General features: G+C 63.1%; 44 protein-coding genes, 2 tRNA genes and 1 pseudogene (2 of these 47 cut by a window edge). 19 read left to right on the plus strand and 28 right to left on the minus strand.

What is annotated here, in order from left to right; translation table 11 throughout:
- The 4 genes from ACY34H_RS22455 to ACY34H_RS22470 all read right to left on the minus strand — a co-directional run.
- Nucleotides 1-616, minus strand: the 5' portion of a protein-coding gene (locus tag ACY34H_RS22455) for a RecB family exonuclease (RefSeq protein WP_464979690.1). It extends 536 nt beyond the left edge of the window; only the first 616 of its 1,152 coding nucleotides appear in the window; its start codon is at nucleotides 614-616; the stop codon falls past the left edge of the window.
- Nucleotides 613-6,618, minus strand: coding sequence for a DEAD/DEAH box helicase (locus ACY34H_RS22460; protein WP_464979691.1), 6,006 nt, complete (start codon nucleotides 6,616-6,618; stop codon nucleotides 613-615). Before ACY34H_RS22460 ends, ACY34H_RS22455 begins: the two co-directional genes overlap by 4 nt.
- On the minus strand, nucleotides 6,615-9,377 hold the full coding sequence (locus ACY34H_RS22465) for a hypothetical protein (protein ID WP_464979692.1): 2,763 nt from the start codon (nucleotides 9,375-9,377) through the stop codon (nucleotides 6,615-6,617). The genes ACY34H_RS22460 and ACY34H_RS22465 overlap by 4 nt, the downstream gene beginning before the upstream one ends.
- Nucleotides 9,378-9,485: 108 nt before the next feature.
- Nucleotides 9,486-12,344 (minus strand): hypothetical protein, encoded by a 2,859-nt coding sequence (locus ACY34H_RS22470; RefSeq protein WP_464979693.1) that lies wholly within the window; start codon nucleotides 12,342-12,344, stop codon nucleotides 9,486-9,488.
- Between the two features lie 575 nt (nucleotides 12,345-12,919).
- Here ACY34H_RS22470 and ACY34H_RS22475 point away from each other — a divergent pair.
- Nucleotides 12,920-13,381, plus strand: coding sequence for a very short patch repair endonuclease (locus ACY34H_RS22475; RefSeq protein WP_464979694.1), 462 nt, complete (start codon nucleotides 12,920-12,922; stop codon nucleotides 13,379-13,381).
- A 361-nt stretch (nucleotides 13,382-13,742) separates the two neighbouring features.
- Nucleotides 13,743-14,005: pseudogene (locus ACY34H_RS22480) on the plus strand (transposase); the annotation flags it as partial.
- Nucleotides 14,006-14,065: 60 nt separating this feature from the next.
- On the opposite strand, the gene ACY34H_RS22485 reads toward ACY34H_RS22480, so the two are convergent.
- From ACY34H_RS22485 to ACY34H_RS22525, 9 genes are all read right to left on the minus strand, one after another.
- Nucleotides 14,066-15,772 (minus strand): sensor histidine kinase, encoded by a 1,707-nt coding sequence (locus ACY34H_RS22485; RefSeq protein ID WP_464979695.1) that lies wholly within the window; start codon nucleotides 15,770-15,772, stop codon nucleotides 14,066-14,068.
- Complete coding sequence (locus tag ACY34H_RS22490) at nucleotides 15,762-15,929, minus strand: response regulator (RefSeq protein WP_464979696.1); 168 nt, start codon at nucleotides 15,927-15,929, stop codon at nucleotides 15,762-15,764. Before ACY34H_RS22490 ends, ACY34H_RS22485 begins: the two co-directional genes overlap by 11 nt.
- A gap of 293 nt (nucleotides 15,930-16,222) precedes the next feature.
- Nucleotides 16,223-16,639, minus strand: a complete 417-nt coding sequence (locus ACY34H_RS22495) for an anti-sigma regulatory factor (RefSeq protein ID WP_464979697.1) — start codon at nucleotides 16,637-16,639, stop codon at nucleotides 16,223-16,225.
- 21 nt (nucleotides 16,640-16,660) lie between these two features.
- Complete coding sequence (locus ACY34H_RS22500; protein ID WP_464979698.1) at nucleotides 16,661-17,017, minus strand: STAS domain-containing protein; 357 nt, start codon at nucleotides 17,015-17,017, stop codon at nucleotides 16,661-16,663.
- Nucleotides 17,018-17,024: 7 nt separating this feature from the next.
- Nucleotides 17,025-17,891, minus strand: coding sequence for an STAS domain-containing protein (locus ACY34H_RS22505; protein ID WP_464979699.1), 867 nt, complete (start codon nucleotides 17,889-17,891; stop codon nucleotides 17,025-17,027).
- Nucleotides 17,892-18,077: 186 nt separating this feature from the next.
- Nucleotides 18,078-19,358 carry a sensor histidine kinase gene (locus ACY34H_RS22510; protein ID WP_464979700.1) on the minus strand — a complete coding sequence of 427 codons (1,281 nt, stop codon included), beginning with the start codon at nucleotides 19,356-19,358 and terminating at the stop codon, nucleotides 18,078-18,080.
- Between the two features lie 265 nt (nucleotides 19,359-19,623).
- A tRNA-Ser gene (locus ACY34H_RS22515) sits at nucleotides 19,624-19,714 on the minus strand.
- Between the two features lie 352 nt (nucleotides 19,715-20,066).
- The gene (gene acs / locus ACY34H_RS22520) at nucleotides 20,067-22,055 is read right to left on the minus strand and encodes an acetate--CoA ligase (protein ID WP_464979701.1); all 1,989 of its coding nucleotides are present in this window, start codon (nucleotides 22,053-22,055) and stop codon (nucleotides 20,067-20,069) included.
- A gap of 170 nt (nucleotides 22,056-22,225) precedes the next feature.
- Entirely contained in the window at nucleotides 22,226-23,800 is a 1,575-nt protein-coding gene (locus tag ACY34H_RS22525; protein ID WP_464979702.1) for a methyl-accepting chemotaxis protein, read from the minus strand.
- Nucleotides 23,801-24,077: 277 nt separating this feature from the next.
- Here ACY34H_RS22525 and ACY34H_RS22530 point away from each other — a divergent pair, with 277 nt between their 5' ends.
- The 4 genes from ACY34H_RS22530 to ACY34H_RS22545 all read left to right on the plus strand — a co-directional run bounded on the left by ACY34H_RS22530 (nucleotide 24,078) and on the right by ACY34H_RS22545 (nucleotide 27,438).
- Nucleotides 24,078-24,686 carry a YqhA family protein gene (locus ACY34H_RS22530; RefSeq protein WP_464979703.1) on the plus strand — a complete coding sequence of 203 codons (609 nt, stop codon included), beginning with the start codon at nucleotides 24,078-24,080 and terminating at the stop codon, nucleotides 24,684-24,686.
- Nucleotides 24,687-24,711: 25 nt separating this feature from the next.
- Nucleotides 24,712-26,241: a fumarate hydratase gene (locus tag ACY34H_RS22535; protein WP_464979704.1), complete on the plus strand. Its 1,530-nt coding sequence runs from the start codon at nucleotides 24,712-24,714 to the stop codon at nucleotides 26,239-26,241.
- Between the two features lie 18 nt (nucleotides 26,242-26,259).
- On the plus strand, nucleotides 26,260-27,108 hold the full coding sequence (gene murI / locus ACY34H_RS22540; RefSeq protein ID WP_464979705.1) for a glutamate racemase: 849 nt from the start codon (nucleotides 26,260-26,262) through the stop codon (nucleotides 27,106-27,108).
- A 254-nt stretch (nucleotides 27,109-27,362) separates the two neighbouring features.
- Nucleotides 27,363-27,438: transfer RNA gene (locus ACY34H_RS22545), tRNA-His, on the plus strand.
- A gap of 57 nt (nucleotides 27,439-27,495) precedes the next feature.
- Here ACY34H_RS22545 and ACY34H_RS22550 read toward each other — a convergent pair.
- Together ACY34H_RS22550 and ACY34H_RS22555 are read right to left on the minus strand one after the other, a co-directional pair.
- On the minus strand, nucleotides 27,496-27,876 hold the full coding sequence (locus tag ACY34H_RS22550; protein ID WP_464979706.1) for a T6SS effector amidase Tae4 family protein: 381 nt from the start codon (nucleotides 27,874-27,876) through the stop codon (nucleotides 27,496-27,498).
- A gap of 83 nt (nucleotides 27,877-27,959) precedes the next feature.
- Nucleotides 27,960-28,433: a Rap1a/Tai family immunity protein gene (locus ACY34H_RS22555; protein WP_464979707.1), complete on the minus strand. Its 474-nt coding sequence runs from the start codon at nucleotides 28,431-28,433 to the stop codon at nucleotides 27,960-27,962.
- A 161-nt stretch (nucleotides 28,434-28,594) separates the two neighbouring features.
- Between ACY34H_RS22555 and ACY34H_RS22560 the strand changes: the two genes are divergently transcribed.
- From ACY34H_RS22560 to ACY34H_RS22570, 3 genes are all read left to right on the plus strand, one after another.
- Entirely contained in the window at nucleotides 28,595-29,308 is a 714-nt protein-coding gene (locus tag ACY34H_RS22560) for a pentapeptide repeat-containing protein (RefSeq protein ID WP_464979708.1), read from the plus strand.
- Nucleotides 29,309-29,497: 189 nt separating this feature from the next.
- Nucleotides 29,498-29,833, plus strand: a complete 336-nt coding sequence (locus tag ACY34H_RS22565) for a hypothetical protein (RefSeq protein ID WP_464979709.1) — start codon at nucleotides 29,498-29,500, stop codon at nucleotides 29,831-29,833.
- 146 nt (nucleotides 29,834-29,979) lie between these two features.
- The gene (locus ACY34H_RS22570) at nucleotides 29,980-30,429 is read left to right on the plus strand and encodes a hypothetical protein (RefSeq protein ID WP_464979710.1); all 450 of its coding nucleotides are present in this window, start codon (nucleotides 29,980-29,982) and stop codon (nucleotides 30,427-30,429) included.
- 360 nt (nucleotides 30,430-30,789) lie between these two features.
- Here the strand turns inward: ACY34H_RS22570 and ACY34H_RS22575 are convergent, their stop codons facing one another.
- From ACY34H_RS22575 to dusA, 7 genes are all read right to left on the minus strand, one after another.
- Nucleotides 30,790-31,158, minus strand: coding sequence for a hypothetical protein (locus tag ACY34H_RS22575; RefSeq protein ID WP_464979711.1), 369 nt, complete (start codon nucleotides 31,156-31,158; stop codon nucleotides 30,790-30,792).
- Nucleotides 31,159-31,334: 176 nt separating this feature from the next.
- The gene (locus tag ACY34H_RS22580) at nucleotides 31,335-31,508 is read right to left on the minus strand and encodes a hypothetical protein (protein ID WP_464979712.1); all 174 of its coding nucleotides are present in this window, start codon (nucleotides 31,506-31,508) and stop codon (nucleotides 31,335-31,337) included.
- 28 nt (nucleotides 31,509-31,536) lie between these two features.
- Nucleotides 31,537-32,118, minus strand: a complete 582-nt coding sequence (locus tag ACY34H_RS22585) for a hypothetical protein (protein ID WP_464979713.1) — start codon at nucleotides 32,116-32,118, stop codon at nucleotides 31,537-31,539.
- A 159-nt stretch (nucleotides 32,119-32,277) separates the two neighbouring features.
- A complete protein-coding gene (locus ACY34H_RS22590; RefSeq protein WP_464979714.1) occupies nucleotides 32,278-32,613 on the minus strand; it encodes an energy transducer TonB in 336 nt (111 codons plus the stop codon).
- 36 nt (nucleotides 32,614-32,649) lie between these two features.
- On the minus strand, nucleotides 32,650-32,982 hold the full coding sequence (locus tag ACY34H_RS22595; RefSeq protein ID WP_464979715.1) for an energy transducer TonB: 333 nt from the start codon (nucleotides 32,980-32,982) through the stop codon (nucleotides 32,650-32,652).
- 56 nt (nucleotides 32,983-33,038) lie between these two features.
- The gene (locus ACY34H_RS22600; RefSeq protein ID WP_464979716.1) at nucleotides 33,039-34,790 is read right to left on the minus strand and encodes a methyl-accepting chemotaxis protein; all 1,752 of its coding nucleotides are present in this window, start codon (nucleotides 34,788-34,790) and stop codon (nucleotides 33,039-33,041) included.
- A gap of 464 nt (nucleotides 34,791-35,254) precedes the next feature.
- On the minus strand, nucleotides 35,255-36,277 hold the full coding sequence (gene dusA / locus ACY34H_RS22605; RefSeq protein WP_464979717.1) for a tRNA dihydrouridine(20/20a) synthase DusA: 1,023 nt from the start codon (nucleotides 36,275-36,277) through the stop codon (nucleotides 35,255-35,257).
- A 186-nt stretch (nucleotides 36,278-36,463) separates the two neighbouring features.
- On the opposite strand from dusA, the gene ACY34H_RS22610 reads away from it, so the two are divergent.
- The 7 genes from ACY34H_RS22610 (at nucleotide 36,464) to ACY34H_RS22640 (ending at nucleotide 47,504) form a co-directional block, all read left to right on the plus strand.
- Nucleotides 36,464-37,102, plus strand: a complete 639-nt coding sequence (locus ACY34H_RS22610; RefSeq protein ID WP_464979718.1) for a hypothetical protein — start codon at nucleotides 36,464-36,466, stop codon at nucleotides 37,100-37,102.
- A 295-nt stretch (nucleotides 37,103-37,397) separates the two neighbouring features.
- Nucleotides 37,398-38,624 (plus strand): DUF4861 family protein, encoded by a 1,227-nt coding sequence (locus ACY34H_RS22615; RefSeq protein ID WP_464979719.1) that lies wholly within the window; start codon nucleotides 37,398-37,400, stop codon nucleotides 38,622-38,624.
- A gap of 314 nt (nucleotides 38,625-38,938) precedes the next feature.
- Nucleotides 38,939-40,219, plus strand: coding sequence for a rhamnogalacturonan acetylesterase (locus ACY34H_RS22620; RefSeq protein WP_464979720.1), 1,281 nt, complete (start codon nucleotides 38,939-38,941; stop codon nucleotides 40,217-40,219).
- The gene (locus ACY34H_RS22625; RefSeq protein WP_464979721.1) at nucleotides 40,216-41,160 is read left to right on the plus strand and encodes a glycoside hydrolase family 43 protein; all 945 of its coding nucleotides are present in this window, start codon (nucleotides 40,216-40,218) and stop codon (nucleotides 41,158-41,160) included. The genes ACY34H_RS22620 and ACY34H_RS22625 overlap by 4 nt, the downstream gene beginning before the upstream one ends.
- Before the next feature lie 116 nt (nucleotides 41,161-41,276).
- Nucleotides 41,277-43,709, plus strand: a complete 2,433-nt coding sequence (locus ACY34H_RS22630) for a TonB-dependent receptor (protein ID WP_464979722.1) — start codon at nucleotides 41,277-41,279, stop codon at nucleotides 43,707-43,709.
- A gap of 290 nt (nucleotides 43,710-43,999) precedes the next feature.
- Nucleotides 44,000-45,424: a glycoside hydrolase family 88/105 protein gene (locus ACY34H_RS22635; RefSeq protein ID WP_464979723.1), complete on the plus strand. Its 1,425-nt coding sequence runs from the start codon at nucleotides 44,000-44,002 to the stop codon at nucleotides 45,422-45,424.
- A gap of 91 nt (nucleotides 45,425-45,515) precedes the next feature.
- On the plus strand, nucleotides 45,516-47,504 hold the full coding sequence (locus ACY34H_RS22640; RefSeq protein ID WP_464979724.1) for a rhamnogalacturonan lyase: 1,989 nt from the start codon (nucleotides 45,516-45,518) through the stop codon (nucleotides 47,502-47,504).
- Between the two features lie 93 nt (nucleotides 47,505-47,597).
- Here the strand turns inward: ACY34H_RS22640 and ACY34H_RS22645 are convergent, their stop codons facing one another.
- On the minus strand, nucleotides 47,598-49,286 hold the full coding sequence (locus tag ACY34H_RS22645; RefSeq protein ID WP_464979725.1) for a GDSL-type esterase/lipase family protein: 1,689 nt from the start codon (nucleotides 49,284-49,286) through the stop codon (nucleotides 47,598-47,600).
- A gap of 124 nt (nucleotides 49,287-49,410) precedes the next feature.
- Here ACY34H_RS22645 and ACY34H_RS22650 point away from each other — a divergent pair, with 124 nt between their 5' ends.
- Nucleotides 49,411-50,757, plus strand: coding sequence for a hypothetical protein (locus ACY34H_RS22650; RefSeq protein ID WP_464979726.1), 1,347 nt, complete (start codon nucleotides 49,411-49,413; stop codon nucleotides 50,755-50,757).
- 167 nt (nucleotides 50,758-50,924) lie between these two features.
- Here ACY34H_RS22650 and ACY34H_RS22655 read toward each other — a convergent pair whose 3' ends face one another.
- Nucleotides 50,925-51,560 (minus strand): 3-keto-disaccharide hydrolase, encoded by a 636-nt coding sequence (locus ACY34H_RS22655; RefSeq protein WP_464979727.1) that lies wholly within the window; start codon nucleotides 51,558-51,560, stop codon nucleotides 50,925-50,927.
- A gap of 48 nt (nucleotides 51,561-51,608) precedes the next feature.
- Between ACY34H_RS22655 and ACY34H_RS22660 the strand changes: the two genes are divergently transcribed.
- The gene (locus ACY34H_RS22660) at nucleotides 51,609-52,493 is read left to right on the plus strand and encodes an alpha/beta hydrolase (protein WP_464979728.1); all 885 of its coding nucleotides are present in this window, start codon (nucleotides 51,609-51,611) and stop codon (nucleotides 52,491-52,493) included.
- An 89-nt stretch (nucleotides 52,494-52,582) separates the two neighbouring features.
- Nucleotides 52,583-53,215, plus strand: a complete 633-nt coding sequence (locus ACY34H_RS22665; RefSeq protein ID WP_464979729.1) for a helix-turn-helix transcriptional regulator — start codon at nucleotides 52,583-52,585, stop codon at nucleotides 53,213-53,215.
- Nucleotides 53,216-53,221: 6 nt separating this feature from the next.
- On the opposite strand, the gene ACY34H_RS22670 is transcribed toward ACY34H_RS22665, so the two are convergent.
- The 4 genes from ACY34H_RS22670 to rhaI all read right to left on the minus strand — a co-directional run.
- Nucleotides 53,222-53,566 (minus strand): L-rhamnose mutarotase, encoded by a 345-nt coding sequence (locus tag ACY34H_RS22670; RefSeq protein WP_464979730.1) that lies wholly within the window; start codon nucleotides 53,564-53,566, stop codon nucleotides 53,222-53,224.
- Entirely contained in the window at nucleotides 53,563-54,786 is a 1,224-nt protein-coding gene (locus tag ACY34H_RS22675) for a glycoside hydrolase family 88/105 protein (RefSeq protein ID WP_464979731.1), read from the minus strand. The genes ACY34H_RS22670 and ACY34H_RS22675 overlap by 4 nt, the downstream gene beginning before the upstream one ends.
- Entirely contained in the window at nucleotides 54,783-56,225 is a 1,443-nt protein-coding gene (locus tag ACY34H_RS22680; protein WP_464979732.1) for a glycoside hydrolase family 28 protein, read from the minus strand. Before ACY34H_RS22680 ends, ACY34H_RS22675 begins: the two co-directional genes overlap by 4 nt.
- Nucleotides 56,226-56,461: 236 nt before the next feature.
- Nucleotides 56,462-57,671, minus strand: partial view of an L-rhamnose catabolism isomerase gene (gene rhaI, locus ACY34H_RS22685; RefSeq protein WP_464979733.1) — the 3' portion only. Its footprint extends 107 nt past the window's final position; the window shows 1,210 of its 1,317 coding nt (coding positions 108-1,317); its start codon lies beyond the right edge, outside the window; it ends in the stop codon at nucleotides 56,462-56,464.

The raw sequence follows: 57,671 nt of genomic DNA on the forward strand, positions 1-57,671 counted from the left end.
CGAGCAACGCATATGCAGCAAGTTGCAGGATATACCGGTCGAGCACGCTAGCATCGGCACCAACCCGCGACGACTTAAAGTCGATCACGTGGAAGCTACCGTCCGCTGCCCTGTACACTAGGTCGGCCCGTCCAGCGAGGTCGAGGCCCACGTCCTCGATCCACACCTCACTACCCAGAGGTGGAAGCCCGTCAGGGCGCGGGACATCGAGACGCTTGCGCGGCGGCCGCACACCTTGCGTGCCATACCGTGTAAGGAGCCGCGCGATGAACTGGCACGCACCTATGATCTCGCTACGCTTGAATATGGCGTGCAAACCGTGCAGTTCGAAGGCATGCCTGGCGAGTTCCCCACCCTTGCCGCTCGCCAGGCCAGCCTCTAGAAGGGTGCAGAGGCCCCGCTTGAGCACCAATCCTCCTGCCGTCTCCCTCCCCTGCCATGCCTCCACCAAATCGTGTACTGCCACCCCCTTCACCGCCGCCGGCCCGCTTGGCAACACATGCACGGGCGGACGCTCGGTCTCGTAGAGATAGCGCAATGGACATAGTGCATGCGTGCCAAGCTTCGACGGGGAGATCGGCCTGGTCCTGGCTAGCAGCGCCTCATACTGTGTCACTCTTGGCCCGATCTCTTCTTCAAGGAGGACAGGACGTGGCCCATGCGACGCGACAAGTCGAAGGTATTTATAAGTTCCAGCGAATCTACCTCGAGGCCAAACTCCTCCAGTCCAGGATATCGATCGTAGACCGCCTCCTCGTCCCAAAGGGGATGGACCACCGCAGCCCACTTGCCCTTTCCGATTTCCACTAGCGGGATATGGCCGCGCATCTCAAGCCTGCCCGAGACAAGGCGGCTAGCCTCCTCTGCAAGGCCCCTCGCGAGCGTTGGCCACGTCTCGACACCCGGAGCGGAGAACTGCCCGTCTAGCCCAGCGACGTAGTCAGGGTCGAGCAGCAACTGGATGACGTCGAGGCCGAGCCGCCAGTCAAGCAAGCCATGGTAGGCTTGGTTACCATACCGGTGCAGGCACTTGTAGCACCCGGCCGTGCAGGTCCTTGCATGATCACGCTCGAGCATGTCCAGCAACGGCGAAGCGCTGCGGTCTGATACCAACCTACGCATCACGTCGACCACCAATGGCATGCCTCCCGCGTCCTGGCCCAGCCTGTTGCAGAGGCCCGATCCGTTGATAAGTTCGTCCGCCACCTGCAGTACTGGCAGGAATGAGCCGTCCGCAGCAAGCCTGGGCCACGGTTCAAGGATCTCGAACTCCTCAGGGTCGACGTCCAGTAACTCGCGCGATGCATGATTCACCACGAGGAAGCATGCGGATAGTGCACCTGCGCGGAATGCAGGCGTCAGCCGGCGCTCGCCGTCTCCTCCCGGTAGGATGGCCATGATACCCTTGGGCAGCGACTGGGGTACCAGCACTATCGACTCGGTAACCTTCGGCGAACAAAGGTAGAAGCCGTGGACCGGGGCTTGCTCACCATCCTTGAAGCGATGAACCAGTTTGGGCTTGGCAATATCGAGCTCGAATGCCTTCTCTTCCAGCCAGATGTCATTTACCCATGTGCTCCTCTCCTTGCCTCCATGCCAGAATGGTGCTTTGAGATGGCCATTCCGCGCGCTAAAGCCTGTCCACTCCCCTTCGCTATTGCCCCCCTTCGGCTGCCTGAATTCCCCCCTGTTCAGTCGGAACATACGCGACTGGCCACTTAGTCCGATGGCGACATTGCTGCCGGCCAGTGGTACCGCCTCGACATCGGCTGCCTCCGCGATCGACGTCCGGCTCGCCTTCGTCGAAAACTCCTCCCCCGAATCCTCGGCCTTGCCGGCGACCAGCGAAGTCACGAACCCGCGGGGTACGAAGGACCGATAAACAGTGCCACCAGTCAACAGCGACTTGCAAGCCTTGCACGATCCGCCCGGCTCTTGTTCAGCTGTCACGGGCGCCCATGCTCCGCACACCCGGCAGCGGACGAAATTACGCTCTTCGCCAAGGTCCGCGGGAAGCGACTTGAACGAGTATGGTGGCCTGAAGCTCTTCTGCAACATGCTTCCCACGAAACCCGCCGTGAAAAAGCGACGCTTATCCTGGACAAGCATCCGCCCCGGGGCAAACTCCTGAATCGCAACGTCGAGGTCACGGTCCATCGTGCCGAAGGTTATGTCCTGCCCGGTGGCCACTGGCCGGGTGTACAACAAGCGCGTACGTGTCGGCATTCCATACATCGGGAACTTTCCGTGTTCAGCCAATGCCGAGGCGAGTCCCCGGTCGAGCATTGCATCGTCCCGGAGCACGGCCTCGATATCTTCCATAGCTTCTGCAACGCCCATCCGTGCTGCGATCGCTGCTGCGCGCACGACGTCACCACGCGTGCACGACAACAGGAAAGCATCCCGCACCGGAACCTGTCGCGCGAGCTCGTCCCTAACCACAGGAAGCCACTTCGACCTCTCTGTCCTTAGGTCGGAAACCAGGATAAATTCACCGTGGTTATCCGGACGGGACAGAAGTTGGTCCCCCGGCCACGGGCGATGATGAGGCCGAAGTGCACGGAAGACACTGACGAGCCACTGCTTCAAGACCACCCGCCGTACGATTTCCTCGAGGCTTGTGGTCAGGAAGGGCGGCGGAGGTGGGTCGCCGGTGATTTGCGCAGGATGCCGGAAATAGTGCAGGTCATGGCTCTTGCTACGGCAGACTGTAAGAACCGTGGAGAATGCCTGCCCCCTCCGCCCGGCGCGACCAACGCGCTGCTGGTAGTTGAAGCGTTGTGGCGGCATGTTGGCCTGGAAAACGGCACGTAAGTCCCCGATATCCACACCTACCTCCATGGTTGTCGTCACGGAAAGGACATCTACTATCCGGGCCGCACGATCCAGCTCTTCGTCTACCCCCATCTCGGAAAAGCCCGGCGGCAGGATGTCATCCTCGTCGTTCACGAGTATTCCCTTGAACCGGCGCAGCCGCGCCGCAGGATTCAGCGTCATGCCAGTGAGCTCTTCCGCGCGTAGGCGTCGGATACGCACGGAATCCATGACTCGCTTTCCGAGGAAGTTACGGGTTCGCAGTTCGGACGCGCTCGTGTTCGCTGCCATGGGCAGGGGCTCGTAGCAGCGCGTGCAGATGGCGCCCCCGCGATGGAGATGTACCCTGCCACAGTTGGTGCAACGCCAGGCAGCGGCGTCTAAGGCAACCGGTCTATAGGACAACCGCTCGACCAAGATGATGCCGTCGAGGTGGCCAAATTCCCTTAGCCTCTCGATGAATTGCTGGAGCAATTCATCGGGTGTTCCTCCTGCGCGGTCACACCTCGCCGAGGCATACCTGCGCAGGATGTTCTTCTTGGGTACATCTGCCGCACCTGCCCAAGGAGAAAGACGATAGTCATATTTCGAAGGACTGACCCGGTTGGCGTCGGATAGCACGCGCAACAAGCCATCGAACACTGCCATGCCATCCCGTGTCTCACCTACTTTCAACGGGAAGCACGGATAGCCCCATCCCGATTCCTCAACGGCGAAGTAGGTCTTGCTGAATAGGGTCCCGCCAACTAGCATGTGCAGCCCGTCTGCAACTTTCCTCGCAGCACTGGCAAGTTCCGCCTTATAAACCGAACTGCTAGCCCAGGCCCAGCTGCCGCCTTGCCCTAGACTGAACAATTGTTGCCAGGAGAATTCGATCTTCTTTTCTCCGGCCGCTGGCACATCGATGGCCGAGACACCGGCACGGTCGATAGGATGTATGCCGTTGGAGACCAACTCGTACAGGACGGGGCGCAATGTCGCCCCTTGCATCGGCTCGAGTGGCTCCAGTATGCTCGCGACAGGTACGCAATCGGCTGCTACACTGCCCTTCGCCTTCGCGAGTTCGCGCTCCTTCCCGAGTATGTCTTGGAGCTCTGCGTACTGCTCTTCGGTGTGCTCGTCCAAGTCTAGCAAGGCCTTGCGACGCGCCCGCAGTCCAGCAAGCTGCACCGCAGGATCCTCGACCTGACCATTGGCCTCGATTAGCCGGGCAAGCGAACGCACTACTACCTCGCGTCTGGTATCGTCGTGGTGGCCGCCTTCCAGGTCGAGCGCCGCCTTCGCGGCATCCTGGCGGCTATCCGAGAACGACACCAGCCGCTCGTCGGGATTTGTCTTCTGTAGTTCGCCCATCAGTGCACTTGCCAGCAGTTGCGTCGTCTTGGCAAAACCGACCCGGAATCCGCGCACCGGCGACGACTTGCCTCGTCTCTTGCGATACGAGGTGCCGCATGCCGGGCACTGGAATGGCAGCGCAGTTCCGGCATCGCCTATGTCTTGCTGCTTGTGGTTTTCCTCGCCCCTGAACTTGCCAGGGTTGGCAGGTACGACGTAGTGCCACCCTGGGATCGCATCCTCCTGGCATTCGTGCTTGGTATTCGTGTCGATTGAGGCGGTATAGGGGTCATAGTACGCAGGTATCCAGCTGCCTTGCGCGTCGTCGTGCGATATCTCTTCCTGGCCCAACGGCCAGAAGCGGCCAATGGTGGGCATGAAGATCGCGTAGTCGAGCCCCGTGCGACGTTCGACCATATGGACCTTGGCCCGTTCCGGCAGGGCTTCGGTATCGGGGTCGTTCGGAAGGAGTTCTATGCGAGCTGCGCCGGCTTCGGGTGCGGTACGCTTCCCGCCATAGAAAAGCACGCCGCAGCACTCGCAGTAGAGCATGTCCACGCTACGTGTCGCCAGCCCGCCGCCGCCCGGCTCGCTCCCATACCGCGAGCCCGAGTCTACCGAAAGGTCGCCGAACAGCAGCCTAGCCCTGTTCCCTGATGGCATCGAGGTAGGAGCGGGTCGCGGGGCAACGAACAGGCCCTCCAGGGCCCGCAGGAAACCGTGGACCCTGAAACGGGGCGCCTCGGAGCCACCCCCGAAAGCCTGCTCGAACCAATCCTTCCATGAATCGGAACATGACCTTAGCCAGACTAGCAGCTCGACTGCTTCTTCGCCACGCCTGGAAGCCCCGAACAAGCAGCGTGCGATACTGCCCATAGTAGTTGCGCGGGTACCGTTCCCGTCAGCCGTCCGGCAGCCAGTCGCAAGCAAGTATCCAGCCTTCGACACGACCTGTCTCGCTAGCTCTTCCACCGTCCCGCCGCCGGTGGCGACGCCCATGGCGCCTGCAATCGACTCCCAGTGCGCCCGCGAGGGGGCGCCTCCACAATACGTTGCCTGCCCTTCCGCCAGCGCCCGTATGGCGTCCGCGATGTCATCGGCCTCCGGGACGACATGCTCCACCGGAATGGCGGCCTGGCGGCCGGTGACGATAGCACTACTCCAGTCCTCGCGCATGGCTCCGACTGGCAATCCGGCGTCCCCGAAAAGGCCCCATAGATAGTCGAGGCTTTCCTCTCGCCCGGCACCCTCGACCGGCAGCGATGCACTGGAGCACAGGACACGTAGCTTGTGTCTGCTTGCCGGCTTGTCCAGGCCTAGTTCCGAGAGGAGCATGCGCAGCTGGTATGCGACTTCGGTACCGGAAGATCCGCGTTGCAAGTGGAGCTCGTCCAGCACGAGGTAGAAATAGGCATCCGGGTCTGATGCAAGCCATTCACGCGTTTGCCTGAAGATTGGTTCGTCGATCTCGCGTACCAGCATCGTCGCAAGCATGCTAGTGTTCGTGATGAGGATGTCTGGTGGATGGCGCTGCATGTCCCATCGGCTGACGACCTCGTTGGCGCCAGCGCGCGGGAAATTGAACTGCAGGCCATCGTCCTTGTCGCGCTTCCCCTGCTCGACCGCCTCGTCGTATGTCTTGTCGAGCCCTTGCAAGTACGCTCGCAGGCCCTCGATCCGTTCGTCGATCTTCTTACCTTCGTCTATGCGGGGGTGATCCAGCCATCCCGTCACCTTAGTCGCGCTCGTGTAACGGCCAAAGTAGACGCGGTTCCCATGAAAATGCTTGTCCATTGCCTTGTGCGCGACCTCCGAATCGAGCGCCTTGCGCAAGCGTACCATTTGATCTTCGACCAGGGCATTCATTGGATACAAGACGAGTGCCCGCACTGCCTTAGGTCGGGCCTGAGCTTCATGAGGTTCGTCCCGTGCGAAGTTGGGCACGGGAGCGTCCGAGCGCCACCATGGCGCCCATGGCGTCGGCGCACGGCTGGACGGCCAGCCAGTTGCCTCTCTCGCGATCGCTGCAACGATGGGGAGGAGGAAGGACTCCGTCTTGCCTGAGCCGGTACCCGAGGTAACGATGCCTGGAGTGCCGGTCTCGGTCCCCTTGCGGAGCATTTCCAGTTGGTGCTGGTAGAGCGCAAAGCGTCCCTTAGTTGGATCGGCCCCATCAGCAGGCACCAGCCCGGCCAATGCGAGGTCAACGAAAGCCTCGCGCTCGTGAGGCAGGAACCGTGGCAGCCATTCCGCCGCTGGCTTGCCGCCCCTAAGCTGGTCGATCCGGAGATCATGCGTCAAGTAAGATGGCAGCGGCTCGAGCAAGGGTTCGGTGCAGAGCGTGCCCGGCTCCTCCAGCAGCTTGCGCCGTTCCCCTTGAATCTCGTCATCGCCGATCCGGAATGCAGTTTCTAGGTAGGTAATGTAGTAGTCGCGGATCTTATAGAACATCGATACTGGGTCGTTCACGCTCTCATCCCTTCATCCAAGTCGAAAAAACGGCCGAGCGCGCGTGCGCCTGCCCCTGAGATGTAGCGTCCGAGGTCTTCAGCGAGTGGGCTGCCCGGTGTTGATAGCGCCGGCAGCGCGGCATTGCCGTCGACGCGCCCAATCGCAAATGCGGCAAAGCCAAGCATACCGGCGTCGGCGGGTGCGACGTCGAGCAAGCGACACGCATTTGCCATGCAGCTTGCTGCACCTGCGGCGACAGGGCCGACCATGGCAGCAAGTACTTCGGGCAAGGCGTCCCCCCCTCCTGCCAAGGAGTTCCAGAAGTCGGCGTCGACGAAGGTGTGCGGTGGTACTCGGCTGTTGTCCGGCGAGTCGCAGTCAAACCAAGTCGAGTCGGTATCAAACATCGGAATCTCGCATGTCAGCGGAGCCGCCAGGGGGTAGGTAGACTTCCCGCCAACGAAGTCCAGCAAGAATACGAGCGGCGCACGGGGCTGGACGAGCCTTAGTTCGCCATCTTGTCCAAGCCACGACAGCGCGCTATCCTTCGCCCGGCCGGCAGTCGCCGAGAGTAGCTCAGGAAGGTACGACTCCAGGGGAGCCCGGTTTGCCCCGTTCAACTGGACGACGACGGGGTAGCCTGCCGACTGCTGCGCGGATATGAAGTCCCCCAGCCGCATCCCTTGCACTTCGCTACCGACCACGACCGCTGGCGCGTTCATGAGGTCGTGAACGCCGAAGAGGTCTGCGGTTACAGCGACCCGGCACCATACCCCACCACTGATGATCGACGAGAGCATCGCGGCGGCTACCCTATGCCGTGAGCCGGCAAGCAAAACTATCGACTGGCTTGCCGCGGCGGCCATCATCGATTGGACCAAGCGTTGCCCGAGCCCGGAAGCTACGCAGTGCCGCGTAATCGCTACGTTGATATCCTTGGCGCTCATGAGCTGCTTGCCGGACGGTTGGACCGGGCTTGGCGTCGCCTTGGGGACTGCGCGGCCGGATGGCAGTACATCGCCTTCGGCCGCCTTGGTTGCGCTAGCCTGCCCGAGGAAGGCTTTGAAGAGCGCCACGTCCGCAAGCGTCTTCGAGGCATCGGCGGTGGCACGCTCAAATGCCTTCCTCACTTCGCCGGCCAGTTCGCCAGCCTGCTGCCTCTGGTCCTTCCTCATTTGCTGGATGTCCTGTTCCAGAATTTTTTTCTGGGCGCGTAGCTTGTCGATTGCGCCCTGCTCGATATCCCGCTGCTCCTGCATTGCAGCGATGGCACGGGCCTTTTCCTCGGCAATAGCTTGTTGGATCAAGGGAAGTTGCAACACGCCCTCGATGGCGTGATCCAATGCAGCCTTCGAACCAAGCAGCGCATTGAGGTCCGATAAGTCACGTTGCCGTGTGCTACTTAGGTCGGTGCCGCCCTCGATAGAAAGCAACCCGACAAGTTGGTCAACCTGCGCGCGCGTGATGCTCTGCAGGCCATCTACCTTTGCGCGATTCCTGAACAACCTTTTCACGAGCGTTGCTGGCGGACTGCAGTCATATTTGATTCCTGGTGCTGGCAATGGCCCAACCACCAGCTTGCGGCCGCGCCACTCGACCGCCTCGATCGCGTGGTACCCCTGCAGGGGGACGTCGAAATCCACCTGCCGGGGATCCTTGAGTCCCGTCGCGAGCTTCACTAGCAACCCGTCGGCCATTTGGAAAAGGGGATATAAGGCCGGATCGTGGCGATACACATCGAGCAGCCATTCACGCACTTGGTTCGGCTGCGTCGATGGATGGGGCACTTGGACGATTTCGTACACCGGGCGAAGCCACTTGGATACCACGAATTGGGTAGACATGTCGGCTCTACCTTGCTCGACCCGCCATACCGAAAAACCGTCGTAGTCATGGGGATACCCCGGGAGGCTCTTCGGATGCGCAATGGCATCGCCACTGCCAGGGAACAGGTGGGCAGCATCACCCGGCCCAAGGTCGACAAGGGTCCCCTCGTGCAACAACGCCGATATCCGGATAAACGAAGAACCCGCATGGGTGACGTGGGAGCGGAAACCGAGAACCGCGTGGTCGGCAGGATCCCCGACGACAATGCTCGACAGCTTGCTTGCTTGCCTCGTGCTCAGGCCTCCGCGTCCAGGCGAGCCTGCAGCTTTCGCAGCCGCTAGTTCGTCGAGCACTGGAAGCAAGGCCTGATCGGCGGACGATCCATGAGTTACCAGGCAGTCACGCCCTTTTTCTAGCAGGCTGGTATCGGCCCGGACGATCCCAGCCACGCCGAGGAGGAATCCGAGGAAGGGCTGGCCTAGGCCGATTGCATCGTATTCGCCACGTGCAGCGGCCAGCGCGCCATCAACATCCATGCTAGCAGGCAAAGCAGGAACTTCGCTAGTTAGTTGACCACGTGTTGTATCTGGCAATATGCTACCGTCCAGGAATCGCTCCAGCAACGGATGGGGTTCAGGCTGGACGTATTCGCAAAGGATAGCCCTCCAGAAGCGGCTTGCCTGATCCTTAGGCAAAACTGCTACCTCCTCAAGCGACGTGTAATCCTGGAGCATATTGTCGAGGGCTGGTAGCTCGTCGAACCTGCAATTCTCCCGGAACCAGGTACAAATAACATCGCGCTGCTTGCCCTTGAGCCGACTCATGAACCTTATCTGGTCATCGAAATGCCCAGGTACCTTGCTAGGCTTAGCGCCTGCCATGATCAACCTGGCCTTGGTCTTTTCGAATCCAAGCCCGATTTCCTTGCCATGCGCTCCGAAAAGGAACATGCAGTACCGCCTATTGCCAAGGTCCTCATTTAACCTACCGTTCATCTTCTACATCCTGTCCCAAGTGGCAGAGCCGATGGCTCTTCCGTGCCTTGTATATCCTATGAATCATCTTGCCCACGGCCGCCGCCGAGCCAGGCGGTCCTTGAGCTTCTTCTTCAACGCGAACGCCCTGCGGGCAACTGCAATGTCTACCGCCCCGGACTCCCTCGCCGTCGCCTGCGGCTCGCGCAACCACTCGGCAAGGCACGACCAGTCCACCTCATTCCTTGCGCCACAAAGCACTATTTGTCCGGCTGTGTCTATCGCGACGCATCCACCTCCCCTGTGCAACCACCAGTCGACGAGGGTCTTGGGCAGGAGCCATATCCGACGGTCGAAGGTGCAGTCACCATCGGACGAGAGTTCACCGATGGGACCTCCCTGCGCAGCAACGTGGAATATCCTGGCCCATGCCTCGCTATCGGTCTTCCAACAACCATCCTGAGCCATCACCCAATACGTAGACGCCTGGCTGCTCTGGTACCTGAACATCGACCCGGTAGCTGCCTCAGTCATGCCGGCATCCTTGTCAACCCACTTCCATTCCTGAGCATCCCATGCCTCTAGCCCGGCCTGTTCCTGAAGTCGAGCTATCGCGGCGCCTGCCACGAACCGTGCCTGCACGCTTCTTGCGAGCGGCGCCGCATGCGCATGCTGGTCCAGTATCTGCAAGCCAAGTGCCTTGGCGAGCACGCCTAAGCGCCCTGCCTCGCGGAGCTGGACCTCGATCACCCCGAGTGATAACCAAGGTTCCTCACAGCAAAGCCGGAACACCTGTTCTCCTTCCTGCAATAGGCTAAGCAAGCGCGCTATCTGGACATCACCTATTAGCCCAGAGATGCGCGCGACAGGCGTTGCCCCGCCCCTTGCAAGCCCGATCGTAGCCGGGCAGGCCGCCGACAGCATGAACGGGGCAGTCCTCCTTGCAATCCTCGACAGCCACCCACCTGCATGCAGCAAGCTCCAGAGATGCCAGGAGCGACACCCGGACGCTAGCGCGATGCCTTCGATGTGTACCATAAGGTCTCGGGTGGGCAGCGTCGAGCGCGACTGGAAACGCAGGAGCAGGGCGTCCGCGAGCCAGGCAAGGTTGCGCGGCAAGTTGGCTGAGCCCTTGCGTGTTACCGCGCCCCTGCGGGTGGCCAGACTGGTTCTTATGAACGGGTGACCGGGGCTCGCCCGAGCACTTTTACCGCCATTTATGGGAGCCCCCCCCTCACCATCCAGCGGAAATGCAGGCTCCATTACACCAGACCGGCCATCCGCCAGCCATACCCCGGGATCCCTCAGTCTTGCAAGTGGTAGTGACGGAACACCCGCGAGCACGATTGCCTGCAGTTCGCCAGGCGACTCGCCGCATTCCCCCGTGCCGAGGACATAGCGGACAGCCACGATGTCGTCCTCCCTGTCCAAGGCACAAGATGGCACTTGCAACCCGTCGTCGGCGGTGGACACGAGCGCTCCGCTCGCTAACACGTCGCCACCTTCCGCCAGCAATTCGTATAACCCTCGAGTCGCCCCTGTCATGCGGGCAACGGGGTTACTGGCGGGGTTCAATAAGAGTCCTTGCCCGCACCAAGCACCTCCGGACAACCTAGGGCGCGGCCGCGACCAGCCCAGCCCGGCGATGCCATTTAGCATTCCAGGAAGGAGAGCCGCGAGGGCGCGCATCGAGCCACGACTGGCAGACTCGATAAGTAGCACCTTCCATGTTCCCTGCTCAACGTCATGGATGGAATGCTTTAGGTTGTATTGCGCAGCCCGCTTGGCAACAGGCGTCGCGTACTCAGCACGTAGGAGGAAACAAGATGGCGCGTCTTCGTAGTAGGATCCGTCCGAACAAAGCACTCCGACTTCATCAGGAAAGAACGGTACGCAACCCGCCTGGAGGTAGCGCCAGGCTCCCGTCTTGTCGAGACCGAGGCCGCGCCCGAGCCGGGCGAGCATGGCAGGCCCTGGTAGCGAGCCGCCTAGGAGTTCCAGTACATATTCGTGCTTCCCTGGAGCCGGCAGTCGCCGTGCCCGCAAGTGGCTCGCCAGCAGGGCCACGCCACGTTCGTCCGAAAGCAAGTAGAGAAGTGGTTCGTGCGGATCGCTGGCTTCCAGCACCAGGCGGTAGCTTCCGTTTGTCCTTGCCTCCTTCCTTACGTACTGCCATGTGATATCGGTGACAGCCCCCCAGAACGGCGTCAGTAGCGCATCCTTATAGCTGGCCTTCGCGACGAGATGGGAGAATGTGCGAAATTCCTCGTTGAATGCTTCCGTGAAGTTACCGATCTCGCACAGCACTGCCGACTGTACGGCGTCGGTGGAAGGCTCGATGTCGCCAGCCAGTCCGTGGTCCGACAAGAGGCGTGCAAGCGTCCCTTCGTCCCGGTGCGTGGGAAAGGCTAGCTTCTTGGAAAAGCCAATGAGGCTGTCGTACTGGGAAGGGGGGGGGGGTGGGAGCACCAGTGCCCGGCAGTCTCGCGAGGCATGCTGTCGCCGCTTGCTCCACAGCGCGACTGCCGTCCACATCTCAGGTAGGGTACCGAAATTGACGTTACCAACCTCCACGGGCCGGATGATCGTCGCGAAACGTCGCCTGAAGTTGCCCATGTCGTAGGTGGCCTCGTCCGCGCTTGCTGCCAGCAATGTCAGGTAAAGGGGGGCAACAAAGGCAGGATAGTCGTCGCGGCCTGCGATGTCCTTTCTAGGGGGCCTAAAATGTGCCTTCAATCCAGCTGCACTGCTTCCGAAGGCACGAACAAAGGAGGCTCGGGCTTCGTCGGGACGACATGTTACATCGCCAGTACAGCTAGAGAGGAAGACATTTGACGCGTTAATTCGGGTAATTGGAACATCAATGCGGTCTTGGTCGAGGAAGATTGCTTCGATCAGGGCCCGATTCCAGTCGCCGAGAGACCATACTTGCCAACTCATCATTACCCTAGATACCTTCCGTAGGAAGGCTTGGACCATTCTGTAGTGCGTAGGCTATGCCTCGCCCGCCTTTATCGAATTACGTATTTGCACGACAAGCTATCTTCGGACGCCACCTCAGCGAGATAGTCTTCAGGCTGATGGATAATTATATAGATCAATTGCCCTGGAAAACTATCAAATTACCACCGCCATCGCTTTCTTTCGTTCCGTGGAATTGGTAACCCATCGACACTGCCACTCCAGCCTCTGCAAGGCAACGACAACCCGTTCTGCTCGATGACAGCGAAACCCATCTTCTCTGACGTGATAGATAAGGCGAACAAAGTAAAAAAAGTTGTCGTTACAATGCTAAACATGTTCTACCAGAATATGCTCTGGACACCCACATGCCCTCTCCTTCTGGGCCGTCGACAAGGGGCAATTAAGAGCTAGTCCTGCTGTCTTGTGGAACTGTCGGACTAGCAATGCCTTTGCAAGCCATTTGGCGTGGAGGTAGAGTGATTCGTGGCAAGCCATCCCATGAGTTCATCGAGGAGCTAACAAAAGAGTGCATGACCTAGCGAGTCGGTTTCTAGATGGTTGACTTCCTGACACCTGCCCAACGTTCGGAAAGGATGTCGCGCATCCGCGGCAAGGACAGCCGACCGGAGCTTGCCTTGCGACAGGTCATTCACCGGCTCGGCCTGCGCTACCGGCTGCATGCTGCCAATCTGCCAGGCAAACCCGATCTTGTATTTCCACGCCACAAGGCGGTCGTTTTTGTCCATGGGTGCTTCTGGCATCGTCACCACGGCTGTAAGATCGCCACGACGCCAAAGAGCAACACGCCATTCTGGGTGGAAAAATTCGACAAGAACGTAGCGCGGGATTCCCGCGTGACGACAACGCTCAAGGAGCGAGGCTGGCGGGTCTTCGTCGTTTGGGAATGCGAACTCGCGCCTAGTAAGGTGCAAGCGACGGGTGAAGAACTTGCGCGTTTGCTCCAAGGGCAAAAGATCAGCCAACTGGCTTCGTCTGAGCTGCACACCGTTCGCTAATGCGCGTTCGTGTCGACCATGTGGATGGTGTCCCGGAAGTTGGGGCGAACGTAAACGGACAGCAATGCACCTATATATTGGACCACAGCAAGGCGAAACTCGGGTGTCACAACTTCGAGGATAGTCATGGTCGGTCAACAAATACCAGCATCAAATGGCGCAAACGTATCGCTCAGTGACGCAGCAGCGGAGTATCTGCCCGGGCAGTATCCAGAACAGCAGGGATTTTCGTTAGAGCAGCTCAGGTGCTGGGCGCGCCACACTAAGACCGAAGCGCAGGGCCAGTGACTTGTGCAATTGCAGATGACGGCAGCGGTATCGGTGCCAGGCCTGCTTGAGCGCGCAGCCCGTCTATTGGCACGAGGTTCTGACGTTTGCAACCTTCTCGAAAGCGCATCAGCCGCAAATCCACAGCACCATTCCACTTGAACGACTGAACGCCGAGGTGAAGCGTAGAACCAACGTCATCGTACATTTCCTAACGATGCCGCTATTGTCCGCTTGGTCAGGGCCATGATGCTGGAACAGAATGACGAGTGTTCCTTGCATCGCCGCTACATGCAGCTTGAAGGATTATTGTCCTTGAGCGACAATCAGCCCGCACGGCTCTCTGCCTGTGATTAACTGATCGGGGATCCAGCCTCTTGAGAATCACTTCTCATACACCACTCCTGGGACACAATCCTAGGAAAACCTTGCCGACCCAACCCTCGGCAACGTCACCTCCAACTGACATCCCATCCCCGCCCCATCACTCTTCGCACTAACCACCCCGCCATGCAGCTGCACCAGACTCCTGGCCAGCGCCAGCCCAACCCCCAGCCCACCCTGGCTCCGATCCAGCCCCTGCACTCCCTGTGAAAACAGGTCAAACGCGCTATCAATCAGCTCAGCCGACATCCCTACCCCGTTATCCCGTATCGACACCGTCAACGTCCTGGCCCTCGCCTCGAGAAGCAGTTCGATACGTCCCCCATCCGGCGTATATTTCGCCGCATTCCCGAGCAGGTTCGCGAACACCTGCACCAGGCGCTTGCGGTCGCCTTTCACCATTACCTGCACCGGTGCGAGCAGTACATCCAGGTGATGCAGGTGGCGTGTAAGGAGTGGCCGGACCTGTTCGATGGCGTCGGCGATCACGTCCCTGATGTTCAGTTCCGCGGTGTCCAGTTGCACCTTGCCGCGCGTGACTCTTGAAACGTCGAGCAGGTCGTTGATCAGCGAGGTCATATGCCCGGCCTGCCTGGCGATGATCGCGCCGGTACGCCGCACGACGCCCTCATCGAAGTGGAAGTTGGCCAGGATGGCCGATGCCGACATGATCGGTGCGAGCGGGTTGCGCAGCTCGTGCGCGAGCATGGCAAGAAACTCATCCTTCTTCTGGTCCGCCGTGCGCAGTGCGCTCTCGGCGTCGACGCGGTCCGTGATATCCATCTGCGCGATGACGGCGCCGATGATCGCCCCGGTCTCGTCGCGCACCGGGCGGCCGGAATTGAGCACCGTGCGGCGCGGCCCGGCTACATCGATTGAAGCGATCTCGATGACCTGGCGGGGCGATTCCTCGCCAAGCAGGGCCCGCGCCAGAGGCCATTCATGCGGCGCAAGCGCTTGTCCGTGCCGTGCCGTGCCATCGGCCCACCATCCCTGCCATGGTTGGCCCGGCCCAAGGTCGGCGGCCTCGGGATGCAGCGCCAGCATCCTGCGATGCTCGGCGTTCATCTTGACGATCGCACCGCTGGCATCGGCGATGACAATGCCGACAGGCGCGGCCTCCAGCAGTGCATCGGTGCGCCGGCGCTCGGCTTCGGCCTGGCGGGACGCTTCCAAGGCACGGCGCTGGCTCTCGCGCAGGTCGCTCTGCACCTCTGCCTGCCGGGCGATCAGCACTGCCTGGTCCTTCAGCACCTTGCGCAACTCGATCTGGCTCATGATCTGCTGCGCGAGCGTGGCCAGCACGAACTGCTGCTGCTGCGTCAAGCCCTGCGGCCGCGGTTTCAAGTCGAGCACACACAAGGTTCCCAACGGGATACCCGCCTTTGATTTCAACAGCTGGCCGGCGTAGAACCGCAAGCCCGGCTCTCCGGACACCAGTGGATTGCGGGCGAACCGCGCATCTTCCCGCGTATCGGGCACGATCATCAGCTGGTCTTCCAGCAAGGCGAACTTGCAGATCGAATCGTCGAGCGGCATTTCGCGGATGCCGAGGCCCACTTCCGACTTGAACCATTGCCGGCTCCCGGCAATCAGGTTGACGGCGGCAATCGGCGCATCGAGAAGCTGGCTGACGAGCTTGACAACGTCATCGAAGGCCTGCTCCACAGGCGTGTCGAGGATGCCGTAAGAATCGAGTATGGCAAGACGCTCGGTTTCGTCGTACCGGTCAGCGTCCACGATGAACCAATACCGGGCGGCGCTGCAGGCGCCCAGGCACCTGCAAACCATCTTGGGCCGTCTCCACCTTGCAGCCCAGGCATCGCATAAGCCCGGAAAGCATGGCGGCGCCGTCATGGTTATCGTCAACGGCCATCAGCTGGCGTAGTTTGTTCATATGTCCCCCGTGTTATCTATCGATCACCGGCGCGGTACATCGCACTACCCGGACTGATTCACTTTCAATCAGTATAGACAACGGACGAGCTGCCGGATGCCGCCCGGCGTGGGACGGAGCCACCAGCCTTCGTAGGACGAGTGCCCTGTGTAACTTCAGGTATTAAAAATGTGGGAAGTGCTGGACGATGGGCGATGACCTGGCGAGGTAGTGGTCGGCGCGCATGGGCCGCGCTGCCGGTTCATGCGATGCACGCGAACCGGCCGACGGCGCTGGCGCCGCCGGCCAATCCGCTAGTACGGCTTCCACTTTCTGATTTGCACCGTCGTGCCCTGGCCGGGTGCCGATTCGATATCGAATTCGTCCGCCAAACGCCTGGCGCCGGACAGTCCCACGCCCATCCCGCCACCGGTGGTGTAGCCATCGGTCAAGGCGAGGTCGATATCGGCGATGCCTGGCCCCTGATCGATGAAGGCGAGACCGATTCCCTTGCGCGCACCAGTCTGGAGACTTTGTACCTGCGCCTCGCCGCCGCCGCCGTAGCGCAGCGTATTGCGCGCCAGCTCGCTGGCGGCGGTGATCATCTTGGTCTGCTCGAGGAGCGAAAAACCCGCGGCGGCCATCAGTTCGCGAACGCACTGGCGCAAACGCACGACGTCCTCGTCGGAACGGATCGACAGGTGCTGTGTATCGACGTCTGTATTGCTCAAAGATCGCCTGTCTCGAAGGGATTAAATTGCGTTTCGCTTCAGCAGCGCGATGCCTTTTTCAACGTTCAGCGCGGTCTGCACGCCGTGCAGCGTGAGGCCCAGCTCGACGAGGGTGATGGCCACGGCCGGCTGCATGCCGACCAGCACCGTGCGCGCATCGAGGATGCGCGCCATCGCCGCCGTGTTGCTGATCATCCGGCCGATGAACGAATCGACGATATCCAGCGCCGAGATGTCGATCAGCACGCCGCGCGCCTGGTCCTTGACGATGCGCGAGGTCAGGTCGTCCTGCAGCGTCATCGCGAGCCGGTCATGCATGTCGACCTGGATCGTGACGAGCAGCAGGTCGCCCATTTTCAGGATGGGGATATGCTCCATCGCCGCCTCAGTAAGACTGTTCGGCGCGCGTCACGTTGGCGCCCACGCGTTTCAGGGCGACCAGGAACGCATCGGCCAGCGTGGCTTTCGTGGTCACCTCCTCCAGGTTCACGCCCAGGTGCACGATGGTCTGCGCGATCTGCGGGCGGATGCCGCTGATGATGCAGTCCGCGCCCATCAGGCGCGCCGCCGCCACCGTCTTCAGCAGGTGCTGCGCCACCAGCGTATCCACCGTGGGCACGCCGGTAATATCGATGATGGCGATCGATGCGCCGGTGTCGATGATCTTCTGCAGCAGGTTTTCCATCACCACTTGCGTGCGCGCACTGTCCAGCGTGCCGATCAGCGGCAGCGCCAGCACGTCCTTCCACAGCTGCACGACAGGCGTGGACAGTTCCAGCAGTTCCTGCTGCTGGCGCATGATCACGCTTTCGCGGCCGCGCTGGTACTCTTCCACCGTGAACAGGCCCATGCGGTCGAAGAGCGAGCCAGCCTCTGTCATCACGGCGGCGATCGTGTCCGGCTCATGCGCCATTGTCTGGCGGAACAGCGCAAACAGCGGTTCTTTCAGCGAGAAGATGAAGGCGGCCGTGTCGGTCGATGAATAGCCCTGGCGCACGCGCCCCATGGAGATTCCGGCCAATGTCTGGCGCACGTCCGCCCATGCAGGCGAGTCGAACTCGTAGTTCTGGCTCCTCTCCAGGGTGGCCGCAACCTCCGGCAGGAATCGCGTGGCTTGCTGGCGGATCTCCCCCTCGGCCGCCTTGTCCCGGCGGACCATGCGGGACAGCATCCCGCCCAGCCACCCTTCCAGCAAGGTGGATTGATGTTCGTTGAGGGTCTTGGCCAAAAGGCCTGTCGTTGCCATGCTCATGCATTCTCCTGGTTATTGCCGAACTACGTGGTGAGTGGCTTATCCAGTATCACACAGAAATAAGTTATCAATGCATTAATCGTTCCGAATTGCGGAAATGGCCGGACGGCTGACACCCAGGGCAGCCATCCCGGCAAGGGATGCAGCCTGGACGCATGAGAGGATGGCTGTGAAGGCTGGCTGGACTTATTGCCCGCGATGCCGGGGAAGCCGCACCGAAAAAGTGCTGCCGGCATCTTTTCCATCGCTGCGCGCGGACACCGTGCCGGCATGCGCCTCGACCAGCCGTTTGACGAGCGCCAGTCCAAGGCCCAGGCCACTGTCGCGGGCGACGGCCGTCAGGTCCGCCTGCACGTACAGGTCGAACATGGTGGAAATCAGCCGGGGATCGATGCCAATGCCATCGTCGGCGATTTCGACGATCGCGTGTTCGCCGTCAATCGCCAGCCGGATGCGGATTTCGCTGCCAGAAGGTGAATACCGGCTGGCGTTGGACAACAGATTGTTCATCACCTGGGTCAATCGGATGCGGTCGCCGAGGACGACCGCGTCGGCGCAGGCGACCATACGGACGGCCTGGACCTTCGCGGCGATCAGCGCCCCTACCTGCTCGATCGCCGCTTCCGTCACCTGCCCCAGGTCAATGACTTCGCGTCCGAGCGCGATCGTTCCACGTTCGAAACGGGATACGTCGAGCAGATCTTCGGCAAGCCGGCTCATATAAGCTACCTGGCGCTTGACGAGCCTGCCGATGCTGGCGATTCGTGCGGCGTCGAGGTGGCTCGCATTGATCAGCAGGTCGGCAGCGCCGTTTGCCGCCGACAGCGGACTCCTGAGTTCGTGGGCCAGGACGGCGAGAAACTCGCCCTTCTGCGCGTCGGCCTTTACGGCGGCGGCGTAGCGCGCCTCATTGCTCAATTGACGCTCTTCGAGCTGGCGGGCCTGGAGTTCCAGGATATCCGCGCGTGCCGTCAGGACCGAGTTGTCTGCCGTCAGGCCAGCGATCTTTTGATGCAAGGTGTCATGGCGAAGCGTGGATCCCCGGCGGATATCGGCCGTGGAGGCATCGAGCTTGGCGAGTCCGGTCGCGAAGGACTCCACGGTCAGCGAACTGCTGGCAGGGCATTCCCGCCACATGACGATGGAGCCGCCTGGCTGGTCATAATCGATCGTATCGGCCCACTCGTTGGCAAGGCGCAGCGGCTCGGACAAGGTGCTGCGATCAAGGGGTGCCGAGGCCGCCGTCGCGATGGATATACCCAGCCGTGTCGATGGCATCGCCCCGCCCAGGCTGAACTGCAGGGTACCAGCCACACCGGACGACACCACGCTGCGAACGATATCGGAAACAATGGTGCCGAGCCTTACCTGGTTCAACGAACTGAAGCCGCAGATCGCAGCGACCTGCAAGGCGCGCTGGCGTGCGGAGAAAACATCGAATTCATTGAGCAGTTCAACGGTGAGCATAGGTGGTGGGGCTGGGCTGGCGACGGCAAGTCGCAAAAATGATGCAGATCAATGCATTCTAGCGTGAGGATGCTGACAGAAGTCGACAACTTCACCGCCAGAACGTGGTGTGGGTGAGCTGATTGATGTGGCGTTTCGGCCCCTGGAGGCGCGGCACGTGCGTTTCCCTGAGGGCGAGGCGGCGCACGAGAAATGAACAGGAAGAAAGGCGCTGCGCCCAGAAAGCAAGAAGGCCACCTGACGGCGGCCTTCTGCTTTCAATTCTTGGCGGAGAGAGGGGGATTCGAACCCCCGTTAGGCTATGAACCTAAACACGCTTTCCAGGCGTGCGACTTAAACCACTCATCCATCTCTCCTGCATTCTCCCGCGTTGCGAGAGGCGCAGATTATAGCAGGTGGCCTGTAGAGTGCAAAGTTTTTTCTCGGAAAGGGACGGGGTTGGTCAATCGGCCTGGGTTGCCTTAGCTTGAGCTCGTTAAGTAAGACCATGAACAAGAACCTTCAAGGTCCACGACCGCCGCAGGCCAACGAACCGGGGACAGGCACCAACCGCGAGAACCGGTGCCTTTCCCCTGGCGCTATGGGTGACGCAAGAACCGCTTTGGGACCACGACCGCCGATGGCTTAAGAACCGGGGACGGACCCCAAGCGAGAAAACCGGGGTCAGTCCCCTTGCGCCGCCGGTAAGCCCCGGCCCGGTAACGCGGCTTAAGCACTCTCCTTGAGCTGCTCCAGAATCGCCGGATTCTCCAGCGTGGAGACGTCTTGCGTAATGCTCTCCCCCTTCGCCAGTACACGCAGCAACCGCCGCATGATCTTGCCCGAGCGCGTCTTCGGCAAATTATCCCCAAACCGAATCTCCTTCGGCTTGGCAATCGGCCCGATCTCCTTGCCCACCCAGGTCCGCAGCTCGGCCGCGATCTTCTTGGCATCCTCACCCGTAGGCCGCGCCTGCTTCAACACGACAAACGCGCAGATGGATTCACCGGTCGTGTCATCCGGCTTCCCAACCACGGCAGCCTCGGCCACCAGCGGATTGGCAACGAGAGCCGATTCGATCTCCATCGTCCCCATCCGGTGCCCGGAAACGTTCAGCACGTCGTCAATGCGGCCGGTGATGGTGAAGTACCCCGTATCCTTGTTCCGGATCGCCCCATCGCCAGCCAGGTAGTACTTCCCGCCCAGCTCCTCAGGGAAATAGCCAGCCTTGAACCGCTCCGGATTGTTCCAGATCGTGCGAATCATCGAAGGCCACGGCCGTTTCACGACCAGGATGCCGCCCTGCCCGTTCGGCACATCGGCGCCGGATTCGTCGACGATTGCCGCCATGATGCCCGGCAGCGGCAGCGTGCAGGAGCCCGGCACCATCGGCGTGGCGCCCGGCAGCGGCGTGATCATGTGGCCGCCCGTTTCCGTTTGCCAGAAGGTGTCGACGATCGGGCATTTTTCGCCGCCCACGTTCCGGTAGTACCACATCCACGCTTCCGGGTTGATCGGTTCGCCCACGGTGCCCAGCAGGCGCAGCGACGACAGGTCGAAACTCTTCGGGTGCACTTTCTCGTCGGCATCCGATGCCTTGATCAGCGAGCGGATCGCGGTCGGGGCGGTGTAGAAGATCGTCACCTTGTGCTTTTGCACGGTTTCCCAGAAGCGGCCGGCGTGCGGGAACGTGGGGATGCCTTCGAAGATCACCTGGGTGGCGCCGACGGCCGTCGGGCCGTAGGCGATGTAGGTGTGGCCGGTGACCCAGCCGATGTCGGCGGTGCACCAGTACACGTCGCTGGGCTTGATGTCGAAGGACCACTTCATCGTCAGCGCGGCCCACAGCAGGTAGCCGCCGGTGGCGTGCTGCACGCCTTTCGGGGTGCCGGTGGAGCCGCTGGTGTACAGGATGAACAGCGGGTGCTCCGCTTCCACCCATTCCGGCTCGCATTCGGCGGCCTGCTTGTCGACCAGGTCGGACAACCAGATGTCGCGCCCTTCGGTGAAGGCGATGTTGCCGCCGGTGCGCTTGTAGACGACCACGTTCCTGATCGTGTCGCAGCCGCCCATGGCCAGGGCTTCGTCGACGATGGCTTTCAGCGGCAGTTGCTTGCCGCCGCGCGACTGCTCGTCGGCGGTAATCACGGCCACGGCGCCGGCGTCGATGATGCGCTCCTGCAGGCTCTTGGCCGAGAAGCCGCCGAACACCACGGAGTGCGTGGCGCCGATGCGGGCGCAGGCCTGCATCGCGGCCACGCCTTCGACCGACATGCTCATGTAGATCACCACGCGGTCGCCCTTCCTGATACCCAGGGACTTCAGGCCGTTGGAGAACTTGCACACCTTGGCGTGCAGCTCTTTATAGCTAACGTTGGTGACGGTGCCGTCGTCCGCTTCGAAGATGATGGCGGTCTTGTCGGCATTGCCGTTCTGCAGATTGCGGTCGAGGCAGTTGTACGACACATTCAGCTTGCCGTCCTCGAACCATTTGTAGAACGGCGCGTTGTCTTCGTTCAGCGTGCGGGTGAACGGCGTCTGCCAGTCCACGTTCTCGCGCGCCAGGCGGGCCCAGAAGCCTTCGTAGTCGCGCTCGGCCTCGGCGCACAGCGCGTTGTAGGCGTCCATGCCGGATATGGCGGCGTTGGCCGTGAAGTCCGCGGGCGGGGTGAAAACGCGGGATTCGACGAGGCCCTGCTGTTCAGTAGCTGCGTTCATGCTTGTCTCCATCGTGGTAGTTGTTTGCCATGACAGTAAGGCGAGGCGCTTACAACGCCCTTACAGGAGAGCGCATGTCCGGCAAACCAATACTGCCATTCTACTCACAATGGAAAAAGCGGGAGGGTGGCCGCAGCCGCCCTCCCGCCTGGATGCTGCTACCTCTGCTGTCAGCCGCGGTGTGACAGCAACGCGCGGCCCGGTGCGGCAGCGGCCGCGGCGTCGAGGCGGAAGACGGAGACCGCCTGCGCCAGGCCGGCGGCCTGTTCCTGCAGCGATGCGGCGGCAGCCGATGCCTGCTCCACCAGCGCGGCGTTCTGCTGGGTGATGTCGTCCATCTGCACGATCGACACGTTCACCTGCTCGATGCCGGCGCTCTGCTCCACGGTGGCATTGGTGATCTCGGCCATGATGTCGGTGACGCGCTTGACGCCTTCCACCACGTCGTTCATCGTGCTGCCGGCCTGCGACACGAGGCGGGTGCCGGCGTCCACTTTGTCGACCGAGTCGCCAATGAGTTCCTTGATTTCGCGGGCGGCGCTGGCCGAACGCTGGGCCAGGTTGCGCACTTCGGATGCCACCACCGCGAAGCCGCGGCCTTGTTCGCCCGCGCGGGCCGCTTCCACGGCGGCGTTCAGCGCCAGGATGTTGGTCTGGAAGGCGATACCGTCGATCACGCCGATGATGTCGACGATCTTGCGGGCCGACGTATTGATCGCATCCATCGTCGAGACGACTTCGCCGATCACGGCGCCGCCCTTGACGGCCACGTCGGAGGCCGACTGGGCCAGCTGGTTGGCCTGGCGCGCGTTGTCGGCATTCTGGCGGACGGTCGTCGTCAGCTCGCCCATCGAGGCGGCGCTGTGCTGCAGCGAGCCGGCCTGGTTCTCGGTGCGCTGCGACAGGTTCAGGTTTCCGGCGGCGATCTCGCTGGAGGCGGTGGCGATGGTGTCGGTACCGCTGCGCACCTCGGTCACGATGCGCACCAGGCTGTCGTTCATCTCCTGCAGCGCGCGCATCAGCTGGCCGATTTCATCGTTGCTGCGCACCGTCACGCGGCTCGTCAGGTCGCCCTTGCTGACCGTTTCGGCCAGGTGCAGCGCGTCGCGCAGCGGCAGCGTCACCGAGCGCACCACACGGTAGCCGGTCCACACGGAGATAACGATCGCCAGCAGCACCGTGGCAAACATCACGTTGCGGTTGGTGGCGTTTGCGGCCAGCAGGCGGTCCACTTCCAGGCTGGCGTTCTGCTCCTGCATCTCGATCAGCGTCTTGAAGCCCTTCACGGTGGCGGCACCGAACTTGTTGGTGTTATTGGCGCGCCACTCGGCGGCTTCCTCGGTCTGGCCGGCCGAATACAGCTCGAACCAGCGCGGGCGCGAGGCGAAGTACTTGGCATACGAGTCCTTCAGCTGCGCCAGGCCGGTCTTTTCCTCGTCGGTGTGCGGCAATGCTTCGTAGAGCTTGAGGTTTTCGTCGATGATCCCGGCCCATTTCTGCTCGTCGCCCATGATCTTGGCGCGGCCCTGTTCATTGGCCGTCATGAAGTTGGCGATACCGAAGCGCAGTTCCCACATCGCGTTCTGCGCGGCCACCAGGCCGGCGCTGCTGTTTTTCAGGTCGCGGATGCCCTCGTTGTTGCGCGCGACGCCTTGCAGGGAAAGGCCGCTCACCACGAGCAGCAGGAAGAACAGCACGCCCAGCATCAGGCTGATGCGGGTGCCGATTTTCAGGTTGTTGAACATTGTTGTTTTTCCGGAGTTGGCGCGGGCGGCGGGGACATGGCCATGTCGCGAAGTGCATGCCGGCAGGAGCTGCGGGGAGTGGGCAGCGGCCGAAAGGCAAGGATTGTAGATTGAAGATGTTGCCGTAACCAAACATTACATTCATTTTTGTTTCGGCCCAGCAACAAGCGCACAATAAACAGGCGGCGAGCGGCCGGGCCTTGAGCTGCGGCAAGGACCGCTCAGGTGTAGAATGTCGCGTGTTTTTATCCGCACCACCCACCGGAGCCATTTTTCGATGACCGATCCGAAGTATCCAAACGGACGCCGCCTCAACCCGATCGCCTCTTTCATCTTCATGTCCCGCTGGCTGCAACTGCCGCTGTACCTGGGGCTGATCCTGGCGCAATGCGTCTATGTGTTCCACTTCTGGGTCGAGCTGAAGGATCTGATCGGTGCCGCGATGGGCAACGAAGCATCGCTGCAGCACATCATCGCCGCCGTGACCGTGCCGAACGCGCCGCCGCCGACCAAGCTCAATGAAACCACCATCATGCTGGTGGTGCTGGGCCTGATCGACGTGGTCATGATCTCGAACCTGCTGATCATGGTGATCGTGGGCGGCTATGAAACCTTCGTTTCGCGCATGGGCCTCGAAGGCCATCCGGACCAGCCGGAATGGCTGTCGCACGTGAATGCTTCGGTACTGAAGACGAAGCTGGCCACCGCGATCATCGGCATTTCGTCGATCCACCTGCTGAAGACCTTCATCAACGCCCACGTATACGATGCCAAGACGCTGCTGGCGCAAACCGGCATCCATATCGCGTTCCTGGCGTCCGCCATGGCCATCGCCTACACGGACCGCCTGATGACAGGCACGCAAAACGGTTCCAAGCATCACTAATCCAGCCAATCGCAAGAGAACAGTCATGACCATCATCAAGCAAGAAGACCTGATCGAATCCGTGGCCGCCGCGCTGCAGTACATCAGCTATTACCATCCCGCCGATTACATCGCCCACCTGGGCCGCGCCTACGAGTCGGAGCAGAGCCCGGCCGCCAAGGATGCGATCGCGCAGATCCTGACCAACTCGCGCATGTGCGCCGAGGGCAAGCGTCCGATCTGCCAGGATACCGGCATGGTCAACGTGTTCCTGAAGATCGGCATGGGCGTGCGCTTCGAAGGCTTCACCGGCACCGTGACGGACGCGGTCAACGAAGGCGTGCGCCGCGCGTACAACTTCGCGGACAACAAGCTGCGCGCGTCGATCGTGGCGGACCCGCACTTCGAGCGCAAGAACACCAAGGACAACACCCCAGCGGTGGTGCACATGGAACTGGTGGAAGGCAACACGGTCGACGTGGGCGTGGCTGCGAAAGGCGGCGGCTCCGAGAACAAGACCAAGTTCGTCATGCTGAATCCTTCCGACTCGCTGGTGGACTGGGTGCTGAAGACCGTGCCGCTGATGGGCGCCGGCTGGTGCCCGCCGGGCATGCTGGGTATCGGCATCGGCGGCAGCGCCGAGAAGGCGATGCTGCTGGCGAAAGAGTCGCTGATGGAAGACATCGACATGTTCGAGCTGAAAAAGCGCGGCCCGCAAAACAAGCTGGAAGAGCTGCGCATCGAACTGTGCGACAAGATCAACGCGCTGGGCATCGGCGCCCAGGGCCTGGGCGGCCTGACGACCGTGCTGGATGTGAAGATCAACATGTACCCGACGCACGCGGCTTCCAAGCCGGTCGCCATGATCCCGAACTGCGCCGCCACGCGCCACGCGCACTTCGTGCTGGATGGTTCCGGCCCGGCCTACATCGAGCCGCCGAAGCTGTCCGACTGGCCGAGCGTGTCGTGGGCGCCGGATACGGAGAAGTCCAGGCGCGTCGACCTGAACACGCTGACGAAGGAAGAAGTGGCTTCGTGGACGCCGGGCCAGACCCTGCTCCTGAACGGCAAGATGCTGACCGGCCGCGATGCCGCGCACAAGCGCATCCAGGACATGCTGACCAAGGGCGAGCCGCTGCCGGTGGACTTCACCAACCGCGTGATCTACTACGTGGGCCCGGTGGATCCGGTGGGCGACGAAGTCGTGGGCCCGGCCGGCCCGACCACGGCGACCCGCATGGACAAGTTCACCGACATGATGCTGGAGAAGACCGGTCTGATTTCCATGGTGGGCAAGGCCGAGCGCGGCCCCGTTGCGATCGAATCGATCCAGCGCCACAAATCGGCTTACCTGATGGCCGTGGGCGGCGCCGCTTACCTGGTGTCGAAGGCGATCAAGAATGCGAAAGTGGTCGGCTTCGAAGACCTGGGCATGGAAGCGATCTACGAGTTCGACGTGGTCGACATGCCGGTGACGGTGGCCGTCGATTCCACCGGTACCTCGGTGCACCAGACCGGCCCGAAGGAATGGGCTGTGAAGATCGAGAACCTGAAGGCCGAAGGCGCGCTGGCTTAACCTTCCGGGAAAATCACCATGACGCAGCCTGCCCACCCCGTCAATGCCGAATCTCCCATCGGCATCTTCGATTCCGGCGTGGGCGGGCTGTCGGTGCTGCGCCATGTGCATGCGCAACTGCCGCATGAACACCTGATCTATTTCGCCGATTCCGGTCACGCGCCTTATGGTGACCGCGAAGAGGAATGGGTGATCCAGCGTTCGCTGGCCGTCGCCGCATTCCTGTTCGGGCAAGGCGTCAAGGCGCTGGTGGTGGCCTGCAATACCGCCACCGTCGCCGCCATCAAGGCCATTCGCACGGAGTGGCCGGGCGTGCCGATCGTCGGCGTGGAACCGGGGCTGAAGCCGGGCGCCGCCGCCTCTCGCTCCGGCAAGGTCGGCGTGCTGGCCACCGACCGCACGCTGCACAGCGAAAAATTCCTGACACTGCGCAACCAGGTCGCCGCCTCCACGCAAGCCGAGTTCCTGCTGCAGCCTTGCGTCGGCCTGGTCGACCAGATCGAACTGGGGCAACTGGGCTCGGCGGGTACGATGGCGCTGCTGGAACAGTACGTGTCGCCACTGCTGGATCGCGGCGCCGATACGCTGGTGCTGGGGTGCACGCACTACCCGTTCGTCGAGCAGGCGATCCGCGACGTGGTCGCGCGGCATGCGTCGCACGATGCCAGCGCTCCCGTCACGCTGATCGACACCGGCGACGCCGTCGCCCGCCAGCTCGCCCGGCTGCTCGAAGGCGCCGGCCTGCTGCGCCCCGCCGGCGTGCCGCACCTGCGCGGCTACACCACCGCCAGCGCCGCCGTCCTCGCCGAAGCCTTCCGCGCCCTGCTCTCGCTCACGCCGCAAGTCGACGCCGTCGACATCGCCTGAAACCCGAAAACTGGGGACGGACCCCTGTTTGGAGGAAACTGCCGCGCATTGCGGAGTTACACAGGCCTGGCTGTCCGCATATTTTCCTGAAAACAGGGGTCCGTCCCCAGTTTTGCCCGGTTTTGCTTTGAAACAGGGGTCCGTCCCCTGTTTTATGGAAATTTCAGGAAAATAGGGGTTTGCCAGATGCCAATCGGCCTTGTATAATGCGGCCTCTGTTGCGCTACTGGCGAAACAGAAAACGTAGTTCAGTGGTGGCTGTAGCTCAGTTGGTAGAGTCCAGGATTGTGATTCCTGTTGTCGTGGGTTCGAGCCCCATCAGCCACCCCACCGAATTCATGAAGAAGGTCACCTGCTCCGGCATGTGGCCTTTTTTGTTTTGCGGATTTATTTCAACGGCCAGAACCAGATTTCCATTGAGCCGAAGAAGCAAGTGCGCGCACACTCGTGGAATCCATTCCCGGTCGAATGGACCAGATCGATATGCCCACCACTATTCGGTGTGCCGTGGATACGGAAGAACGAAGCAACGCCGCGGCGCCTTCCAATACCATCCCTGGCGGCCTTCTCATCTCTGTACACTTCTGGCGCTCCCCAGATACGCTTGAGAATCCGTGACAGTTTGCCTTGGCCCGGTTCGATTCTTTTCCCCTTGAGACGCCCTTCCTTGGCCACCATCCGGGCGCCTGGCAGTTTGACGCCAGCCCGCAGTAATGCCACGCTCATCCGCACTGCGCAGGTGTCGTAGAACGAGGGATTCGCGTTCAAGTCCGACCACCCAACTTCCTCATATAGCACCTCGCGCTTCTCGCTCTTTGGAAAATGTTAATCTACCTGGTCAAATGACGGCTTCATGATTTACCTCCTTTGGCGGAACACGGAAATCTGCGGTGCAGCTGGTCAAGCAACAGCATCGAAGCATTCTTCTTGCGCTCGCTGGCCGGGAGCTTTGCAATCGCTCCCGCCAGTTCATCAGCGAGATCCGGCGTCTTCAACTGGTTCACGTCACACCAATGGCGTCCCTCAGCGCCATCACGCACGCCATCCAGATAGCTGTATGCCTTTTCTCGCAACATGTAGGCGTGATGGTCGAGCGGCTCGGTAGCGCTCATCATCTGGACGAACCTGTCGCCAGTCAGCGTGTAGGCATACGGCGCGGCACAGGCAAGGCTGCAAGCCGACATGGAGAGGAGTGTGACCGCCAGTCGCACAAGCTGGTTCACGCTGCTCTGCCGCGCGACTGTGCAAAATGCGAACGATTGACGAAGCAGTGGAGAAGTCTTCGGAAACGGATGATGCGGATCAAGCAGTAAGGTTGGCTTCATTTGTACAACTCCAGGCTGTCGGAATTTGGATGCTCTCACCGAAATCTGTCCGCCGCATTGCGCTAACGAAACGTGCGGCTTCTCGCGACGGAGTGGGTGCCGCACGTTCGTCATCGGGGAGGACATATAATTGCCGCCTTCGCCTGCAGAGTCCTCTTCGAATGAGTAGGATCGCGCCGGCATGCGACCGCAACCACCACGATTCGATGCACTTCCACGACCAGACCCTTACCCGCGCCGATGTCGAAAGCGCGCTCGCCGAAGGCACCCCGACATTCGAACAATGCGACCTGGATGGCGCCGACCTTTCCCGGCTCGACCTGCGCGGCGCCACGTTTGTGAACTGCAGCGTGGCGGAGACCTCGTTCTATGCCGCCAGGCTCACGCATTCGACATGGCAGCGCTGTCGTGGCCGCCAGGCCGATTTCGAATCGGCGGACCTGACGGACGCGCAATTCCGCGGCTGCGATCTCAATAACAGCAGCTGGCGCCGTGCCAGGCTCGCTTCGGCACTGCTGAAAGGCTGCAAACTCACCGGCGCGAATTTCGAGGAAGCGGCGCACCTGGGCCTGGCGTTCGAAGACTGCCTGCTGGTCGGCGCCGACCTGCGCCGCATGTCGTTTCGCAAGGCCACGCTGGCGCAGCTCGATTTCGCCGATGCCGACCTGGCAGGCTGCGATTTCCGCGATGCGGTCTTCAACGGCGGCAGCCTGCGCAACGCAAACCTGAAAGGCGCGCGCTTCGACAATGCGGACTTGCGCGAGGCGGATCTTGGCGGGCTGAAGCTGTCGGACGTCAAGCTGTTCCAGGGCGCGCTCATTTCGTCGCGGCAGGCGGCGGAAGTGCTGGCGGAAATGGGTTTGCGGGTGGGCTGACACTCACCGGCATGCCTGGCGCGGCATGTCCGCTGCTTATAAAGCAATAAACCATCGTTACTTGTGGTTTTTATGCATACAGCAGGCAAAATAAGTTTCCAACAACAAATGATAGCCTCATCTGGTGCACAATGCAGGAGATGGAACTCATCCATACGCTGCGGCATCATCGTCACCTGAGAGGTTGCAATGGGCACCCAAGAAAACAACAAACTCTTCCTCATCCCTGATTTTTTACCGGGAGAAACCAGCGCGGATAGCACGGTGGACGGCTTCATGCGCCGCTGCGCCGGTTACGTGCTGGGCACGTCACGAACGGCCAGCGTGACCGCGAAAGTGACGCCACCGCGGGAGCCGGAGCCAGCCGAAGATTTCCCCCGCGAGATCGCGTGTATGTCGGAGCAGGAAGCCGTTGAGCTCTGCCAGGACATGATGGCCCGCGGCTACACGGCGCAGGCGCATTACGACATTTACGACTACTCGTGGTCGGTTGAAATCACTTCTGGCAGTGAGCCTTCCACATAGTTCGACACCGGCGCATAGCGGCTGAAGAACGGCAGCCTGCCAAAGCGTTGTTTGGCAGGCGTGGCAGATGAAATTTCTACTTGAAGTTGCGCAGTGGAATTTATTTGCCGGTACAATATTGGTATTGCCAAATATCAATAACCATCATGTCCTCCGCCGCTCCCGCATCCAAAGAATTCTCGACTTACAGCAAGGACACCCCTACCGAGCGCCCGGGCCTCGATGGCCGGGCCGGCGTATTCGTGCCCACCGATGCCCTGGACGTGGGCGGTGGACCGATCCGCAAGGGCGCCGGCATCGTTGGCTACGGCAATCCGGATGGCACGCTGACCGTGTATTTCGAAGCCAACCGCTTCGAGGAAACCAGCCTGCACAAGTGGGAAAACAAGGTGCGCAAGGCGTATGACCGGCTGGTGATGGTAGCGCCAACAGTGTCGAAGGCGAAAATGAATGCCAGCACGCTGGAACTGGTCGGCTATATCGACGGATCGGGCATCCACCTGAAGCAGCCCGACAGCGTGACCACCTGGCTGACGATGTCCAACGCGCTCGACACCGCGCCGGAAAGCAATGTGATCACGTTCGGGCGCCGTTGAGGCAGTGCCGCGGCCGATCCCGATTTCCAAAAAAAACGCAGGCCGGGCAGCCTGCGCAATTTCACGAGCGTTATTCCTACAACTTCCCCACACTTTTGCCGATGACTTCGGAACGCCGCTCTCTTAAGATGAACTTAAGTCAAAAGGAGCCCATCATGGCACGGCACATTCCCCTCACATTCAGCACTATTCTGCTCGGCCTGGTTGGCACATCCACCTACCTGCTGTGCTCCACCGATCTGCTCCACAACGCCACATTCTTCCTGCTGCACTGAGTGCACGCAACGGACCGCAAACCCATGTGCCAACGGCCTGGGTAAGCGCCTGGCGAAGTGCGCCAGGCAGTCCAGCCTCCAGGGATCAGCGACGGCCGCGCCAGCCCCGGCCGTGATAGCCGCGTCCCCAGCCGCCCGAGCGGTGGCTCCACACGAAATCCAGCCCGATCGAAATCGGCGGATACCAGTACGATGGTGCCGCATAGACCGGCGCAGGCGTATACACGGGCTGCGGCACATATACCGGCTGCGGTACGTACGTGACGGCCGGCAGCGGCTCGGTGGTATAGGTGACGGAAGACCCGGCACGGGCCGCGGTGCCCGGCGCCACCGGCGTGACCGACACGGTGCGCCATTGATACGGATCGACGGGTTGCGCGGCATAGTAAGGGCCGGGAACGGCGCAACCTGCCAGAACGGTTGCCACGACGGGCAGAATCAGCAAACTTTTCATGGTAAATCTCCTTCCCAATAGAGAACTATAGGGAATTTCCAGCCAGCGTGCCGTGGATTTACACGCCGTTACAGCGGCAAACAACATGGAAATATGGCGCGATGGTGCTGGAACTACCGCGCGGCACGGGCCGCGCGGCCGGGCAATGTCTGTTCCGGCACTGCCCGCTGCATGCCTCAGTGCTTGCGGCCCTGCTTCTTGCCGCCGCCGGCACCTTCCTTGCTGCCAGCCTTCGTGTGGCTGGCTGCTTCCTTGCCCTGCTTTGCTTTCTTGGGCGATGCCGACGATTCCATTTCGGCTTCGGTGGCGGACTGCTTGTTCTGGTTACCGGTCGATTTCGATTGCGCCATCATTTCCTCCGTCGGTTGATAAGGCAATCTAAATATAAGGTATGTCGCAATCATCGAGCGCACGGCCGTTCTGGTCGAGCCGCTGGGCGCAGATGTCGAAGCGCACGCCATGGTCGAACTCCATCCGGTACACCTTCCCGTACGGCAGCGCCACGCCCTGCTGCTGCACCTTGCGGTACTGCAGCGCCGGCACATTCGCGGGAATGGCCATCGACGTATGGAAGTTGCGCCGGCGGTCCTGCTGGCGCCGGTGCACGTCCACCACCACGCCGAGGTCCAGCGTGACGCCGCCGGCCATGTAGGCATAACGCGTGATGCTGCGCGACGTGCTCAGCACGCCCCAGGCACAAGGCGCGGCGCCTGCCGCTTCCTTGCCGGCGCAATTGCTGATCTGCGCCAGCGGGAAGTTCTCCTCGTGGCCGGCCAGCTGCGCCAGCGGCCAGGTGGTACGCACGCCGTCACGCTTGCCGGACAGCGGGTTGGTCCACGTGATCGCATTGACGACCGACACGGTCTGCTTCAGGCGCGCCGGATCGTTCTGGTTGCGCATCATCGTGCAGCCGGACAGCAGCGTCAGGGACATCAGGGACAGGCAAAGCGGGGTTTTCATGGCGAGCGGCAGAAGAACGATATGCGCCAGATTAACAGATGTGCGTGCACGCCAACAGCGCGACGCAAGCGGGCGAAAAAAAGCCGGCTTGCGCCGGCTGAAGAGGTAAGCAGGTAATTCTGGTTTGGCAGGTAATCCTGCCAAACGCGACAGAAAAAATCAGTCCAGTTTCCAGGCGTAGTCGACCTTGGTCCAGGTCTCGGCCGGTGCGCCATCCTTCGAGCCCGGCTTGAACTTGCAGGCCGACAGCGACTTGATGGCCGCCTTGTCCAGGTTCTTGAAGCCGCTCGACTTGTCGATCTTGGAATCTTTCACCTCGCCGCCAGCGGAGACCAGGAACGACATCGATACCGTGCCCTGTTCTTCATTCATCAGCGACGCCTTCGGATAGTCGGCCTTGCAGTTCTTGCCATCGAAGGAAGCCGGCACTTCCGCAGCGGAAGCGGCACCAGCGAAGAGCACCGCGGCCATTACACCCATGAAACGCTTGTTCATCTGATTTCCCCTTTTGTCGTTGTCAGCTACGGTTGATTACAGCGCCCACACGTAATCGACCTTGGTCCAGGTCTGGGCCACGGCGCCGTCTTTCTTGCCCGGCGTGAACTTGCATGCGGTCAGCGCCTTCAGGGCCGCCTTGTCCAGGTTCTTGAAACCGCTCGATTTCTCGACCTTCGATTCCACCACTTCACCGCTCGCCGACACCAGGAAGGCCATCGTTACCGCGCCCTGCTCTTCGTTCAGCAGCGAAGCTTTCGGGTATTCGGCCTTGCATTTGCGGGCGTCGACCGAGGCCGGCACTTCGGAAGCGAAAGCGGTGCCGGCAACGAGGGTGGCGGCGAAGAAGGTGATCAGATGCTTGTTCATGTTATTTTTTCCAAAAATTGTGAAATGAGGTTGTCGTCTCGTTTTAACTTTAATACTTAGAATTCTTCCCACTCGTCCGCGCTGGCCGAGGCAGCGGCCACGGCTTTCTTCGGCTTGTCCGCGGGTTTGGCGGCAATGGCCGGGGTTGGCTTGCGGGCGGCGGTCTTGACCGGCTTGACGCTCGCGGTGGTCGGCACGGCCTTGGCGGCGGTGCTCACGGCGGCGATCACGGCGCGCTCTTCGCCCGCTTCCAGCTTGAAGATCGACACCACGCGGGCCAGTTCGCCAGCCTGGTCCTGCAGGCTTTGCGCGGCGGCGGCCGCTTCTTCCACCAGCGCGGCATTCTGCTGGGTCATGCTGTCCATCTCGATGATCGAGCGGTTCACCTGCTCGATGCCGGCACTCTGTTCCTGGCTGGCGTTGGCGATCTCGCCCATGATGTCGGTAACGCGGCGGACCGAAGCCACCACTTCATCCATCGTCACACCGGCCTGGCCCACCAGCTTCGAACCGCGCTCCACTTTTTCCACGGAGTCGCCGATCAGCGCCTTGATTTCCTTCGCGGCGCCAGCCGAACGCTGTGCCAGGTTGCGCACTTCGGATGCCACCACGGCGAAGCCGCGGCCCTGCTCGCCGGCACGGGCCGCCTCGACAGCGGCGTTCAGTGCCAGGATGTTGGTCTGGAAAGCGATGCCGTCGATCACGCCGATGATGTCGACGATCTTGTTGGCGGACTCGTTGATCGAGCTCATCGTGTCGACCACCTGCGACACCACGGCGCCACCCTTGCGGGCCACGTCGGAGGCGCTGGCGGCCAGCTGGTTCGCTTCGCGGGCATTGTCGGCGTTCTGCTTCACGGTCGACGTCAGTTCTTCCATCGCCGACGCGGTCTTTTCCAGCGACGATGCCTGCATTTCGGTACGGGACGACAGGTCGATGTTGCCGGCGGCGATTTCACGCGAGGCGGTGCCGATCGTTTCGGTACCCACGCGCACCTGGCTGACGATGCCCACCAGGCTGTCGCGCATGTCCTTCATCTCGAACAGCAGGCTTTCCTTCGCGGCGCTGCTCGTGTCGATCTGCACCGACAGGTCGCCGTTGGCGATGGCGCCGGCGATGGATGCCGTGTACTCCGGCTCGCCGCCCAGCTGCTTCAGCAGGCCGCGGGTGATGGCAATCGCGGCAGCCACCGACAGCAGCACGGCCAGCACGCCCATGCCGATCATGAAGTTGCGGGCGCCGGCGAAGCTTTCCCTGGCATCGATCGCCGACTGCTTGTTGACCTTGTCTTCCAGCGCGCCCAGCTGATCCAGCGCTTCCATCCATTTCTTCTGGGCGGGGCGGATTTCCTTGATCAGGATACGGGTGGCACTCATGGCATCGTTGGCCAGCCAGAACTGGGAAGCGCGCTCGATGGCGGGCATCGCCACGGCTTCATGTTCCTTGATCGCCGCCAGCAGCTTCTTTTCTTCCGGCGACGCTTCGATCGCGAACTTGGCGTCCAGCTTCTGCAGGTCGGCATGATATTTCGCGGTCTGCTCCTTGATGCGCGCGAATTCCGGCTCCATGTCGGCCGGATCGGCCATCAGGGTCAGCACGCGCAGCGAACCGATACGGTCGGCCACGTTGTTGCGCATGTCGATCACGAGGCGGGTGACGACGTTGTTAACGCTAACAACGTGATCCAGGCGGTCCTGGATTTGCGCCAGGCGGAAAATGCCGACGACGGTCACGGCCACCAGGAATGCCAGTACCAGTGCGAAACCGAGCGCCAGGCGGCTGCCCACCTTCATTTTGCTGAGATTCATTTCGACTCTTCGTTATTAGCGGTTATTGATATGCCGGCAGCACTTGCCTGCGATGTTATTGCCTAGATATACGATTAATTGCCATAAGGCATGTATATCACAGTATCAAACATTGACTGCGAATGCAAAACAAGAGGAGAAAAACGCGGAACAGCTGTGGCTTTTCATCCCTTCTCCACACATTGAAGTACGACGGCATGTGTGTCCATAAGGAAAGTATAATTCTGCGCATTGCCAAGGGGCAAGCGAAATCCTACGCAGAAACGCGTATTCTGAATTTCTATGGGGAAATTACGACAGATTGGCCCAAATCCGCACGAAACTGAGCGTTTCAAGCAATAAGTGAACAAAAACAGGGCGTTGGCACACCATCAGCGCGCCTGCAAAGTTACCGAAAAAATGGGGACGGACCCTGTTTTCTGGGAAATTTCCTCAAAAACAGGGTCCGTCCCCAATTTGCAGGGCTACTTCCTCAGGGCTTCCAGCAGCAGCTCGGGATTGCCCGCAGCCAGTCGTTTCGAATCGGACAGCGTTTGCCGGAACTGCCGCGCGCCGGGCAGGCCCTGCATCAGGCCCAGCATGTGACGTGTGATCGTGTTCAGCTTCAGGCCGCGGCCGCCCTCTTTCGCCAGCTGGGCGGCGATGTACGGCATCATCGCGCGCAGCACTTCCTCGCGGTTCTTCACCGGCGCGGCGTCGCTGTAATACTTGCTGTCGAACGTGGCCATCAGGTAGGGGTTGTGATACGCCTCGCGGCCCAGCATCACGCCATCCACGTGCCGCAGGTGCTCGTCGATCTCGGCCTCGGTCTTGATGCCGCCGTTGATCAGGATCTCGAACTGCGGGAAATCGCGCTTCAGGCGGTACGCATGTTCGTACTTGAGCGGCGGGATTTCGCGGTTCTCCTTGGGCGACAGGCCTTTCAGGATCGCATTGCGGGCATGGACGATGAACGTGGTGCAGCCGGCATCGGCCACCGTGCCGACGAAATCGCGCACGAAGTCGTAGCTTTCCGTGTCGTCGATGCCGATCCGGTGCTTGACGGTCACGTCGATCGACACCGCGTCACGCATCGCCTTCACGCAGTCGCGCACCAGTTCCGGCTCGGCCATCAGGCAGGCGCCGAACGCGCCCTTCTGCACCCGCTCGGACGGGCAGCCGCAGTTCAGGTTGATCTCGTCATAGCCCCACTTTTCGCCCAGTTTCGCCGACGTGGCGAGATCCTTCGGATCGCTGCCGCCCAACTGCAGCGCCACTGGATGCTCTTCCTCGTTGAAGCGCAGGTGGCGCTCGACGTCGCCGTAGACCAGCGCGCCGGTCGTCACCATCTCTGTATACAGCCAGGTGTGCTTCGTGATCTGCCGGTGGAACACGCGGCAGTGGCGGTCGGTCCAGTCCATCATGGGCGCGACGGACAGGCGGCGGCCCCGATACGGGCTTGTTTCAGCGGAAAGTTCGTCGGCAGGGCTGGTAACGGTGGTGTTCATCGCGGCGGCGGGGGATCCAAACGGGGCCGCACATTATACAGGCAGTGTGCGGACAAGTTGCGTGGGCAACGCTGGTCCGCCGCCGGCCGCACCGGCCGCCCGGACATGCCGGTCCGGCTCACTCTTCGTCCAGCAGCCCTGCCTGTCCGGCTATCATGGCATTTCGGACAACTACCAGGAATCGCCATGCGCCGCGCTGTTGCCATCATCCTGTCCACCGCCGTGATGCTGTCCGCCTGCGACGTTGCCCCCAGCGGGGCCATGCCGGCGCAGGCGCCAGCCGGGGCGGCCGCCCTCCCGCAGCACCTGAAGATCTTCATCGACGGTGTGCCGCTGCAGATCGATCCGGACCGGCCGGCCGACGGCCAGGTCGCCACTGCGCACGTCGTCCACGGCAGGTTCGTGATCACGGCGCAGGACAAGGTAACCGACAACCTGCTGACGGTCGAAGCCCCCTTCCCCGGCGCACCGGCGGCCGGCGAACTGCTGTCTTATCTGTGCAAGCCGGTGTTCGGCTGCGAGGAACCCGCCCTGGAGACGCCGCGGGGCGGCACCATGCTGGCCGCCGCGCCCAGGCCCAATGGGCCGGCGTTGCCGCGGCTGTGGGCCGCCCACCGGGCGCCGAAGCTGGGCCTGCAGCCGCTGACGGTGTCGCTGCAGTTGATCCGCCCCATCTCATGGCCGGGCGTGGGCGCAGCCTACCGGATCAAGGGCACGTTCCGCGGCACCGTCGCCGATACGGTGGAAGACTGGAGCAATCCCCGCATCAGCGGCCCGACGCGGCTGGTGGAGGGCAACTTCGACATGTACGCGCAAAAACTCTGAGGATGTTCCCTTGCGCCGCGGGGCTTGCCATGCGGGCGCAGGCTGGCGGCCCGCTCAGCCCTGTAAGCCGCATGGCGATGGCGGAACGATCACATTATTGATTGAATCCGTGCTTTCCGTTGACACCCGCTGAGCGAGTCCCGATACTCGTTTGCCATTCCTGTAAGCATGACGGGACCGATGGCAGCCCTGCCCGTGGCTGCGCCACGCCTGCTGGCGCCATGCGTCCGGGCCGGGCTATCCTGCCGGCCTGACAGTCCCCGCAGTTCCACTCAACCTTCGTCTTGAGAGCACCATGACCAATCGATTCCTGCCCGCCGCCGCCGCATTCGCCGTCTCCGCCGCTTTCGCCATGCCCGCCGCCCACGCGGAAAAAATGGCGATCACCGTCACCCACGCGCTCGACGCGGCCCGCCCGGCCGAGACGATCACCGTGCCGTGGTCGGAAGTGAACCGCGTGCTGCCCGGCGCCATGCTGCAGCGGATCGCCGTGCGCGACGCCGCGGGCAAGCTGCTGCCCTACCAGGTGACGAACGTGGCCCCGCAGGCCAAGGACCCGGAGAACCGCGGCATCGCCTATGGTGAACTGATCTTCCAGCACGACTTCAAGGCCGGCGAGAAGAGCGCCACCTTCACCGTGGAGAAAACCGAGACCGTGTCGCCGCCGTTCCCCACCAAGGTCCATGCGCGCTACGTGCAGGAACGCCTGGACGACTTCGCATGGGAGAACGACAAGGTTGCGCACCGCACCTACGGCGCAGCCCTCGGCGCGCCGGCGCCGGCCGGCGTCACCAAGGAAGTGCTGGTCACCAGCGGCAACGACATCTGGTTCAAGCGCGTGCCGTATCCGATCGTCGACCGTTGGTACAACAAGGGCCACGACCATTACCACGTGGACCAGGGCGAAGGCATGGACATGTACAACGTCGGCCGCACGCTAGGCGCCGGCGGCACCGCCATCTGGGATGGTTCGAAGCTGGCCAAGGCAAGCAACTACACGGGCTGGAAGGTGCTGGCAAACGGCCCGGTGCGCGCTATCTTCGAACTGTCCTACGACGCGTTCGACGCCGCCGGCACCAAGGTTTCCGAAGTGCGCCGCTTCACCGTCGATGCCGGCCACTGGTTCGACCGCATCGAGTCGACGTTCACGTTTGCCGGTCCGCAGCAGTTGAACGCCGTCGTCGGCCTGAACAAGACGCCGAGCGACAAGGGCCAGGACCCGCAGATCGCCACCGACCGCGTGCCGGCCGACGGCTCGCTGCGCCAGTGGGTCACGCAGAAGAGCAACGATTCGTTCGGCGTGGCGGTGGTGGTGCCGACGGCGAAGGAAGCCGGTTCCGACCAGGCCAACGATTTCGTGATCGCCCCGGTCACCTCCGGCAAGCCGCTCACGTACTACGTGGGCGCCGCCTGGAGCCGTGCCGGCGAGATCCGCACGAAGGACGATTGGACGAAGCAGGTGGCGCTGACCGCCGCGCGCGCGAAGTCGCCGGTGAAGGTGGCGGTGGCGGCAGCGAAGTAGATCTGCGCCTGCGTATCGGCTGCTTCAGCTTTCGGTAGCTGGCGGCCGGACACCGGCGCCCTCCGCGCGCTGATTCGGCAAGCGGTAGCTGTTGGCCGCGAGCCGCTGGGGCGAAGCAGGGGTTTCGGGGACCATGGTCCCCGCCTGCATAGCGGTGCCACCGTGCACGGGGGCGCTCCTTCCTGACCCCTGCTGCTCAGCGGTTATTCGCAACCTCTCCCCCGCGCTCACCGCGCTGATTCTTTCCGCCGTCACCGCACCCCTCACCGCCAGCCCCATAAAATACCGCGCAGGCAACCACTCCCTCATCCGACATGAAGATCAAAACGCTCGCCGGCCTGCTGCTCGCCCTGGCCGCCCCCGCTTCCTTCGCCGCCATGCCCGCCGACGGCTGGCGCTTCGATTTCACCGGCAAGGCCGCGCCGGGCCATACCGCCGTGCAGGCCGGCGCGGCCTACGACAGCGCCCGCGGCTTCGGCTATGAATTGGACAACGGCGCAGACAACGGCGCTGAAAACCGCGCGGCCGCCACGTTCTTCTCGGCCGATGTCCCGGAAGGAAACGTGGCGATCACCGTCACGCTCGGCCCGGGCACGCACACGATCAAGTCGGAAGTGCGCCGGCTGATGCTGGAAAACGTCGTCGTGCCCGCCGGGCAGAGCGTCACGCGCACGTTCGTCGTCAACACGCGCACGCCGGTCATCGCCGCCGCGAACGGCATGAAGGCGGGCATGGTCAACTTGAAGGCGCCGCGCGAAACGGTGCAGGAAGCGTGGAACTGGGACAAGCGCGTCACGCTGGAGATCCATGGCGGCGTCGACAAGGTCGAGATCAAGCCCGTGCAATTACCCACTATCTTCCTGCTGGGCGATTCCACCGTCAGCGACCAGCCAGGCGAGCCGTATGCCAGCTGGGGCCAGATGCTGACGCGCTTCTTCAAGCCTGGTGTCGCCGTGGCCAACCACGCGCAATCGGGCGAAACGTTCCGCGATTCGCTGGCGCGCCGCCGCATCGACAAGATCGTGTCGCAGCTGCGCCCCGGCGACGTGGTGCTGCTGCAGTTCGGCCACAACGACCAGAAGCAGATCAAGGCCGGCAACGGCGGCCCGTTCACCACCTACAAGGCGGAGCTGCGCCAGCACGTGGAGATGGTGCGCGCCGTGGGCGGACTGCCGGTCGTGGTGTCGTCGATGGAGCGCCGCCGTTTCGATGCCGCCGGCAAGCCGGAATCGACATTGACCGATTACGCCGCCGCCGCCAGCCAGTCCGCCCGCGAGCTGGACGTGCCGTACATCGACCTGAACGCCACCAGCAAGGTACTGTACGGCGCCCTCGGCGTGGAAGGCTCGAAGCCGGCGTTCGCCACCGGCAAGGATGGCCAGATCGACAACACGCACCACAGCAATTACGGCGCGTACCTGCTGGCCAAGGCCATCGTGGCCGGCATGCGCGACGCGAAGCTGCCTGTCGCCGACCAGGTGGTCGACGGTTTCGCCTTCGATCCCGCCCGCCCCGATCCATTCGACAAGTTCGCCGTCCCGGCGAGCCCCCGCTACACCAACGAGCGCCCGCTGGGCGACGAGGCCAACCGATGATCCGTCAAGTACTCGCTACCGCATTGTTCTCCTGCGCCCTGCCCGCCTTCGCGGCGGACGGCTACCTGTTCGCCTACTTCACCAAGAACGGCGAAGACGGCCTGCACTTCGCCGCCAGCAGCGACGCGTATAAATGGGACAAGGTCGCCGGCGGCAAGAGCTTCCTCGTGCCCAAGGTGGGCAAGTCGAAACTGATGCGCGATCCGTGCATCGTGCGCGGGCCGGACGGCACGTACCACATGGTGTGGACGTCGGGATGGAACGAGAACAATATCGGCTACGCCTCGTCGAAGGATCTGATCACCTGGTCGGAGCAGAAGGAACTGCCGGTGATGGCGCATGAACCGGGCGTGCTGAACGCGTGGGCGCCGGAGATCGTGTACGACGACAAGCGCGGCGAATTCCTGATCTTCTGGGCTTCCACCGTGCCGGGCAAATTTACCGAGACGGCCGGCTCCTCCGAGCAGAAGTACAACCACCGGATGTACTACACGACCACGAAGGATTTCACGAGCTTCGCGCCCACGCAGCTGTTCTACGACCCGGGCTTCTCCGTCATCGATGCCACGTTCGTGCGCGCCAACGGCAAGGACTACCTGATCGTCAAGGATGAAACCGTGAAGCCGCCGCGCAAGTACCTGCAGGTGGCCGAGGCGCCGGACCTGCGCGGGCCGTTCAAGCCGCTGTCGGCACCGATCACGCCGAAAGGCCTGTGGGTCGAGGGCCCGACGGCGATCCAGGCCGGCAAGGAAGTGATCATGTACTTCGATGCGTACACCACGAAGCACTACGGCGCGCTGCGCTCGCGCGACCTGAAGACCTGGGAAAACGTGACGGACAGGATGCACTTCCCGGACGAAGGCACGCCGGTGCGCATGCGGCACGGCACCGTGATTCCGGTGCCGGAAGCCGTGCTGGCGAAGCTGCGCGCGGCCGAATGAGTAACTGTGTGCGTATCGATTCACACTATGTTACTTAACGACTTGCGGTGGAAATAATGGCAACGTTGGCGGCAGGTACAATCCGGCCCACCATACCAACAACAAGTCGTCACGCAATGAACCCATCGAAACTCGTCCTGCGCCCTCTTCCCGCGCTGCTGCTCGGTGCCCTGGTCGGGCAACTGGGCCTGGCGCACGCGCAGCAGGCATCGACCGCTGCATCTGCTACTTCATCGGCTGCTTCATCGGCTGCTTCATCGGCCACACCCGCGGCCACGCCTTCGGCCACGGCGCGGCCGGCCGCCACGCCAGCCACGCAGGCCACGCCCGCCGTCACCGGCAAGCCGGCCGATGAAGTGAAGAAGCCCGAGGAGCAGCAGCCTGGCGTGACCGAGATGCAGACCGTGACCGTGGTGGCCGAACGCCCCGCCGAGCAGATCGACCGTTCCGTCTACGACGTGAAATCCGATGCGGTGACGCCCAGCGCTTCGGCGGCGGACGTGATCGCCAACGTGCCGAACGTTACCGTCGACCAGGACGGCAAGGTGGCCGTGCGCGGCAACCAGAACACGCAGATCTTCGTGAACGGCAAGCGCTCCGCCATGTTCTCCGGCGAGAACGCCGGCGATGCGCTGAACGGCTACCCCGCCGATGCGCTGGAGAGCATCGAGGTCATCACCACGCCGGGTGCCGAATTCGGTTCCGAAGGCGGCGGCGGGCCGATCCTGAACCTGGTCACGCGCCGCGTGCGCCCGGCCGGCGGCCAGGGTTCGCTGACGGGCAGCGTGGGTCCGGACGGCCGCTACAACACCTTCATGCGCGGCAGTTACAACTCGGGCCGCATGCAGGTCGATGGCAACCTGGGGGTGATCCGCAATGTCAACGAACGCACCGGCTGGACCGACAGCGAACTCCAGACCGGCAGCGACACCCGCACCACGCGGCGCGACCTCGTCAGCAACTCGCCTTCGCGCTCGATCATGTTCGCCCCGTCGATCAGCTACAACATCGGCGAGACCGACCGCTTCAGCGCCGCGCTGAACGTGAACCAGCGCGAAAGCACGCCCGATTCGAACGAGAGCTACCGCACGCGCCGCGCCGACGGTTCCATCTACGAGGACTACCGCCGCAACCGCAACAGCGACAACGAAAGCAGCCAGTACCAGCTGACACTGAACTACGAGCGCAAGTTCAGCCGCGACGAGATACTGAGCTTCGACCTGCGCAGTTCGGGCAACAAGCAGGATAACGACAGCTGGAACCGCAACGCCTACGTGGTGGCACCGCCGTCCGGTGCGCGCCTGGAAAGCACCAACGGCAACGACTCGCAGAACCGCGTCACCGACTTCTCCATCGACTACCGCGACCGCGTCAATCCGCGCTTCAACTACCGGGCGGGCATGAAGATCGGCGTGAACAACGGCAGCTCGGATGCCGACTACTTCAACATCGACCCGCTGACGGGCGAAGAGATCGTCGACGACGACCGCGCCAGCGCGTTCAAGACCAGCGAACGCTCGTACGCGCTGTACTTCTCGCCGAACATCCGCCTGTCCGACAACTGGATCGCCATGCCTGGCGTTCGCTACGAGCGCATCGACCGGGACATCGACTACGTCAACCAGGGCAATTCGGCCAGCGACAGCAGCAGGAAATTCCTGCCCAGCATGCACCTGCAATACGGCTGGGGCGAACGGGGGGCGACCGTGACGGGCGCGTATTCGCGGCGCATCAACCGGCCGGGCCGCGACGATATCAATCCGAACCTGCAATACCAGGACGAGCAGAATTTCTCGCAGGGCGACCCGCGGCTGACGCCGACCAACACCGACAAGTTCGACCTCAAATACTCGGACACGTGGGACTGGCTGAACACCAACGTGACGCTGTATCGCGAGAAAGCCAGCCCGCTGCTGGGGCGCTTCCTGACGCCGGTGCCCGGCACTTCCGCCGTGATCAGCCAGGCGGTGAACTATGGCGAGAACACCACCGATGGCTTCAGCGTCAATTTGCAGGGCAAGCCCACGCGCACGCTGTCCATCGGCGCCACGGTCAACCTGCGCAATATCTCGCAGTCGTACCTGGCGCGGCTGGTGAATGGCGATGGCGCCTACTACTCGGTGGAATCGGAGCGCAAGGTCAATTCGAAGAACCTCCAGACACGCCTGCAGTATTCGGGTATCCCCGGCCATACTTTCCAGGTGAACGGCAACTACACGGGCCGCGAACTGCGCGGCCTGGCGGAGTATGACCCGTCCTGGCAGGTGATGCTGGCCTGGACCTGGAACGTCGCACCGCGGATCACGCTGCGCACGATGCTCAGGGATGCCTTCGACAGCAACGATCGCAAGATCACCGAGATCTCCGACACGGTGCGCACCGTCTCCTACAGCAAGCAGGAAGGCCGCATCCTCATGGTGGGCCTGACCTACCAGTTCGGCGGCGTCACGGGTGACGCGCGGCTGCGCAACAACCCCGGCATGTTCCGCGGCCCACAGGGCGACGGCCCGCGCGGCCCCGGCCCCGGCGGCTTCGGTCCCGGTATGTAAGCACAAAAGGCGCCTGCAGCAATGCGGGCGCCTGAATCACGCTCGATGTCGCAATTGGCGCCTGCGTACAGGGGTCTGTCCCCGGTAAGTGTCAGCATCCGAGGCATCCAACTTCGCTGTCAGGGGACTGACCCCGGTTTTCGCACGCGTACACTTGCTCCCTCTCCAATCAACAATGCGAGCAAAACGCCCCCGAAGCGCTCACCGCATTGCACCTCCCCTTCATATCGGCTACTGTCACCATCGGATCGCAAGCGCGGCCATCAATAACCTCGGAGACGATAGTTCAAGTGAAGAAGACCCCGTTCAAACTGAAGGCTGGCCGGCTGCTGATCGGCACGCTGCTCGCATGCACCTCCCTGCAGCTGATGGCGCAGGAAGCCCCTGTCGCGCAAGAGAAAGGCCCGGCCGCCGCGGACGCGATGCTGCACGCGCTCGTCGTGAAATACCCGAACCCATACCGCGCGATGGAAGCGGCCGAAGTGAAGGCGGTGATGGACCGCGTGTTTACGTACCTGGACGCCACCACGCCGGCCGAATTGATCAACAAGACATCGCACGCGCCGATCGCGAAGCTGGACAAGGCCGATCCGGATGCGGTGCTGAAGCCGGGCGACTTCCGCCTGACCAGCTATGAATGGGGCGTGACGTACGCCGGCATGCTGGCCGCCGGCGCCGCCACCGGCGACAAGCGCTATACCGAATACACGACGAAGCGCCACCAGCTGCTGGCCGACCTCACGCGCCTGTACCTGCCCTCGGTGAAGGCCGATCCGGCCAACGCGCATGCGCCGATCAAGAGCTTCCTGAACCCGCACGCGCTGGACGACGCCGGCGCGCTGTGCATGAGCTTCCTGAAGGCCAAGCAGATGGGCTCCAAGGTGAACTATGGCCAGATGGTCGACATCTGCGGCAAGTTCGTCACCGAAAAAGAGTACCGGCTGCCGGACGGCACGCTGGCGCGCGGCGGCCCGGATGGCAAGGGCGGCAACAAGCAGCGCCCGCTGACCAACACGCTGTGGCTGGACGACATGTTCATGGGCGTGCCGACCATCGCCCTGCTGGGCAAGGACACCGGCAACGCGAAGTACTATGACGACGCGGTGAAGCAGGTGCTGCAGTTCTCGAAGCGCATGTTCAACCCGCAGCTGGGCATCTACATGCACGGCTACGTGGAAGGCCTGCGCGATCATCCGGAACTGCACTGGGCGCGCGCCAACGGCTGGGCCATCATGGCGATGGTCGAAGTGCTGGAAGTGCTGCCGAAGAACCACAAGGGCTACAAGGCGGTCGAAGACCAGCTGCGCGCCCACGCGAAAGGCCTGGCGAAATTCCAGCACAAGGACGGCCTGTGGCACCAGCTGATCGACCGTAACGACTCGTACCTGGAAACCTCGGCCACGGCGATCTACACGTATGCGATCGCGCGCGCCGTCAACCGCGGCTACCTGGACAAGGAAATGTACGGTCCGATGGCCAACCTGGCCTGGAACGCGGTGGCCCAGAAGGTCAACGCGAAAGGCGAGATCGAAGGCATCTGCGTGGGCACCGGCATGGCGTTCGACCCGGCGTTCTACTACTACCGCCCGACCAGCACCCGCGCCGCGCACGGCTACGGCCCGCTGCTGCTGGCCGGCGCCGAGATCATCGAGATGAACAAGAAGTACAAGTTCGGCCTGAACGACAGCGGCTTCATGTACCAGGGCCAGCGTTAAGCATTGCGTTCTGGATGACACCGCGGCTGCGCTCCCCTTCCGGGACCGCGGCCGCTTTTTTTTAGCGGGAGACAAAACAGTGAATACAACGATGACACGCTGCGCCGCCGCCGTCGCGCTGGCGATGATGGCCGCCGCCTGCGGTACATCCGGTACATCCGGCATGCAGGCCACGGCCAATGGCGCGGCGCCCGGCAGCGCGGCCACAATCGCCACGATCGCCACGGCAGTGGTGCCGGCGAAGACCGCGATGCAGCTGGAAAAACTGGACCGCGGCGCGGTGGCCGTGCGCGGCAAGGAAGGCACGCTGGTCAGCTGGCGCGCGCTGGCGACCGACGCGCCGGGGCTGGCGTTCAACGTCTACCGCGACGGCAGGAAGCTGAACGCGGAACCGCTTGCCACGTCGACCAACTTCAACGATACCGCCGGCGGCGCCGGTGCCTACGAAGTGCGCGAGGTGGCGAACGGCACGGAGGGTGCGGCCAGCAAGGCGCTGGCCATCGACGGCTTCCTCACCGTGCCGCTGCAGCGCCCGGCCGGCGGCAAGACCGCGGATGGCAAGGAATACACGTACAACGCCAACGATGCATCGGTGGCCGACCTCGATGGCGATGGGCAGTACGAGATCGTGCTGAAATGGGACCCGACCGAGTCGAAGGACAACTGCTGCGCGGGTTTCACCGGCAACGTGCTGCTCGATGCGTACAAGCTCGATGGCAAGCTGCTGTGGCGCGTGAACCTCGGCCCGAACATCCGCGCCGGGGCGCATTACACGCAGTTCCAGGTGGCCGACTACGACGGCGACGGCAAGGCCGAACTGATCGTCAAGACCGCGGACGGCTCGCGTGACGGCACCGGCAAGGCGATCGGCGATGCGGGCGCCAACTGGGTCAGCGGCAGCGGCGAGATCGAGCAGACCGACCGCACCGGCGCGCGCCGTACCGACGACGGCAAGCTGATGGCCGGCTTCATGGGCCGCATCCTGAAAGGGCCGGAATACCTGTCCGTGTTCGAAGGCGCCACCGGGCGCGTGCTGGACACCATCCCGTATCCGTCGAAGCGCGGAGAAAATGGCGACAACCCCACCGGCGACGAACTGAAGGCGCGCTGGGGCGATGCCTATGCCAACCGCTCCGACCGCTACCTGGCCGGCACCGCCTGGCTGGACGGCAAGCACCCGAGCGCCGTCTTCGCACGCGGCTACTACGCGCGCACCACGATCGCCGCCGTCGACTTCACGGGCGGCAAACTGAAACAGCGCTGGTACTTCGATTCGGAAGCGGCCGGCGTGCCGAAAGGCTACTCGGGCCAGGGCAACCACCAGTTCAGCGTGGCCGACGTGGATGGCGACGGCCGTCACGAGATCATCTACGGCGCGATGGCGCTGGATGACGACGGCAAGCCGTTGTGGACGACCGGCATGGGCCACGGCGATGCGATGCACGTGGGCGATCTCGACCCGGCCCGGCCGGGCCTGGAGAAATGGGGCGTGCACGAGAACATGCCAATGGCGCAGAACCGCGGCGCGGCGATGGTCGATGCGCGCACCGGCGAGGTGCTGTGGTCCACTCCCGCCACCAAGGACACCGGCCGCGGCGCGGCGGGCGACATCGATCCGCGCTTCCCGGGTGCCGAGGCATGGTCGGCGGCATCGCCGAAGCTGTTCGATGCCAAGGGCAACGTGATTTCGCAAACGCGCCCGGGCCAGATGAACTTCATGGTGTGGTGGGACGGCGACCTGCAGCGTGAGCTGCTGGACGGCACGAAGATCTCGAAATGGAACTGGCAGGCCGGCCATGCCGACGTGCTGCTGAACGCGGAAGGCGCCGCGTCGAACAACGGCACCAAGTCGAATCCGGCCTTGTCCGCGGACCTGTTCGGCGACTGGCGCGAGGAAGTCATCTGGCGCGCTGCCGACAACAGCAGCCTGCGCATCTACTCGACGGCGATCCCGACCGCGCACAAGCTCACCACGCTGATGCACGACCCGCAATACCGCGCCGCCATCGCCTGGCAGAACACCGCGTACAACCAGCCGCCATGGCCCTCGTACTACATCGGCGAAGGCATGCCGAAGTAGAAACCAAATAATAGGGACGGACCCTGTTTTTCAGGAAATTTCCTGAAAAACAGGGTCCGTCCCCAATTGTTGTTGATGGCTGCTCGGACGTTGTCAGCGGCTCGCGGCTTCCACCTGCTGGCCTTGCGCCGACAGCCACTTGTCCACCACCCCACCCGGCAGGCCCTTCACCGCGGCGACCACGCGCTGGGCGTTGAAGGCGGCGCCGGCTTCGTTGGTGTGCGTGCGCGCATCGCTGAAGTACGTGTCGACGACGTTCGCGCCGGCGCGCCGGTAGCCTTCGGTGATGACCATCGTCAGGTCGGCGAACAGGGCGCCGTGGCGCTGCGCCACTTCGCGGCCCCACTGGGCGAAATTCTCGAAGTCGCGGCGGTCCTGCCAGGCGTCGCGGTGCGGGATCGGCGACAGCAGCACCACCGTCGCGCCTTTTGCCTTTGCATCCTGCACATAGCGCGCCATGTACCAGCCGAAGGTATGCACCTGCTCGACCGTGCCGTCCGGCTTCCTGTCCTCCACCGTTTCCGGGCCGGTACCGGGGCCGGAAGCGCGCCCTTTCATCGCGGGATCGCCGATCCTGCCGCCGTCGTTGTGGCCGAACTGGATCAGCACCGCGTCGCCGGCCTTCAGCTGGTCCAGCACTTTCTGCCAGCGCCCTTCGGTGTAGAACGTACGGCTGCTGCGACCGCCGATCGCGTGGTTGACGACGTTGACCCTGCCCGCGTCGAAATATGGTGCGATGCGCTCGCCCCAGCCGATATGGCCGCCGGCGCCGCCGCTCTTCACCGTCGAGTCGCCGACCAGGTGCAGCGTGGGCAGCGCGCGGTTCGCGGCCTGCTCGGCCTTCACGGTCCTGGCGTCGACCACCGGGCGATCGTCCTCGCTGGCGGCGGTGGCGGGGATGGCCCTGCCGGCTTCATTCAATGCGGCGACCAGCGGCCCGATATTGAGCGCCTTGATGCCGCCGACGACGATGCGCGCGTTCAGGTCGGCGCCGGCCCAGTTGGTGTGCACCGATTCGTCCGGCGTCACCAGCGGGAACAGCTTCATGACTTCATCGCGGCCGATCTCGTCGTAGCGGCGCGCGGCCAGTTCGTTCAGGTCGATGAAGCCGGCGTTCTCGCGGCGCGCCACTTCCTTCGCCCAGCCGGCGTAGTCGCCGGCGTTGCGGCGCACCTTGCCGTCATCGGCCCAGCGCTTGCGCGGAATCAGCGAGACCACGACCGGCGTCGCGCCCTTCGCGCGGATCTGGGCGATGTAGTCGCCCAGGTACCAACCGTAGCTGTGCACCGTCTCGCGCTGTTTCGTCAGCAGGTTGTCGATGTCCTCGGTTTCGTTGCCGGTGCCGCGGATCGTGCCGCGCGCGCGGCTGGTGTCGTTGATGGCGCTGGCGTCGTTGTGCCCGAACTGCATCAGCACCACGTCGCCCTTCTTGATCAGCGCGAGGGTGCGCTGCCAATGCCCGCTGGTGACATAGGTGCGGCTGGACAGCCCGCCGACGGCGCGGTTGACGATGTTGATCTTCGACCTGTCGAAGTAGTTCGCGATCGGGTTGCCCCAGCCCCACTGGCCGGCCGGGCCCTTGCCCTGGCCGTCGTCGTGGCCGTTGCGCACCGTCGAGTCGCCGATCAGCACCAGCGATGGCAAGGAGGCATCGGCCGGCTCCGGCAGCACCACCTGCGCTTTGGCCGGATCGGTATTCACCGCCGCCGGCAGGGGGGCCTGGGCATGGGCGAACGCCTGGAAGAAGAGGAAAAGAAGGAGGAAGTGAAGGTATCGTTTCATGGACTCATTCTAAGTCAGCGGTTTTCGCGGGGGTCCGGCAGGCTTTCAAACGCTCAGCAAGATGAGTGGAGCCCCATGATGATCAGGCGCACAATCGGCGCTTTCCACCCGGGGCACACACACGATGAACACCTCTTCCCTGCTGCGCGCCGCCGTGTGCGCGGCGCTCTGCTTCACCACCGCCGCCCACGCCGGCATCGGCCAGCGCTTTCCGTCCGAACGCAAGGTCGTCAAGGATCCCGTCACCGGCACGATGCTGACCTTCCTCACCAGCACGCCGCAGGGCGACTCGAAAATCTACCCGACGCATCCGCAATGGACGTCGGACGGCAAGTGGCTGGTGTTCCGCTCGAACCGGGTAAAAGGCGAGGCGTTGGCCGTCAACGAGGCTTCCGGCGCGCTGGTGCAGGTCACCGAGGGCGGCTACACGGGCATGCTTAACCTGGCGCAGAAGTCGATGAAGCTGTTCTTCATGCGCCAGGCTGCCGAGAAAGGCGTGCTGCAGATCGTCGAGGTGGACCTGGCGGCCGTGTTCCGCGACAGCGCCGCCGGCAGCATGAAGGCGCCGGACGCGTACCAGCGTATTGCCGGCACCACGCCGGCCGACCTGGAAGCGGGCGGCGACATGGCGCTCGATGCCGATGAGGAATGGGTGTACTTCCGCGTCGGCCGCAACGCGGCGGCGAAGCACCTGCCGCCGGGCGCGAAGATCGAGGAGAACTTCGGCCCGCGCAACATGGGCGCGGGCCCGAACGGCATCGCGCGCATGAACGTGAAGACGGGAGAAATCCGGCACGTGGTGTCGGTCGGCTTCCAGATCGGCCATATCCAGGCCAACCTGTGGAATCCGGGCGAGATCGTGTTCTGCTGGGAGACCGGCGGCAAGTCGCCGCAGCGCACCTGGACCGTGCGCTCGGACGGCACCGGCCTGCGTCCGCTGTACCCGGAAGCGCCGTACGAATGGGTGACGCACGAGGCGGTGATCACCAAGGATGAAGTGGCGATGGCGCTGATGGGCCACCGGCCGGTCAAGGATGGCGGCGGCGGTGTCGACGCACCGGCGACCGGCGTCTACGGCGCCAATCCCGGCCAGGATGCCGCCTGGGGCGATGCCGGCACGCGTGAAAAGCCGACCGGCCTGGCCATCGTCAACCTGCGTACCCGCGAGATGACGATCGCCGGGCAGACACCGTCCGGCAGCGGCTTGTGGCACGTGCACGGCTCGCCCGACGGCCGCTTAGCCGTCGGCGACGACTTTTCCCGCTCGCTGTGGCTGATCGACCGGAAGACGCGCGAGATGAAGATGCTCACCACCGGCCACAAGACCACCGCCGCCGACCATCCGCACCCCACCTTCAATGCCGACGGCACGAAGATCCAGATCCAGTCGGCCATGCTGTCGGCCGATGGCAAGGCAATGAACATCGCCATCGTGCCCGTGCCGAAGGAGTGGCTGAAGCGCAAAAAATAACCGCCACCAAAACTGGGGACGGACCCCTGTTCTCAGGCAACTACAAAACTGGGGACGGACCCCTGTTTCCAGGCAATTGCGCTGGCGCACTGGTGCGCCAGCCCTGTCGAATGCATAGTTTTTCCTCTAAACAGGGGTACGTCCCCAGTTTTGCGGTTTTGCTGTGGTTACAGCTTTTCGAGGGTGACGTTGCGCAGCTGGTACGCGGAGCCTTCGAGCTGGAAGCCGATGCGGCCTTCGGCCGGCTGGGCCTTCGTGATGCGGTTCTGGGCGACGCCGTTGATGGCGACGTCGATGGTGCCGTCGCGGCAGACGATGTCGGCGCTGTTCCATTCGCCGGCGGGGTGTTCGCTGTTCTCGCCCGTGCGCGCCTTGATGACGGGCTGGGCGCCGGGGGCGCTGGTGGGCGGCTCGGCGAACGTGGCGGCGGCCATTGGCAGCAGGTCGCCGGCGGCGCCGTCCTTGGTCTGCACCTGGATGCTGGTCGGCCACACGCGGTCCATCGGGCCGCCGGAAATGTGCAGCAGTACGCCGCCGTTGCCCGGCTTGCCGGTCCAGCGCCATTCGACGTGCAGCCGGTAGTTGCGGTAGCTGTCCGTGGTGGCCAGGAAGCCGGATGGCTTGCCGTCGGTGGCGATCGTGCCGTCCGGCTGCCGCCGGAATACGTCGGCGGCGGCGGCGGCGGGATCGGTGCGCAGTTCCCAGCCGGCGAGGTCGCGCGCCGCAAACAGGTCAATCCGGTCGGCCGCACCGGCCGACGCACACAAAGCCAGCAGTCCCGTGCACAATATCTTCTTGATCATTACACTTCCCCACTCATGAAAAAATTCGTTCTTCCCATCCTGCTTGCCATGTCCATGTCATCCGCCTACGCAGCTCCCACCGTCCTCCCCCTGTGGCCCGAAGGGGTGCCCGGCAAGAAGGATATCGGCCCGGAACAGAACGGCAAGGGCTATATCCAGAACACGTCGAACCCCACGCTGACGCTGGTCGGACCGGCCGTCGATCGCCCGAACGGCACCGCCATCATCGTGGCGCCGGGCGGCGGCTACGTGCGCCAGGCGGTCGACCGCGAGGGCACCCAGTATGCGACCTGGCTCAGCACCCTGGGCGTGACGACGTTCGTGCTGAACTACCGCATGCAGGAGTTCGGCCACCCCGCCCCGCTGCAGGACGTGCTGCGCGCCGTGCGCCTGCTCCGTTCGCGCGCGGCCGAATTCGGCATCGACCCGAACCGCATCGGCGTGATGGGCAGTTCGGCCGGCGGCCACCTCGCCGCCAGCGCCGGCACGCTGTTCGACAACCCGGCCGGCCGTACCGGTACGGACCTGGACAAGGTCAGCGCCCGCCCCGACTTCCTCGTGCTGATGTACCCGGTGATCGCGATGGAAGGCCCCGCCGCGCACATGGGTTCGCGCAAGGCGCTGCTGGGTGCCAGCCCGTCGCAGGAGCTGGTGCAGCTGATGTCGGTCGACCGCCAGGTCACGCCGCGCACGCCGCCCACCCTGCTGATCCACACCCAGGCCGACACCGCGGTGCCGGTCGAGAACAGCATCCTGTTCTACCAGGCCCTCACGAAGAACAAGGTGCCGGCCGAGATGTACCTGTTCGAACAGGGCTCGCACGGCATGGGCATGCGCGACGGCCTGGCCAACGCCTCGCAATGGCCGCGCCGTGCCGAGGAATGGCTGCGCGCCCGCGGGCTGCTGACGCCGGCCGTCCCGGCGGCGAAGTAAGCCGCCAATGTAAGGAGCCGAAGCAAGCCGCCGATGCAGGCCGCCGAAGCATGCCGCCGGTCAGCCGGCGGCCGGATACAATGTCAGGCATGTCCAAGCATCCGATCGATTCCGACGCCGCCGCGCTGGTCACCCAGCTAGACCACATCGCCGCGGGCCTGGCGCAAACCTTCGCGCCATTCTGCGAGGTGGTCGTGCACGACCTGCGCGACCCTGATCACGCGATCCTCGCCATCCACAACAACCTGTCGGGCCGGGCACCCGGCGATCCCGCGACGGAGCTGGGGCTGGCGCGCATCGCCGACAGCGCCTACCCGCAGGTGTTGGCCAACTACGCCAACCGGTTCGCCGATGGCCGCCCGGCCAAGAGCACCTCGATCGGCATCAAGGATGCGCGGGGCAACTACGTCGCCGCGCTGTGCCTGAACGTGGACATGTCGATGTTCCGCTCGATGCAGGCCGCGCTGCAGCAGTTTTCCGCCACCGATGCGGCGCCCTTCCAGGAATCGCTGGACCCGGCCAATGCGGAAGCGATCCGCCGCCGCATCGACCAGTACGCGGCCGGCCTGGCCGCGTCGCCGCAACTGCTGAAGGCCGAGGACCGGCGCGCGCTGATGCGCGAGCTGAAGGCCGCCGGCTTCCTGGAAGTGCGGCGCGCGATGGAAATCGCGGCCGCGCACCTGGGCATTTCGCGCGCGACGGCCTATAACGACGTCAAGTAGGGCGAACTAGGCCGAAGTTCCCGTAAAGTGGAACAACTGCGGCAGCGGCCATTCCTTCGGCCTCGTTTTTGGCTCCCCCTCAGGCTCGACCTCCATCAGCTCCGCCATGTAATCCCACCACCGTTTCATCACCGGCTGCTGCGGCAGCTCGGCGATCGGCGCGCCATCGCGGATCTTCAGCACGGCGAACAGCGACAGCGTGTCCTCGTCGAGGAAAATGGAGTAATCAAAGATGCCGGCGCCATCGAGCGCCGCGGCCAGGTCCGGCCACAATTCGTCGTGGCGGCGCTTGTACTCCTCCACCACGCCGGGCTTCAGCTGCATTTTGAATGCCTTGGTTGTGTACGTCATTTGATCGCCATCTTCTTCAGTTCGGCGGCAGCCTGCATGAAGCCGCCCACGCCATAGTTGTAGCTCGACGACGGACGGTAGTGCGCCGGCTCGGCGCCCGTCTGCTGGATGCCGCCCAGGCGGCCGTCCGCGTAGATATGGTTCTTCACCAGCGCGGTCCAGGCCTTTTCGATCACGGGGCGGTAGGTCTTCTCGTCCAGGTAGCCGTTGTTCACGCCGTAGGCCATGCCGTGGATGAACATCGCCGCGCCCGAGGTTTCCGCCAGCGGCCACGCCTGCGGGTCGAGCAGGCCGGCATGCCATTCGCCGTTCTCGTCCTGGATCGAGGCCAGCTTGGCCGACATCTCGCGCAGCTGCTGCACGTAGAACGGCCGGTTCGGATCGTCCTTCGGCGTCAGGTCCAGCACCTTGGCCAGGCCGGCCATCACCCAGCCCTCGCCGCGCGACCAGAAGATCTTCTTGCCGTTCGGCTCGCGCTTGTTCGGGTCCTCGTAAGCGGTATCACGCGCGAACAGGTGCTCTTCCTTGTCGTACAGCAGGTCGTAGGTCTTCTTCCACTGCTCATGCACGTAGTCGGCGTATTTCTGTTCGCCGGTGGCCTGCGCCATCTTCAGCCACACCGGCGGCGCCATGAACAGCGCGTCGCACCACCACCACGGCAGGCGCGGGTCGTTCGGGCGCAGCGTGTCCAGGTCGATCAGCACGTCCAGGTACTTCTTCAGCGTGGCGATCTTTTCCGGGCTGGGTTCCTGCAGGTACAGGTCGAGGTACATCTGGCCGATACTGATGTCGTCCGCGTTCGGGTACTGGCCGGCGCGCAGCGACCAGTCGAAGCCCTTGGCCAGCTTCAGCATCGCGTCGCGGTACTTCGGATCGCCGGTCGCCTTCGAGGCATCCATGAAGCCGGCATAGGTCACGCTGGCGGTCCAGATCTGGTCGGTGTATTCCATCGTGCGGCGCAGCTGCCAGTCGGCCACCTTGCGCAGCACCTTGTCGATATCCTTCTTCGTGATGGCCGGCGACAGGTCCTTCGCCAGCGGGCCGGCATCCTCCGGCGCATCGCCGAACTTGCGGCGAATATCCTTGTCGATGATCGCCTGCATCGCGGCGGTGGGCTGCGGATAGTCCACTTTGGGCGACTGGGCCGACTGGGCATGCAGCGCGGTGCTCGCGCACAGGGTCAGAACGGCAACGGCCAGCGTAGTGAAGTGATTTTTCATGACTTGTCCTGTTCTTCAAAGCTTTTCTTGGAGGGATCTTCCTTGATCGGGCGCGGCTGCACCACGAAGCTGCCTTGGGCGAGGCCGCGCACGGCCTTGCCGTCTTCCATCTCGACCGGCTTGCCCAGCTTGAGCTGCGCGTTCTCGAACGTCCAGTCGGCGATGTCGTAGAGATGGCCGCCCTGCTCCGCCTGGATGTCCAGGTTCTTCAGGGTGAAGCGCGTGGCCGGTTTTTCCTTGTAGCTGTCCACTTCGAACGCCGTCTTCGCGCCGGTGGCCTTGATGTTCCAGATCTGCACGTCGCGCAGCTGGGCCATGCCCTGCTCTTTCGGCACCTGCGTGGCCAGCACTTTCCAGTACGGCGGCACGTCCTTCACGTCGTCCGGGATCTTCGCGTAGCTGTAGCTGGGGTTCCAGTTCATCGTGATGCGCAGCACCACCGGCGTGCCCTTCATCGTGAAATCGTGCAGGCGGATGTTCTCGCCGAAACCGCCGCGCGTATGGGCCGACTTGAACAGGATGCCGACCGGTACCTTGTCGAGCACCGTGATGTTGTAGGCCTCGATGTTGCGGAAGCCGCCCGAGGTTTCGCTGCCGAAGGTGAAGCCTGCCGCGCCGGAGCGGACGATCGAGTCGCGCACCACGACATCCTCGGTGCGCCGCGCGACGCGCAGGCCGTCGGAGTCGCGGCCGGCCTTCATGCACAGCGCATCGTCGTTGACGTCGATGTCGGCGTTCTGCACCAGGATCTTCTTCGAGGAGTCAATGTCGATGCCGTCGGTGGACGGGCCCAGGCCATCCTGGTTGTTGCGGATGATGACGCCGTCGATTGTCACGCCTTCCGAGTAGCAGATATGGACGGTCCAGAAGCCGGCGCGCTTGAGCAGCAGGCCGCCGCCCAGCTTGACCTCCTTCGAGTCGAACACCTGTATCAGGCGCGGGCGCTGGGCATCGTAGTCGGAAGCCCAGCGCAGGCCGCGCGGTTCGTACTGGCGGCGCAGGGTCCAGTAGCTGTCCCAGAACACCTTGCCGTCACCATCGATCGTGCCTTCGCCCTCGATCCTGGCGTTGTTTTGCTGGTAGACGTTGACCAGCGCTGCCGGCCATTTCATCTCGATGCCGGCGATCCGCGTGGGCAGTACCGGGTAGTCCTTGATGTCCTGCGATCCCAGCAGGGTCACGCCCTTGCCGATCTTCAGCGTGACGTTGCTCTTCACGAAGATCGAGCCGGTGAGATAGGTACCCGCGGGGAATGTGACGGTGCCGCCCTGCTTTGCCGCGGCATCGATGGCGGCCTGGATGGCCCTGGTGTTCATGGTCTTGCCGTCGGGTTTCGCGCCGTACTTGCCGACGCTGAAGTCCGCGGCGTGGGCCGCGTTTGACATCATGAACGCGGCCGACAGCATGATTGCTGCGAGCGCGCGTAGCCAGTGGGTCATGGGGGTCTCCTCCTGTGTTTTCGTATGGCAGTCTATGCGCCGCCATGTTCGTTCGAGGTCGCGGAGAGCGGCGGCGTACAGGGGTCTGTCCCCGGTAAGTGACTGCTTCTGCGTTTGCCAGTGGCTCTATCAGGGGACTGACCCCTGAGACGCGAACGTCTTCCGCGACTTCAAGGGTCCTGACGTGCCGAAGCCTGCCCACGGCCTAAGCGTGGGCAGGCTTCCTTACAGCAGCATCAAACGATACCGCTGCTGCTGGCACCCGCCCTGGCCGGGCGGCGCTCGGCGGCGCCGTCGCGGTAGCCCGACGAACGGTAGGCGGCGACCGGGTCGGCCGCGCCGCCGGCGCGCACGCGGGCCATCGCCAGGATCGCCGACACGTCGGTGCGGTAGGCTTTCTTCAGCGTCTGCGCGGCGTTCAGCACGTCGTTCGATTCCTGGAACGCGCGCAGCGCGTTGCGGTCCACCAGCGCGGCCTGCACGAAGGCGCGCTGCACTTCCACGGCGGACGACATCAGGCTTTCGATCGGATCGGTCACGTTGTGCGACTGGTCCAGCATGTAGGCCGGGTTGAATTCCGTGACACTGCTCTTCGCACGTTCCGCTGCGTCGGCCAGTTCGTTGAAGACCAGGAACAGCTGGAACGGGTTGATCGAGCCGGAATCCAGGTCGTCGTCGCCGTACTTGCTGTCGTTGAAGTGGAAGCCGCCCAGCTTGCCGAACTGCGCCAGGCGCGCCACGATCATCTCGATGTTCGTGTTCGGTGCGTGGTGGCCCAGGTCGACCAGGCATTTCGCCTTCGGGCCCAGTTCCGTGGCGGCCGCGAAGCTGGTGCCCCAGTCGGCGATCACGGTGGCGTAGAACGCCGGCTCGAACAGTTTATGCTCGATGAACACGTTCCAGTCGGCCGGCAGCGCGCCGTAGATGTCGCGCATGCTGTCCAGGTAGCGTTCCAGCGAACCGCGCAGGTTGTTCTGGCCCGGGAAGTTGGCGCCGTCGCCGACCCACACGGTCAGCGCCTTCGAGCCCAGCTTCTGGCCCAGTTCGATGCAGTCGATATTGTGCTGCACGGCTTGCGCGCGCGCGGCACCGGACTGCGCCGACAGGCTGCCGTACTTGTAGGTGTGATCCTGGCCCTGCTGGTCCTGGAAGGTGTTCGAGTTCACGGCGTCGAAGCCCAGGCCGTAGCCGTCGGCGATTTCCTTCAGCGCCGCCGGGTCGTCGGTGCGGTCCCACGGGAAGTGCAGCGACACGGCCGGCGTGGCGCGCGTCAGCTGGTTGATCACCGCGCAGTCTTCCATCTTCTCGAACACGTTGCGCGGTTCGCCGCGGCCGGCGAAGCGGGCGAAGCGGGTGCCGCCGGTGCCGGCGCCCCAGCTCGGCACGGCCACGGCGAAGGTGCCGGCCAGTGCCGTCAGTTGTTCGATATCGACGCCGCGGCGCGCC

It is taken from the genome of Pseudoduganella sp. jia 9, assembly GCF_055502615.1.

Excerpts from the sequence above, each read along its gene's own strand:
- ACY34H_RS22465 (WP_464979692.1), bottom strand. The coding sequence starts at position 9,377 with ATGTTCCTTTTCGGAGCGCATGGCAAGGAAATCGGGCTTGGATTCGAA.
- ACY34H_RS22470 (WP_464979693.1), bottom strand. The coding sequence starts at position 12,344 with ATGATGAGTTGGCAAGTATGGTCTCTCGGCGACTGGAATCGGGCCCTG.
- ACY34H_RS22475 (WP_464979694.1), top strand. The coding sequence starts at position 12,920 with ATGGTTGACTTCCTGACACCTGCCCAACGTTCGGAAAGGATGTCGCGC.
- ACY34H_RS22490 (WP_464979696.1), bottom strand. The coding sequence starts at position 15,929 with ATGAACAAACTACGCCAGCTGATGGCCGTTGACGATAACCATGACGGC.
- ACY34H_RS22500 (WP_464979698.1), bottom strand. The coding sequence starts at position 17,017 with ATGGAGCATATCCCCATCCTGAAAATGGGCGACCTGCTGCTCGTCACG.
- ACY34H_RS22505 (WP_464979699.1), bottom strand. The coding sequence starts at position 17,891 with ATGAGCATGGCAACGACAGGCCTTTTGGCCAAGACCCTCAACGAACAT.
- ACY34H_RS22510 (WP_464979700.1), bottom strand. The coding sequence starts at position 19,358 with ATGCTCACCGTTGAACTGCTCAATGAATTCGATGTTTTCTCCGCACGC.
- acs (WP_464979701.1), bottom strand. The coding sequence starts at position 22,055 with ATGAACGCAGCTACTGAACAGCAGGGCCTCGTCGAATCCCGCGTTTTC.
- ACY34H_RS22525 (WP_464979702.1), bottom strand. The coding sequence starts at position 23,800 with ATGTTCAACAACCTGAAAATCGGCACCCGCATCAGCCTGATGCTGGGC.
- ACY34H_RS22530 (WP_464979703.1), top strand. The coding sequence starts at position 24,078 with ATGACCGATCCGAAGTATCCAAACGGACGCCGCCTCAACCCGATCGCC.
- ACY34H_RS22535 (WP_464979704.1), top strand. The coding sequence starts at position 24,712 with ATGACCATCATCAAGCAAGAAGACCTGATCGAATCCGTGGCCGCCGCG.
- murI (WP_464979705.1), top strand. The coding sequence starts at position 26,260 with ATGACGCAGCCTGCCCACCCCGTCAATGCCGAATCTCCCATCGGCATC.
- ACY34H_RS22555 (WP_464979707.1), bottom strand. The coding sequence starts at position 28,433 with ATGAAGCCAACCTTACTGCTTGATCCGCATCATCCGTTTCCGAAGACT.
- ACY34H_RS22560 (WP_464979708.1), top strand. The coding sequence starts at position 28,595 with ATGAGTAGGATCGCGCCGGCATGCGACCGCAACCACCACGATTCGATG.
- ACY34H_RS22565 (WP_464979709.1), top strand. The coding sequence starts at position 29,498 with ATGGGCACCCAAGAAAACAACAAACTCTTCCTCATCCCTGATTTTTTA.
- ACY34H_RS22570 (WP_464979710.1), top strand. The coding sequence starts at position 29,980 with ATGTCCTCCGCCGCTCCCGCATCCAAAGAATTCTCGACTTACAGCAAG.
- ACY34H_RS22575 (WP_464979711.1), bottom strand. The coding sequence starts at position 31,158 with ATGAAAAGTTTGCTGATTCTGCCCGTCGTGGCAACCGTTCTGGCAGGT.
- ACY34H_RS22580 (WP_464979712.1), bottom strand. The coding sequence starts at position 31,508 with ATGGCGCAATCGAAATCGACCGGTAACCAGAACAAGCAGTCCGCCACC.
- ACY34H_RS22585 (WP_464979713.1), bottom strand. The coding sequence starts at position 32,118 with ATGAAAACCCCGCTTTGCCTGTCCCTGATGTCCCTGACGCTGCTGTCC.
- ACY34H_RS22590 (WP_464979714.1), bottom strand. The coding sequence starts at position 32,613 with ATGAACAAGCGTTTCATGGGTGTAATGGCCGCGGTGCTCTTCGCTGGT.
- ACY34H_RS22595 (WP_464979715.1), bottom strand. The coding sequence starts at position 32,982 with ATGAACAAGCATCTGATCACCTTCTTCGCCGCCACCCTCGTTGCCGGC.
- ACY34H_RS22600 (WP_464979716.1), bottom strand. The coding sequence starts at position 34,790 with ATGAATCTCAGCAAAATGAAGGTGGGCAGCCGCCTGGCGCTCGGTTTC.
- dusA (WP_464979717.1), bottom strand. The coding sequence starts at position 36,277 with ATGAACACCACCGTTACCAGCCCTGCCGACGAACTTTCCGCTGAAACA.
- ACY34H_RS22610 (WP_464979718.1), top strand. The coding sequence starts at position 36,464 with ATGCGCCGCGCTGTTGCCATCATCCTGTCCACCGCCGTGATGCTGTCC.
- ACY34H_RS22615 (WP_464979719.1), top strand. The coding sequence starts at position 37,398 with ATGACCAATCGATTCCTGCCCGCCGCCGCCGCATTCGCCGTCTCCGCC.
- ACY34H_RS22620 (WP_464979720.1), top strand. The coding sequence starts at position 38,939 with ATGAAGATCAAAACGCTCGCCGGCCTGCTGCTCGCCCTGGCCGCCCCC.
- ACY34H_RS22625 (WP_464979721.1), top strand. The coding sequence starts at position 40,216 with ATGATCCGTCAAGTACTCGCTACCGCATTGTTCTCCTGCGCCCTGCCC.
- ACY34H_RS22630 (WP_464979722.1), top strand. The coding sequence starts at position 41,277 with ATGAACCCATCGAAACTCGTCCTGCGCCCTCTTCCCGCGCTGCTGCTC.
- ACY34H_RS22640 (WP_464979724.1), top strand. The coding sequence starts at position 45,516 with ATGACACGCTGCGCCGCCGCCGTCGCGCTGGCGATGATGGCCGCCGCC.
- ACY34H_RS22645 (WP_464979725.1), bottom strand. The coding sequence starts at position 49,286 with ATGAAACGATACCTTCACTTCCTCCTTCTTTTCCTCTTCTTCCAGGCG.
- ACY34H_RS22650 (WP_464979726.1), top strand. The coding sequence starts at position 49,411 with ATGAACACCTCTTCCCTGCTGCGCGCCGCCGTGTGCGCGGCGCTCTGC.
- ACY34H_RS22655 (WP_464979727.1), bottom strand. The coding sequence starts at position 51,560 with ATGATCAAGAAGATATTGTGCACGGGACTGCTGGCTTTGTGTGCGTCG.
- ACY34H_RS22660 (WP_464979728.1), top strand. The coding sequence starts at position 51,609 with ATGTCCATGTCATCCGCCTACGCAGCTCCCACCGTCCTCCCCCTGTGG.
- ACY34H_RS22665 (WP_464979729.1), top strand. The coding sequence starts at position 52,583 with ATGTCCAAGCATCCGATCGATTCCGACGCCGCCGCGCTGGTCACCCAG.
- ACY34H_RS22670 (WP_464979730.1), bottom strand. The coding sequence starts at position 53,566 with ATGACGTACACAACCAAGGCATTCAAAATGCAGCTGAAGCCCGGCGTG.
- ACY34H_RS22675 (WP_464979731.1), bottom strand. The coding sequence starts at position 54,786 with ATGAAAAATCACTTCACTACGCTGGCCGTTGCCGTTCTGACCCTGTGC.
- ACY34H_RS22680 (WP_464979732.1), bottom strand. The coding sequence starts at position 56,225 with ATGACCCACTGGCTACGCGCGCTCGCAGCAATCATGCTGTCGGCCGCG.